The organism is Streptomyces melanogenes (assembly GCF_014649795.1).
Lineage (GTDB): Bacteria > Actinomycetota > Actinomycetes > Streptomycetales > Streptomycetaceae > Streptomyces > Streptomyces noboritoensis.
This window is the reverse complement of the sequence record NZ_BMTS01000020.1, coordinates 1-56,653: the sequence shown is the minus strand read 5'-3', so window position 1 is coordinate 56,653 and position 56,653 is coordinate 1. Positions and strand designations below refer to the sequence as shown.

The 56,653-nt window shown below is 72.0% G+C and carries 52 protein-coding genes (1 of these 52 cut by a window edge); 22 read left to right on the top strand and 30 right to left on the bottom strand.

The window, feature by feature from the left end:
• The 5 genes from IE252_RS33095 to hemL form a co-directional block, all read right to left on the bottom strand.
• Nucleotides 1–605, bottom strand: partial view of a cytochrome c biogenesis CcdA family protein gene (locus tag IE252_RS33095; protein WP_373298657.1) — the 5' portion only. 196 nt of this gene lie to the left of the window's left edge; only the first 605 of its 801 coding nucleotides appear in the window; it begins with the start codon at nt 603–605; its stop codon lies off the left edge, out of view.
• Nucleotides 606–609: 4 nt separating this feature from the next.
• Nucleotides 610–1,212 (bottom strand): TlpA family protein disulfide reductase, encoded by a 603-nt coding sequence (locus IE252_RS33090; protein ID WP_373298659.1) that lies wholly within the window; start codon nt 1,210–1,212, stop codon nt 610–612.
• 125 nt (nt 1,213–1,337) lie between these two features.
• Nucleotides 1,338–2,570: a polysaccharide deacetylase family protein gene (locus IE252_RS33085; RefSeq protein WP_190093139.1), complete on the bottom strand. Its 1,233-nt coding sequence runs from the start codon at nt 2,568–2,570 to the stop codon at nt 1,338–1,340.
• Between the two features lie 275 nt (nt 2,571–2,845).
• Nucleotides 2,846–3,532 carry a histidine phosphatase family protein gene (locus tag IE252_RS33080; protein WP_190093138.1) on the bottom strand — a complete coding sequence of 229 codons (687 nt, stop codon included), beginning with the start codon at nt 3,530–3,532 and terminating at the stop codon, nt 2,846–2,848.
• Nucleotides 3,529–4,851, bottom strand: a complete 1,323-nt coding sequence (gene hemL, locus IE252_RS33075; RefSeq protein ID WP_190093137.1) for a glutamate-1-semialdehyde 2,1-aminomutase — start codon at nt 4,849–4,851, stop codon at nt 3,529–3,531. The genes IE252_RS33080 and hemL overlap by 4 nt, the downstream gene beginning before the upstream one ends.
• 142 nt (nt 4,852–4,993) lie before the next feature.
• On the opposite strand from hemL, the gene IE252_RS33070 reads away from it, so the two are divergent.
• Complete coding sequence (locus IE252_RS33070; RefSeq protein ID WP_190093202.1) at nt 4,994–5,566, top strand: hypothetical protein; 573 nt, start codon at nt 4,994–4,996, stop codon at nt 5,564–5,566.
• A 60-nt stretch (nt 5,567–5,626) separates the two neighbouring features.
• Here the strand turns inward: IE252_RS33070 and IE252_RS33065 are convergent, their stop codons facing one another.
• Together IE252_RS33065 and IE252_RS33060 are read right to left on the bottom strand one after the other, a co-directional pair.
• Nucleotides 5,627–5,857, bottom strand: coding sequence for a hypothetical protein (locus IE252_RS33065; protein WP_190093136.1), 231 nt, complete (start codon nt 5,855–5,857; stop codon nt 5,627–5,629).
• Complete coding sequence (locus IE252_RS33060; protein WP_190093135.1) at nt 5,854–8,508, bottom strand: DNRLRE domain-containing protein; 2,655 nt, start codon at nt 8,506–8,508, stop codon at nt 5,854–5,856. The genes IE252_RS33065 and IE252_RS33060 overlap by 4 nt, the downstream gene beginning before the upstream one ends.
• A 275-nt stretch (nt 8,509–8,783) precedes the next feature.
• On the opposite strand from IE252_RS33060, the gene IE252_RS33055 reads away from it, so the two are divergent.
• The 6 genes from IE252_RS33055 to IE252_RS33030 all read left to right on the top strand — a co-directional run bounded on the left by IE252_RS33055 (nt 8,784) and on the right by IE252_RS33030 (nt 16,184).
• Nucleotides 8,784–9,179 (top strand): TOBE domain-containing protein, encoded by a 396-nt coding sequence (locus tag IE252_RS33055; protein WP_190093134.1) that lies wholly within the window; start codon nt 8,784–8,786, stop codon nt 9,177–9,179.
• Between the two features lie 134 nt (nt 9,180–9,313).
• On the top strand, nt 9,314–10,117 hold the full coding sequence (gene modA, locus IE252_RS33050) for a molybdate ABC transporter substrate-binding protein (RefSeq protein WP_190093133.1): 804 nt from the start codon (nt 9,314–9,316) through the stop codon (nt 10,115–10,117).
• Nucleotides 10,118–10,202: 85 nt separating this feature from the next.
• Complete coding sequence (locus IE252_RS33045) at nt 10,203–12,182, top strand: ABC transporter permease (protein ID WP_190093132.1); 1,980 nt, start codon at nt 10,203–10,205, stop codon at nt 12,180–12,182.
• Nucleotides 12,183–12,337: 155 nt separating this feature from the next.
• Nucleotides 12,338–12,700: an ArsR/SmtB family transcription factor gene (locus IE252_RS33040; protein WP_101392535.1), complete on the top strand. Its 363-nt coding sequence runs from the start codon at nt 12,338–12,340 to the stop codon at nt 12,698–12,700.
• The gene (gene mgtA, locus IE252_RS33035) at nt 12,684–15,272 is read left to right on the top strand and encodes a magnesium-translocating P-type ATPase (protein WP_190093131.1); all 2,589 of its coding nucleotides are present in this window, start codon (nt 12,684–12,686) and stop codon (nt 15,270–15,272) included. The genes IE252_RS33040 and mgtA overlap by 17 nt, the downstream gene beginning before the upstream one ends.
• Nucleotides 15,273–15,647: 375 nt before the next feature.
• Nucleotides 15,648–16,184, top strand: a complete 537-nt coding sequence (locus tag IE252_RS33030; protein ID WP_190093130.1) for a GNAT family N-acetyltransferase — start codon at nt 15,648–15,650, stop codon at nt 16,182–16,184.
• A 7-nt stretch (nt 16,185–16,191) separates the two neighbouring features.
• On the opposite strand, the gene IE252_RS33025 is transcribed toward IE252_RS33030, so the two are convergent.
• Nucleotides 16,192–16,623 (bottom strand): GNAT family N-acetyltransferase, encoded by a 432-nt coding sequence (locus IE252_RS33025; protein ID WP_190093129.1) that lies wholly within the window; start codon nt 16,621–16,623, stop codon nt 16,192–16,194.
• Nucleotides 16,624–16,857: 234 nt separating this feature from the next.
• Between IE252_RS33025 and IE252_RS33020 the strand changes: the two genes are divergently transcribed.
• The 3 genes from IE252_RS33020 to IE252_RS33010 all read left to right on the top strand — a co-directional run bounded on the left by IE252_RS33020 (nt 16,858) and on the right by IE252_RS33010 (nt 19,458).
• A complete protein-coding gene (locus IE252_RS33020) occupies nt 16,858–17,634 on the top strand; it encodes a metallophosphoesterase (protein ID WP_229848945.1) in 777 nt (258 codons plus the stop codon).
• A 171-nt stretch (nt 17,635–17,805) separates the two neighbouring features.
• The gene (locus IE252_RS33015; protein ID WP_190093128.1) at nt 17,806–18,645 is read left to right on the top strand and encodes an NAD(P)H-binding protein; all 840 of its coding nucleotides are present in this window, start codon (nt 17,806–17,808) and stop codon (nt 18,643–18,645) included.
• A 69-nt stretch (nt 18,646–18,714) separates the two neighbouring features.
• Nucleotides 18,715–19,458, top strand: coding sequence for a Mut7-C RNAse domain-containing protein (locus IE252_RS33010; RefSeq protein ID WP_190093127.1), 744 nt, complete (start codon nt 18,715–18,717; stop codon nt 19,456–19,458).
• A gap of 33 nt (nt 19,459–19,491) precedes the next feature.
• Here IE252_RS33010 and IE252_RS33005 read toward each other — a convergent pair whose 3' ends face one another.
• The gene (locus tag IE252_RS33005; RefSeq protein ID WP_190093126.1) at nt 19,492–19,971 is read right to left on the bottom strand and encodes a MarR family winged helix-turn-helix transcriptional regulator; all 480 of its coding nucleotides are present in this window, start codon (nt 19,969–19,971) and stop codon (nt 19,492–19,494) included.
• Between the two features lie 87 nt (nt 19,972–20,058).
• A complete protein-coding gene (locus IE252_RS33000; protein ID WP_190093125.1) occupies nt 20,059–20,637 on the bottom strand; it encodes a TetR/AcrR family transcriptional regulator in 579 nt (192 codons plus the stop codon).
• A 102-nt stretch (nt 20,638–20,739) separates the two neighbouring features.
• Between IE252_RS33000 and IE252_RS32995 the strand changes: the two genes are divergently transcribed.
• Nucleotides 20,740–22,227, top strand: a complete 1,488-nt coding sequence (locus IE252_RS32995; protein ID WP_190093124.1) for an FAD-dependent monooxygenase — start codon at nt 20,740–20,742, stop codon at nt 22,225–22,227.
• Nucleotides 22,228–22,257: 30 nt separating this feature from the next.
• Here the strand turns inward: IE252_RS32995 and IE252_RS32990 are convergent, their stop codons facing one another.
• Nucleotides 22,258–22,740, bottom strand: coding sequence for a hypothetical protein (locus IE252_RS32990; RefSeq protein WP_190093123.1), 483 nt, complete (start codon nt 22,738–22,740; stop codon nt 22,258–22,260).
• A 235-nt stretch (nt 22,741–22,975) separates the two neighbouring features.
• Between IE252_RS32990 and IE252_RS32985 the strand changes: the two genes are divergently transcribed.
• Both IE252_RS32985 and IE252_RS32980 read left to right on the top strand, forming a co-directional pair.
• Nucleotides 22,976–23,311 carry a YnfA family protein gene (locus tag IE252_RS32985; RefSeq protein ID WP_190093122.1) on the top strand — a complete coding sequence of 112 codons (336 nt, stop codon included), beginning with the start codon at nt 22,976–22,978 and terminating at the stop codon, nt 23,309–23,311.
• Between the two features lie 103 nt (nt 23,312–23,414).
• The gene (locus tag IE252_RS32980; RefSeq protein WP_101389483.1) at nt 23,415–24,179 is read left to right on the top strand and encodes an SDR family NAD(P)-dependent oxidoreductase; all 765 of its coding nucleotides are present in this window, start codon (nt 23,415–23,417) and stop codon (nt 24,177–24,179) included.
• Nucleotides 24,180–24,274: 95 nt separating this feature from the next.
• Here IE252_RS32980 and IE252_RS32975 read toward each other — a convergent pair whose 3' ends face one another.
• Nucleotides 24,275–25,468 carry an RtcB family protein gene (locus IE252_RS32975; RefSeq protein ID WP_190093121.1) on the bottom strand — a complete coding sequence of 398 codons (1,194 nt, stop codon included), beginning with the start codon at nt 25,466–25,468 and terminating at the stop codon, nt 24,275–24,277.
• A 235-nt stretch (nt 25,469–25,703) separates the two neighbouring features.
• On the opposite strand from IE252_RS32975, the gene IE252_RS32970 reads away from it, so the two are divergent.
• The 3 genes from IE252_RS32970 to IE252_RS32960 all read left to right on the top strand — a co-directional run bounded on the left by IE252_RS32970 (nt 25,704) and on the right by IE252_RS32960 (nt 28,778).
• Nucleotides 25,704–26,558 carry a DUF3558 domain-containing protein gene (locus IE252_RS32970; protein WP_190093120.1) on the top strand — a complete coding sequence of 285 codons (855 nt, stop codon included), beginning with the start codon at nt 25,704–25,706 and terminating at the stop codon, nt 26,556–26,558.
• Between the two features lie 71 nt (nt 26,559–26,629).
• The gene (locus tag IE252_RS32965) at nt 26,630–27,385 is read left to right on the top strand and encodes a DUF3558 family protein (RefSeq protein ID WP_190093119.1); all 756 of its coding nucleotides are present in this window, start codon (nt 26,630–26,632) and stop codon (nt 27,383–27,385) included.
• Nucleotides 27,386–27,518: 133 nt separating this feature from the next.
• Nucleotides 27,519–28,778, top strand: coding sequence for a DUF2637 domain-containing protein (locus IE252_RS32960; protein ID WP_190093118.1), 1,260 nt, complete (start codon nt 27,519–27,521; stop codon nt 28,776–28,778).
• A 108-nt stretch (nt 28,779–28,886) separates the two neighbouring features.
• Here the strand turns inward: IE252_RS32960 and lysS are convergent, their stop codons facing one another.
• On the bottom strand, nt 28,887–30,623 hold the full coding sequence (gene lysS, locus IE252_RS32955) for a lysine--tRNA ligase (RefSeq protein WP_190093117.1): 1,737 nt from the start codon (nt 30,621–30,623) through the stop codon (nt 28,887–28,889).
• A 191-nt stretch (nt 30,624–30,814) separates the two neighbouring features.
• Here lysS and argS point away from each other — a divergent pair, with 191 nt between their 5' ends.
• Entirely contained in the window at nt 30,815–32,575 is a 1,761-nt protein-coding gene (argS, locus tag IE252_RS32950) for an arginine--tRNA ligase (RefSeq protein ID WP_190093116.1), read from the top strand.
• A gap of 23 nt (nt 32,576–32,598) precedes the next feature.
• On the opposite strand, the gene IE252_RS32945 is transcribed toward argS, so the two are convergent.
• Nucleotides 32,599–33,939: a helix-turn-helix domain-containing protein gene (locus IE252_RS32945; protein ID WP_190093115.1), complete on the bottom strand. Its 1,341-nt coding sequence runs from the start codon at nt 33,937–33,939 to the stop codon at nt 32,599–32,601.
• A 356-nt stretch (nt 33,940–34,295) separates the two neighbouring features.
• Between IE252_RS32945 and IE252_RS32940 the strand changes: the two genes are divergently transcribed.
• Nucleotides 34,296–35,057, top strand: coding sequence for a DUF4232 domain-containing protein (locus IE252_RS32940; protein WP_190093114.1), 762 nt, complete (start codon nt 34,296–34,298; stop codon nt 35,055–35,057).
• 9 nt (nt 35,058–35,066) lie between these two features.
• Here the strand turns inward: IE252_RS32940 and IE252_RS32935 are convergent, their stop codons facing one another.
• Nucleotides 35,067–36,257 carry an aminotransferase-like domain-containing protein gene (locus IE252_RS32935; protein WP_190093113.1) on the bottom strand — a complete coding sequence of 397 codons (1,191 nt, stop codon included), beginning with the start codon at nt 36,255–36,257 and terminating at the stop codon, nt 35,067–35,069.
• Between the two features lie 336 nt (nt 36,258–36,593).
• Here IE252_RS32935 and IE252_RS32930 point away from each other — a divergent pair, with 336 nt between their 5' ends.
• Nucleotides 36,594–37,493: a lactonase family protein gene (locus IE252_RS32930; RefSeq protein ID WP_190093112.1), complete on the top strand. Its 900-nt coding sequence runs from the start codon at nt 36,594–36,596 to the stop codon at nt 37,491–37,493.
• Here the strand turns inward: IE252_RS32930 and IE252_RS32925 are convergent.
• The 7 genes from IE252_RS32925 to IE252_RS32895 form a co-directional block, all read right to left on the bottom strand.
• Nucleotides 37,468–38,439, bottom strand: a complete 972-nt coding sequence (locus IE252_RS32925) for a molybdopterin-dependent oxidoreductase (protein WP_190093111.1) — start codon at nt 38,437–38,439, stop codon at nt 37,468–37,470. The genes IE252_RS32930 and IE252_RS32925 overlap by 26 nt on opposite strands.
• Before the next feature lie 19 nt (nt 38,440–38,458).
• Entirely contained in the window at nt 38,459–39,445 is a 987-nt protein-coding gene (gene hemB, locus IE252_RS32920) for a porphobilinogen synthase (RefSeq protein ID WP_190093110.1), read from the bottom strand.
• Nucleotides 39,446–39,733: 288 nt separating this feature from the next.
• On the bottom strand, nt 39,734–41,398 hold the full coding sequence (locus tag IE252_RS32915; RefSeq protein ID WP_190093109.1) for a bifunctional uroporphyrinogen-III C-methyltransferase/uroporphyrinogen-III synthase: 1,665 nt from the start codon (nt 41,396–41,398) through the stop codon (nt 39,734–39,736).
• Nucleotides 41,395–42,369: a hydroxymethylbilane synthase gene (hemC, locus tag IE252_RS32910; protein ID WP_190093108.1), complete on the bottom strand. Its 975-nt coding sequence runs from the start codon at nt 42,367–42,369 to the stop codon at nt 41,395–41,397. Before hemC ends, IE252_RS32915 begins: the two co-directional genes overlap by 4 nt.
• Nucleotides 42,366–43,961, bottom strand: a complete 1,596-nt coding sequence (locus IE252_RS32905) for a glutamyl-tRNA reductase (protein ID WP_190093107.1) — start codon at nt 43,959–43,961, stop codon at nt 42,366–42,368. Before IE252_RS32905 ends, hemC begins: the two co-directional genes overlap by 4 nt.
• Nucleotides 43,958–44,731, bottom strand: coding sequence for a redox-sensing transcriptional repressor Rex (locus IE252_RS32900; RefSeq protein WP_190093106.1), 774 nt, complete (start codon nt 44,729–44,731; stop codon nt 43,958–43,960). The genes IE252_RS32905 and IE252_RS32900 overlap by 4 nt, the downstream gene beginning before the upstream one ends.
• A gap of 354 nt (nt 44,732–45,085) precedes the next feature.
• On the bottom strand, nt 45,086–45,382 hold the full coding sequence (locus IE252_RS32895; RefSeq protein WP_190093105.1) for a glutaredoxin family protein: 297 nt from the start codon (nt 45,380–45,382) through the stop codon (nt 45,086–45,088).
• A gap of 149 nt (nt 45,383–45,531) precedes the next feature.
• Here IE252_RS32895 and IE252_RS32890 point away from each other — a divergent pair, with 149 nt between their 5' ends.
• From IE252_RS32890 to IE252_RS32880, 3 genes are all read left to right on the top strand, one after another.
• Nucleotides 45,532–46,500: an HAD family hydrolase gene (locus IE252_RS32890; RefSeq protein WP_190093104.1), complete on the top strand. Its 969-nt coding sequence runs from the start codon at nt 45,532–45,534 to the stop codon at nt 46,498–46,500.
• A 620-nt stretch (nt 46,501–47,120) separates the two neighbouring features.
• A complete protein-coding gene (locus IE252_RS32885; RefSeq protein ID WP_101389463.1) occupies nt 47,121–47,909 on the top strand; it encodes an ECF subfamily RNA polymerase sigma factor, BldN family in 789 nt (262 codons plus the stop codon).
• A 277-nt stretch (nt 47,910–48,186) separates the two neighbouring features.
• Complete coding sequence (locus IE252_RS32880) at nt 48,187–49,368, top strand: DUF5667 domain-containing protein (protein WP_190093103.1); 1,182 nt, start codon at nt 48,187–48,189, stop codon at nt 49,366–49,368.
• Nucleotides 49,369–49,450: 82 nt separating this feature from the next.
• Here the strand turns inward: IE252_RS32880 and IE252_RS32875 are convergent, their stop codons facing one another.
• From IE252_RS32875 to IE252_RS32840, 8 genes are all read right to left on the bottom strand, one after another.
• Entirely contained in the window at nt 49,451–50,542 is a 1,092-nt protein-coding gene (locus IE252_RS32875; protein ID WP_190093102.1) for a lysophospholipid acyltransferase family protein, read from the bottom strand.
• A 14-nt stretch (nt 50,543–50,556) separates the two neighbouring features.
• On the bottom strand, nt 50,557–51,642 hold the full coding sequence (locus IE252_RS32870; RefSeq protein ID WP_229848944.1) for an NAD-dependent epimerase/dehydratase family protein: 1,086 nt from the start codon (nt 51,640–51,642) through the stop codon (nt 50,557–50,559).
• Nucleotides 51,643–51,897: 255 nt separating this feature from the next.
• On the bottom strand, nt 51,898–51,996 hold the full coding sequence (locus tag IE252_RS32865) for a 30S ribosomal protein bS22 (protein ID WP_003948845.1): 99 nt from the start codon (nt 51,994–51,996) through the stop codon (nt 51,898–51,900).
• A 109-nt stretch (nt 51,997–52,105) separates the two neighbouring features.
• On the bottom strand, nt 52,106–52,315 hold the full coding sequence (locus IE252_RS32860; protein ID WP_159047648.1) for a helix-turn-helix domain-containing protein: 210 nt from the start codon (nt 52,313–52,315) through the stop codon (nt 52,106–52,108).
• 128 nt (nt 52,316–52,443) lie between these two features.
• The gene (locus tag IE252_RS32855; RefSeq protein WP_190093101.1) at nt 52,444–53,259 is read right to left on the bottom strand and encodes a phosphatase; all 816 of its coding nucleotides are present in this window, start codon (nt 53,257–53,259) and stop codon (nt 52,444–52,446) included.
• Nucleotides 53,260–53,485: 226 nt separating this feature from the next.
• Nucleotides 53,486–54,649: an acetoin utilization protein AcuC gene (locus IE252_RS32850; protein ID WP_190093100.1), complete on the bottom strand. Its 1,164-nt coding sequence runs from the start codon at nt 54,647–54,649 to the stop codon at nt 53,486–53,488.
• A complete protein-coding gene (locus tag IE252_RS32845; protein ID WP_190093099.1) occupies nt 54,618–55,844 on the bottom strand; it encodes an MFS transporter in 1,227 nt (408 codons plus the stop codon). The genes IE252_RS32850 and IE252_RS32845 overlap by 32 nt, the downstream gene beginning before the upstream one ends.
• A 43-nt stretch (nt 55,845–55,887) precedes the next feature.
• Nucleotides 55,888–56,532 (bottom strand): HAD family hydrolase, encoded by a 645-nt coding sequence (locus IE252_RS32840; RefSeq protein ID WP_190093098.1) that lies wholly within the window; start codon nt 56,530–56,532, stop codon nt 55,888–55,890.
• Nucleotides 56,533–56,653: the final 121 nt, after the last annotated feature.

Sequence of the window (56,653 nt, the reverse complement as noted above, 5' to 3'; positions counted from 1 at the left end):
AGTCCGAGACCGACGCAGTACGCGACGGTCAGTATGGCTCCCCGGCCGGCGCTCGCCTGGTCCATGGCCAGCACGTTCACCGAGGTGAGCGTCGGCCCCAGGCACGGCGTCCAGCCGACGCCGAAGAGGGCGCCCAGTATCGGCGCCCCCGCGAGCCCGGTCACCGGTCGCTTGTGGAACCGGAATTCGCGCTGGGTGAGCCAGGGCATCAGGCCCATGAAGAAGACGCCCATCAGGATCATCAGCACGCCGAGGATCTTGGAGAGCGTGTTGTTGTGGTCCTGGAGCGTCTGGCCGAAGAAGCCGAACAGGGCCCCGCCGGAGACGAAGACGGCGGTGAACCCGAGGACGAAGAGACTGGCCCCGGCGACCATCCGGCCGCGCTTGGCCTCCGCGAGGTCGGTGCCGGTGACGCCGGTCACGTAACTGAGGTAGCCGGGCACCAGCGGCAGGACGCAGGGCGAGAAGAACGAGATCAGCCCGCCGAGCACGGCCACCGGCAGGGCGACGAGCAGGGCCCCGCTCAGGACCGTGTCGTTCACGCCGGGCGTCGCCTGGGCGGCGAGTGTCGAGTGCGCGGCGAGTACGGTCAGGGACGCGTCCACGGAATCACTTCTCCGCGATCAGCGGGTCGATCATCTGGTGGAGCTTCTTGTCGTCGAGCGCCATCAGCGCCCGGGCCGCGATCTTTCCGTCCTTGTCGAGCACGATCGTCGACGGAATGGCCTGCGGATTCAGGCTTCCCTTGGGGAAGCGGAGAATCAGCTTGCCGATCGGGTCGTACAGACTCGGATAGTCCGCCTCGAATTGCTTCTCGAACGCGACGGCCGGGCCCTTGTCGGTGTCGCGGGTATTGATTCCCACGAACTCGACGCCCTTGGAGCGGGTTTCCTTGGCGACCTTGCTGAGATAGGGCGCCTCGGCCCGGCAGGGCGCGCACCACGAGCCCCACACATTCAGCACGACGACCTTGCCCTTGAGGTCGGCGACGTCGAGCTGCTTGCCGTCGACGGTTTCGCCGGAGAGCTTGGGCGCGGCGTGCCGGCCGCTCTTGGCGACGGTGGAGATGCCGCCGGTTCCGGTGACGAACTTGGTGTCGCCCGAGCCGCCGGACGTGCCGCCGGAGCCGCACGACGTGAGGGTCAGCGCACCGGCGGCCGCGACTGCCGTGACCAGCAGGAAGGCTCGGCGACGGGGAAGGGCAGGACTCACGGACATGTGAAAAGTTTCGCATGACCGTTTGGGGGATCTTGGGCACCCCCCTGAGTGCCCGTAAAGACCCTTGTCAAGGCTGCCTAAAGAGCCGCGTCGCGCACGCGTTGTGCCTGCTCCGCGCCTCACGCCTGCTTGAGGAACGCGTTCCAGCCACCGGCGGGCTTCTGGCCGACACCCAGCGTACGCAGCTTCGCGAGGACCTTCGGGTCCTGGACGTCGAGCCAGTCGCAGTACTGCCGGAAGGAGACCAGGCGGACGTCCTTCTTGCCCGCCATCCCCTTGAACGCCTCCTCGACGGCGTCCATGTAGATGCCGCCGTTCCACTGCTCGAAGTGGTTGCCGATGTAGAAGGGCGCGCGATTCGTCTCGTAAGCGCGCTTGAATCCCTGGAGATACGCCTCGGTGGCCTGCTTGCGCCAGCCCGGGTAGTTCGCCGGCGGCGCCTTGGTCGAATTCTTCGACTGGTTGGCGAGGATGTTGTAGTCCATCGAGAGGACGTCGAAGGAGTGCCCGGGGAAGGGGATCGCCTGGAGCGGCAGGTCCCACAGGCCGTGGCGCTTGACCGGCCAGACCTGGGTGCCGCCGGGCGAGGAGGCGTCGTAGCGCCAGCCGAGCTTCTGCGCGGTCGGCAGCAGGTTGTCCTGGCCGCGCAGGCACGGGGTGCGGCCGCCGACGAGCTCGCGCTTGTAGTCGAACGGCAGCGGGTCCTCGTCGGTCCAGCCGGTGTTCGTCTTCCAGTTGGTGACGAACGACATGGCCTGGTCGATCTCGCTCTGCCACTGGGCCGGGGTCCAGTTGGCGACGTCGCCGCGGCCGGAGCAGAAGTGGCCGTTGAAGTGGGTGCCTATCTCGTGGCCCTCGTTCCAGGCCCGGCGCACGTTGGTCAGGGTCGCCTTGATGTGGTCGTCGGTGAGGTAGCCGATGTCCGAGGCGCCGACCTTGTTGTTCGGCGGGTGGTAGAGCCGCTTCTTCGACTCGGGCAGCAGGTACAGCCCGGAGAGGAAGAAGGTCATCGAGGCGCCGTGGTTCTTGGCGAGGTCCAGGAAGCGCGGGAAGAGGCCGTTGCCGACCTCGCCGGCGCCGTCCCAGGAGAAGACCACGAACTGCGGCGGGGTCTGGCCGGGTTCGAGGGGGACGGGCTTGGGGGGCTGGTGCGGCTGCTTGCCGGTGTCGGCGGTGGAGCCGTCACCGATGAGCTTGGCGTCCGCCTTCTTGCCGGAGCCCTGGGCGCCCTTGCCGTTGCCCGTACCGGCCTTGCCGCCGTCCGAGTCACCGCCGCCGCACCCGGCCACACCGACCGCGGCGGCCGCCCCCAGTCCCAGCCCGAGCATTCCCCTTCGACTGATCCCACGCATACCGTTCGTCCCCATCGCATCGTCGTCCCCGGTGTCCACACCGGCCACAGCCCTGTGGACATCAGATGAGATGCCTGTGGGGACGCGATGGTTCCGTACAGTCGCACAAAACTTCGCAAATCGTACGGATCGTCAGTTCGGTTGCACGCAGGGCGACGAGGGGGCTACGGGGCGCGGGCGGATTCCCCGCGCCCGGGAATACCCAGGGGCGCGGGGAACTGCGCGACCAGCCCCCACCGGCCCGCAGACAACCGCACTCCATCAAAGCGAAGCGCTTACGCGCCGAAGGCCTTGGCCTTCCCCTTGACCGGCTTCGCCCCGGCCAGCAGGTGCGCCGGGACCAGGTCGCGGGCGGGCTCGCTGTAGCCCACCGAGACGATCTTGTCGCCGCGGTACGTGAACGAGGTCAGCGAGGCGAGCGTGCACTGCCGCTTGCGCGGGTCGTGCCACAGCCGCCGCCGCTCCACGAACGAGCGCACGGTCCAGATCGGCAGCTGGTGGCTGACAAGCACCGCCTCGTGGCCGCGGGCCGCGTCGCGGGCCGAGTCGAGGGCGCCCATCATCCGGACGACCTGCTCGACGTACGGCTCGCCCCAGGACGGGCGGAACGGGTTGGTGAGGTGCTTCCAGTTGGCGGGCTTGCGCAGGGCGCCGTCGCCGACGCCGAAGGTCTTGCCCTCGAAGACGTTGCCCGCCTCGATCAGCCGCTCGTCGGTGCCGAGGTCGAGCCCGTGCGCCTTGGCGATCGGGGTGGCCGTCTCCTGGGCGCGCTCCAGCGGGGACGCCACCACGTGCGTGATGTCGCGGCCCGCCAGGTGCTCGGCGACCCGGTCGGCCATCTGCCGGCCGAGCTCGGAGAGGTGGTAGCCGGGGCGGCGGCCGTAGAGCACGCCGTCGGGGTTGTGGACCTCGCCGTGGCGCATCAGGTGCACGACGGTGATGTCTTCGGGGTTCTGGCTCATGCGGTGACCTCCGCTGCGGCACGGGCGGCGGCGGGCAGCGCGGCCGCGACGCGCTCGATCGCGCGCTCGTCGTGGGCGGTCGAGACGAACCAGGACTCGAAGGCGGACGGCGGCAGGTAGACGCCGTTCGCCAGCATCGCGTGGAAGAAGGCGGTGAAGCGGAACGCTTCCTGCTTCTTCGCGTCCTCGTAGTCGCGCACCTCGTCGGGGGTGAAGAAGACGGAGAACATGTTGCTCGCCGTCTGGAGCCGGTGGGCGACGCCCTCCTTGCTCAGCGCGGCCGTGACCAGCCCCTGGATCTCCTTCGACACCGCGTCGACCTTCTCGTACGCGGCGTCGTCGAGCAGCCGCAGCTGGGCGAGGCCCGCGGCGGTGGCGATCGGGTTCCCGGAGAGGGTGCCCGCCTGGTAGACGGGTCCGGCCGGGGCGAGGTGGGCCATCACGTCGGCGCGCCCGCCGAAGGCCGCGGCGGGGAAGCCGCCGCCCATGACCTTGCCGAAGGTCATGAGGTCGGGCTTGACGCCGTCGACGCCGTACCAGCCGGCCTTCGAGGTCCGGAAGCCGGTCATGACCTCGTCGGAGATGAACAGCGCGCCGTTCTTGGCGCAGGCGGCCTTGAGGCCGGCGTTGAAGCCGTCCGCCGGGGGCACGACGCCCATGTTGCCGGGCGAGGCCTCGGTGATCACACAGGCGATCTCGCCCGGGTGGGCGTGGAAGGCCGCGTGGACCGCGTCCAGATCGTTGTACGGGAGCACGATCGTGTCGCCCGCCTGGGCGCCCGTGACGCCCGGGGTGTCCGGCAGCCCGAAGGTGGCCACGCCGGAACCGGCGGCGGCCAGCAGCGCGTCGACATGACCGTGGTAGCAACCGGCGAACTTGATCACCTTGGCGCGGCCGGTGAAGCCGCGGGCCAGCCGGATCGCGGACATGGTCGCCTCGGTGCCCGAGGACACCAGGCGGACCTGCTCGACCGGCTCGATCCGGGCGACGATCTCCTCGGCGAGCGCGACCTCGCCCTCACCGGGCGTACCGAAGGAGGTGCCGCGCGCGACGGCCTCCTGGACGGCGGCGATCACGTCCGGGTGCGAGTGCCCGAGGATCATCGGACCCCAGGAACACACCAGGTCTACGTACTCGCGCCCGTCGGCGTCGGTCAGATAGGGCCCGCTGCCGGACACCATGAACCGGGGCGTACCGCCCACGGCCCGGAAGGCGCGGACGGGGGAGTTCACGCCGCCGGGCGTCACGAGGGACGCGCGGTCGAATAGCGTCTGCGAAACTGGGGCGTCGTATTCGTACGGATAGCTCACACAGGCCATGGTGGCAGAGGCCCGGACGTTCTTGCGGACAGGTGTTTCACCGCACCCCGGTGGGGGAGGTCACTGACACGATGATCGGGTTGCGCGGCGGGGGTCGCGCCGTCTACAAAGCAGTCGGGCTACAAGCAATCGGGTGAAAGATATGCATCGCGGTGGCGGACTGGGCGAGGGGACCGATGACCGGGGTCCCGAGCGCGCCCGTCGGCGGGGACGGCACCGACGCGACGCGGAGGAACGGATCGACCGCGTCACGGGTCCGGGAAACGGGAGTGGCCGAGTGGGGGTGACCTACAAGTACTTCGGCGCGCCCGACGGAGCCACCGCGGCCCGGGTGCCGATCTCGATGCGCCCCGAGGAGCTCGGCGGCGACGAGCTCGGCATGGGCGGCATGTTCACCAAGATCAAGCCGGAGACGGTGGCCGCGATGGTCCTCACCGGCATCCAGGGCATACCGCTGCACAAGGTCCCCCCGCTGGAGCTGGTCGTCCTCCACCCCGACTACGCGGTGGTCAAGCTCCCCATGACGGTCGTGGACCCGCTGCGGGGCGTGGGCGAGGAGACGGTGGGCGCGGCGGCCTTCATCTGGTCCACGGTCCCGGACCGCGGCGGCCCGCGCGACGCGTTCAACGTGTACCAGCTGCTGCACGAGTGGCAGGACTTCTCCGTTCGGCTGCATGAGGCCGGGCATCAGCCGTACTGCCTGGTGTGGCCATGAGGGGCGCCACCGGCTCCCGGTAGCGCCCCTCACTTCACGCGGCCTCCGCGGCCGCGCCCCTCAGTCCCGCTTGCTCCGGGAACCGGTGATCCGCTCCCCCGCCCGCAGCCGCGTGCTCGCCGCTCCGATCGCGCCGCCGAGCAGCAGGGACAGCCAGGTCGGCGCCCCCAGCGCGATGCAGAGCAGGGCCGCGCCGGTCAGGACCGCCAGGAGGAGGGTCAGGTCGACCGCCGCCGCCCGGCGGTTTCCCGGCTCGCCCGACCAGCCCAGGAGCGATCGTCCCCGGCTCATGACAGCTGGCCCATCAGGCAACCCGCCACAGCCACCGACACGTACCCCCACGGCCCGCCCGCGAACTTGACCATCCGCAGGCCCGCCCTCGCGCGTTGGATGTTGACCGAGACGTGGTGGGACTGGACCGGGACGTACGCGGCCAAGGCTCCCACGCCGCACTTCTTCGCCGCGCTCTTGACCTTCTTGCCGATCCGCTTCCAGTTCCAGCTGAACGGGTTCCACCAGGGGTCGGCCACGACCGGGAACGCCGTCGTCGCGTCGAAGGAGACCGCCTGGATCAGCGTGTCGCCCTCCACCCGGTACGACGTCGGGACCGGCTTGCCCGTCGCGTCCTTCGCCCAGGGCGCGTTGATCGGGGCCACCGGCTCGTCCGGGTTCGCCGGGACGATCACCACCGAGCCGTCCGGCTCCTGGCGGAGCTTCGCGCCCGGCGGGAGCTCCACCGGGACGCGGTACTCGCGGGGCGCCTGGGCGTTCTTGATGATCTGGAGCGTACGGCTGCCGCCCTCCAGGGTGGGCTGGACGACCGTGTCGACCGGGGACGCCGGGTCGGCGTGCACCACGCTGCCGTTGACGTTCACGCCGCGCTGCTTCTGCGCGCCCGAGCCGATGCCGACGGCCCCGATGTCGTCCGGCTTCACCTCGATCCTGCCGTTCGCGTCCCACGGGACGGTGACCGTGCCCGTCGCCGTCTCCGCGACCGCGGCGAAGGCGGAGGTGCTCATCGTCGCCGGAGCCACGTCCGCCGCCTCCAGCGCCGCGTTCGCCGCGCCGTACGCGTCGATCGCCGCGCCCGGCTTCCACGCCGTGTCCACGGTGAACGTCACCGGGTCCGACCAGCCGTTGGCGTAGTGCTGGCGGTCGTAGGTCGTCGTACGGAAGGTGTACGCGCGGCCGGTGGCCAGCTTGCCCGCCGGGACCTTGGCGGACGCGGTCGAACCGGAGCGTACGAACGGGGAGTTGAAGAGGGCGACGACCTCGCCCGTCGCCTTGTCCGTCACTTCGAAGGTGCCCTGGACCTCGTCGTCCTCGTTCACGTCCTGCGTCGTGAACCGCAGCGTCGGGGTGAGGCTGTTGACCTTGTAGACGCCGCCCTCGCTGTAGAAGGGCGTACCGGCCTGGAGGTTGGTGCCCGTCTTCGGGCGGTAGTTGAAGGTGACCGTGAGCTGCGGGATCTTGTCCTCGGTGGCCTCCGAGGAGTAGAAGCGCTTCCAGGCGTACGTGTCCGACTCGTCCGCCGCCTTGAGCGCGACCGAACCCGTCGCCGCCTTCGCGCTCGCCCAGGTCTTGGCGAGCTCGGTGACGTCCGCGCTCACCCAGCCCGCGTTGCCGCACGCGGTGCTGCGGGTCTCCGTCGAGGTCGCCATCTTCTGCTTCAGCGCGGGCTGCCTGGTCCAGCGGCTGCCCGTGTCGGCCGGGTCGGCCGCCCACACCTCCCAGCCGCGCTTCTCGCACGACCAGGAGTGGTAGTTGTACAGCGCCAGCTTGGCGTCGGTGACCAGGGCGTCCGCGAACTGGCCGGTCTCCCAGGTGATGAAGGAGCGGGCGGTGCGCTTGGTGGTGCCCGCGTGGTCGCCGGGCCAGCCCAGCTTGAGGTCGGTGGAGGCCGACTGGTCGGTGGTGTCGCCGCCCTGCACGAACGTGTCGAAGAGGACGGAGAGCGTGTCGGTGGCCGGGTCGATCGTCACCGGGTACCGCGTCGCCGGGTCCGCGAGGAACTTGGCGTCCGGGGTGAGCCGCAGCTCGACCGTGTCGCCGTCCTGGGCGACCTTCATCGGCACCCGCTGCGTACGGACACGTTCGCCGGAGCGCTCGTCGACCCGCGCGTCCCACATCACCGGCGCGGGCATCGTGGCGACCCGCTCGCCGCTCTCGCGGTCGGTGAACGCCACCGATCCGTCCGCCTGCTGAGCGGCCGTCAGGCCCGGGATGCGCAGCGGCAGCGTCATCGGCGCGGCGCCGTCGGCGGGCCGCTCCTTGAGGTTCAGATACTGCTCGAAGCCGGTACGGGTGGCGTCGACGACCAGGTCGGCGCCGGGCACGGCGTCGGGGTAGGTGGCCCGGGGGCCGTCCAGGACCGGCGCGGGCAGCCCGCCCTTCCACTGGACGCCGATCTTCCGGTTGCCCGCGCCGAGGGTGATCAGATCGCGCGCGGCCGAGGCCGGGGCCTGGGCCGCGGCCTTCGCCGACCGGGCCCTGGCCCCGCCGGGACCGGCGAGCCGCAGCTCACCGGGGTGCGCCTCGGCCTCCACCGCGCCGTCGGAGCGCCGGTTCAGCGTGGCGTCCACGTCGACCCACTTGCCGTCCCGCAGCAGCCGTACGGGCCCGCCGCTCAGCGTGGTGGTGAGCGTGCCCTCCGGGTTCGCCCAGGTCGTGGACGTCTCCGTCCTGCGGTCCAGGACCTCCACCCGGTGGCCGTACACCCGCGCGGCGAGCAGCGCCGGCTCGGCCGTGACGGCTTCCTTCACCGGCGGTCCGACGGGGCTCTTCGCCCGTACGGCGTCGAGCAGTTCGGCCGGTGTGGCGGCGCCCTCCGCCCCGCCCCCGTCGGCCACGGCGGGGGCGGCCGCCCCGAGCAGGGCGAGTGCGGTGAGCGCGGAGATCCCGCCCGCGGCAACGGATCTGGAACGCCTGCGGCGTAGCGACATGCACGGTCCTCGTGATCACGACCCGCCCGCTGAGCGCCCGTCGGCCGCTCAGGGGCGCGGACGGGAGGACAGCAGGACAAGATCCAGTTTCAACTACCGAGCAAGATCCAAGCGCAAGTAAAGCAATGGTAAACAGGGACTAAAGTCCCCTGTCACAGGGCCGGTCGTCCCGGGTCGCGTCCCCCTGGAGGTTCCTCCATCGGGCATCTCATCTGCGATGTACATACGCCCAAAGCATCTGTAAATGCGGCCTGAACTGGCCTATCTTGTGGCACATGCAGTCCTACACGATCGGCCAGGCCGCCCGCCTGCTCGGGGTCAGCCCCGACACCGCCCGCCGCTGGGCGGACGCGGGTCGCGTCGCCACCCACCGCGACGACAGCGGCCGCCGTCTCATCGACGGCCGCGACCTGGCCGCGTTCTCCGTCGAGGTCGCCCAGAACGGCACCGGCGAGGACGACGTCTCGTACACCTCGGCCCGCAACGCCTTCCCGGGCATCGTCACCGCCGTGAAGCTCGGCGACGTCGCCGCCCAGGTCGAGATCCAGGCCGGTCCGCACCGGCTGGTCTCGCTGCTCACCCGGGAGGCCGTCGAGGAGCTGGGGCTCGAAGTCGGCATGCAGGCCACCGCCCGCGTGAAGTCGACCAGCGTGCACATCGACCGCGCTTGAGGGACACCGCTCAAGAACACACCGCCCAGGACACACTCGCTCGGGGACGTCCCCGTACGTCCCCGTGGTCCGTCCACGTTCCCCGCGGCGTCGCCGTCACCGGCGCGGCTCAGCACCCAAGGAGATCCGTCCCCATGGCCCCCTTCCTCACCCGGCGCCGCGCCGCGGCCGCCGTCGTCACCGCCGCCCTGCTCGTCCCCCTCGCCGCCTGCGGCAAGGACGACGACAAGAAGAACGACCCGGCCACCGCGAAGAGTTCCACCGGCGCGCCGGCCGCCAAGCTCACGGTCCTCGCCGCCGCCTCGCTCACCGACGTCTTCAAGACGGCGGGCGCCGCGTACGAGAAGGAGCACCCGGGCACCAAGGTGACGTTCTCCTTCGCCGGGTCGCAGGAGCTCGCCGCCCAGGTCAAGCAGGGCGCCCCCGCCGACGCCCTGGTCACCGCCGACACCAAGACGATGGACGGCCTCAAGGCGGACACCGGCGCGGCCACCGTCATCGCCAAGAACCGGCTGGTCATCGCGACCGGCAAGGGCAACCCGAAGAAGGTCGGCGCGCTCAAGGACCTCGCCGACACCAAGCTGAAGGTCGTGCTCGCCGCGCCCGAGGTGCCGGTCGGCCGCTACAGCAAGAAGGTCCTGGACGCGCAGAAGATCACCGTCAAGCCGGTCTCGCAGGAGCCGAACGTACGGGCCGTCCTCACCAAGGTCGAGCTCGGCGAGGCCGACGCGGGCCTCGTCTACAAGACGGACGCCGCCGGAGCGACCGGCAAGGTCGACGCCGTGGAGATCCCGGACGCGCAGAACGCGGTGGCCCAGTACCCGGCCGCCACCCTGAAGTCGTCCAAGAACGCCGAGGCGGCGGCCGCGTTCGTGCAGTGGCTCAGCAGCCCGGAGGCGCAGAAGATCCTTCAGGACGCGGGCTTCCAGAAGCCGTAACCCCCCTGCCGGGGCCGCCCGTTGCGCGCGGGGGGCGAAACGGTCGGCCCCGGCCCCGCACCACCCAGGAAGCCGCGGTCTCGACATGAAGAACAGCAGCCGGTCGCACCGCTGGAGCAGGGGCGCGAGGGGTGCCCGCTCCCGCGGTCTGCGCGCCCCCGTCACCCTGCTGGTGCCCGCGCTGCTCGCCGTCGCGTTCCTGCTGATGCCGCTGATCGGCATCCTGGCCCGCACCTCCTGGAGCGACCTCGGTACGCATCTGAGCAGCCCGGGCGTCACCGAGGCGCTGAAGCTGTCCCTGCTCGTCTCGTTCTGGGCGCTGGGCCTCTCCCTCGTGCTCGGCGTGCCGCTGGCGTGGCTCCTCGCGCGCGTGGACTTCCCCGGCAAGGCGCTGGTGCGCTCACTCGTGCTGCTGCCGATGGTGCTGCCGCCGACCGTCGGCGGTGTGGCGCTGCTGCTCGGCTTCGGGCGGCGCGGGCTGCTCGGGCCCTGGCTGGAGGACACCTTCGGCATCACGCTGCCCTTCCACACCTCCGGCGCGGTCGTCGCCGCCACCTTCGTGGCCATGCCGTTCCTGGTGATCAGCCTGGAGGGCGCGCTCGGCGGGCTGCGCCCCCGCTACGAGGAGACCGCGGCCTCCCTCGGCGCCTCCCCGTTCCGGGTGTTCCTGACCGTCACGCTGCCTATGGTCGCGCCGGGCCTGGCCGCCGGGGCCGCGCTGACGTGGGCGCGCGCGCTGGGCGAGTTCGGCGCCACGATCACCTTCGCGGGCAACCTCCCCGGCACCACCCAGACCCTCCCCCTCCAGGTCTATCTGCTCCTCCAGAACTCCCCCGAGGCCGCCACCTCCGTCTCCCTGCTGCTGCTCGCCATCGCGATGGCAGTCCTGGTGGCCCTGCGGGGGCGCTGGACGGACGCCGGGACGCGTTCGGTGTCCGTACTACGTACGGAAGACAGCGGTACGGAGGAGAGCCAGGCGTACGAGCCGGACGGGGCCGCAGAAACCTTCAAGCCCCCCTCCTCCGCCGGGAGCTGGGCGCTGCACGCCGAGGTCAGCGGGTTCACCGAGCTCACCCTGGACGCCGCGCCCGGCACCACCATCGCCGTCGTCGGCGAGAACGGCGCGGGCAAGACCACCCTCCTGCGCGCCCTGCTCGGCCTCACCCCACGCGCGCGTGCCGCACTGCGCCTCGGCGACCAGGACGTCACCGGCCTCCCCCCTCACCGGCGCGGGGTCGCCTGGGTGCCGCAGGACGGCGCGCTGTTCCCGCACATGACGGCGCTCGCCAACACGGCGTACGGACTGCGCGCCCAGGGCGTCGCGCGCGCCGAGGCCCGGCGGGAGGCGCAGGCGTGGCTGGACCGGCTCGGCGTGGGCCGCCTCGCCCAGCGCAGGCCCGGCCAGCTCTCCGGCGGCCAGGCCCAGCGGGTCGCACTGGCCCGGGCGCTCGCGGCCCGGCCCCGGCTGCTGCTGCTCGACGAGCCGCTGGCGGCCCTGGACCAGACGACCCGCGCGCGCGTGCGCCACACCCTGCGCACCCACCTCGACGGCTTCGGCGGGGTCTGCCTGATCGTCACCCACGACCCGGTCGAGGCGGTGTCGCTGGCCGACCGCGTCCTGGTGCTCGACGGCGGCCGCGCCCTCCAGGACGCCCCGCCCGCCGAGGTGACCCGCCACCCGCGCTCCCCGTGGGTGGCCCGGATGCTCGGCCGCAACGCCTGGCCGGGCGAGGCCGGCGCGGACGGGCTCGCGCTGCCCGGCGGCGGCCGGATCGTCGCCGCCGAGCAACTGCCCGCCGGGAACCGCGCGTTGGCGATCATCGCGCCGGAGTCGGTCTCGGTCCACCGCGACCGGCCCGGCGGCAGCCCCCGCAACACCTGGCCCGGCACGGTCCGCGAGATCACCGCGTCCGGCAGCCGGCTGCGCGTCCTGATCGGCTCACCGGACGCCCCGGACCTGGTCGCGGAGATCACCCCGCAGGCGGCGGCCGAGCTGCGGCTCGCGGAGGGCGCGGCGGTCTGGTCGAGCGTGAAGGCGACCGAGGTCACGCTCGTACCGCTGTAGCTCGTGCCGCTGTGGAGCGGGCCGCCCGGCACGAGGCGGGGGCGGTGTCAGTGGCCCCGCCTAGACTGGGCCGCCTGACTTCATCGCGTACGTGGCGAGATCACGAGGGCGCGTACGTACGGAACGGACACGGGCAGGAGGCGCCGGTGAAGAAGCTGACCAGCTCGTCGGGCGACGCGTCCGCCGACCCGTCCGCCGAGGTGCTCGGCGAGGCCGCCGGCGTCTTCGGGCTGCTCGCCTCGCCCGCGCGGCTGCACATCGTCTGGGCGCTCAGCCACGGCGAGTCGGACGTGACCGGGCTCGCCGAGCGCGTCGGCGGGGCGCTGCCCGCCGTCAGCCAGCACCTGGCGAAGCTGAAGCTCGCCGGGCTCGTCCGCTCCCGCAGGGAAGGCCGCCGGGTGGTCTACCTGGTGGACGACCCCGAGGTGGCCGAGCTGGTGCGCTGGCTCGTGGCGCGCCTGGGCGACCGGCGCGGGGCGGGCGCGACTCCGGGACTCGTCCGTGACCTGGGCGCCTGAGCGGCGGACCCCGCTACAGGTGTTGCGCGCGCTCGAATCCGGGCCGCGCGGCCTCCTTGAGTCCGAGGCCGACGCCCGCCTCGCGCGCGACGGCGAGAACGTCCTGCCCACCCGGCGCACCCCGTCCTGGCCGCTGCGGCTCGTAAGGAGCCTGCGGGACCCTTTCACGGCGGTGCTCGCTTCCCTCGCCGTGGTGTCGGCGCTGGTCGCGGCGTGGGGCACGGCGGCGGTCATCGCGGTCCTGGTGGCGGTGAGCTGCGTGCTGCGGGCGGCGGGCGAGTACCGGGCGGACCGCTCGGCGGCCGGGCTGCGCGAGCTGGTGGCGACCACGGCGACCGTGGTGCGCCGGTCGGGCCCGGACGCGGATCCCGCGCCGCGCGAGATCCCGGTGGACCAGGTGGTGGTGGGCGATGTGGTCCGGCTCGGGCCGGGCGACCTGGTCCCGGCGGACCTGCGGCTGCTGCGCGCGACCGGGCTGACGATGCACCAGGCGGCGCTGACCGGCGAGTCGGCCCCGGTGCGCAAACACCCGGCCGACGAGCCGTCCCCGGCCGGGACCGGCTTCGACGCCCCCGAGCTGTGCTTCCAGGGCAGCAGTGTGGCTTCCGGCAGCGGTACGGGAGTGGTCGTCGCGACCGGCGCGGACACGCGGTTCGCGGCGGCGTACGGCGGGGACGGGGCGGTCCACCGAGCGGTCCACGGGGAGGGTGCTCGCGGCAAGGTGCGCGGAGGTGATCGCCGTACGACCGCCTTCGACCGGTCCGTGTACGGCATCTCCTGGATCCTGATCAGATTCATGCTGCTCACGCCGCCGCTCGTCCTGATGGCCAACGCGGCGCTGCGCGGGCGCGGCCTGGAGACCCTGCCGTTCGCCGTGGCGGTGGCCGTCGGGCTGACCCCCGAGATGCTGCCGGTGATCGTCACCACGGCGCTGGCCCGGGGCGCGGCGACCCTGGCCCGTACGCACGAGGTGATCGTCAAACGGCTGCCCGCGCTGCACGACCTGGGCGCCGTCGACGTCGTCTGCGTCGACAAGACGGGCACGCTCACCCAGGACCGCCCGGTCCTCGACTGCGCCCTGGACGCGTCCGGCGCCGAGGACCCGGACGTGCTGCGCTGGGCGGCCGCCAACAGCCTGTGGACGCTCCAGCTCGCCGAGGTGCCGGCCGCCGACGCCCTCGACGAGGCCCTCCTCGACGCCGCCGAGCAGCGGCTGCCCGGCGGGCTCGACGCGCTGGAGCACGACCCCGTCGCGGCCCTCCCCTTCGACCCGGTGCGCCGGCTGTCCACCGCCGTCGTCCGCACCCCGGACCGCCTCGGCAGCCACACCCTGATCGTCAAGGGCGCGGTCGAGGAGGTCCTGGACCGGTGCGCGCTCGGCGCCGGGGAGCGCTCCCGCATCACCGCGCTCGCCGCCGCCCGCGCCGACGACGGGCTGCGGGTACTGGCCGTGGCGCTCGGCGAACGGCCCGCACGGACGCGCGCGTACACGACGGCCGACGAGCGCGGGCTCACCTTCGTCGGCCTGGTCGGGCTGCGCGACGCGACCGCCGAGACGGCCGCCGCCGCGCTGACCGCGCTGGCCCGCAGCGGCGTCGAGGTCAAGGTCCTCACCGGCGACCACCCGGGGACGGCCGCGCGCGCGTGCCGGGAGCTCGGCCTGGCTCCGGGGGATGTGGTGACGGCCGATGTGTTCGACGGGCTGCCCGACGCCGCCCTGGCCGAACTGGCCGCCCGCACCACGGTGTTCGCCCGCTGCACGCCCGAGCAGAAGGCCCGGATCGTCCGCGTGCTGCGCGAGCGCGGCCACGTCACCGGCTTCCTCGGCGACGGCGTCAACGACCTGCCCGCGCTGCGCGCCTCGGACGTGGGGATCTGCCCGCGCGACGCGGTGGACGTGGCGCGCGAGGCGGCGGACGTGGTGCTCGCCGCGAAGGACCTCACGTCCCTGGACCACGCGATCATGGCGGGCCGCCGGGCGGGAGGCACGATAGCGGGCTACCTACGGATCACTCTCTCCTCCAACTTCGGCAACGTCATAGCGATGCTGACGGCGGGACTGCTGCTGCCGTTCCTGCCGATGCTCCCGGCTCAGGTCCTGGTGCAGAACCTGTGCTTCGACGCGGCGCAGCTGGCGTTCGCGTACGACCGCCAGGACCCGGCGGCCCTGCGCCGCCCGCTGCGGCTGCGCCCGCGCGAGGTGCTGCGCTTCGTCACGGGCTTCGGCCTGCTCAACGCCGCCGCCGACCTCGCGACGTTCGCGGTGCTGGCGTGGGCGGTACGGGCGGGCAGCGACGCGTCTGGGCAGGCGTCGTTCCACACCGGCTGGTTCACGGAGAACCTGCTCACGCAGGCGCTGGCGATGCTGCTGCTGCGCGCGGAGCGGGGGGTGCGGGGGCCGGTCCCCGTTGCGGCGTGTGGGCTCGCGGGGGCGGGGGTGTTGCTGCCGCTGACGCCGGTCGGAGCGGCGCTGGGGATGGCGCCGCTGCCGGGGGTGTATTACCCGTTGGTGGGGGTGGTGTTGGGGTTGTATGCGGGGGGGTTGTGGTGGTGCGGCCGGGGTCACCGGTGATTTTTCCCCCACCCCGCCCGTTCCCTTAACCCTCCGGGGGTGGGTGGGGGCTGAGCTGGTCTCCCGGGGGCTGCGCCCCCGGACCCCGTGGCGGGGCCTGCGGCCCCTGCACCCCGCTGCGTTCGTCTGCGGCCCGTCCCCAACTGGTCGCGCAGTTCCCCGCGCCCCTTAGATGCGCCCCTGTAGGGGCGCGGGGAACTGCGCGACCAGCCCGCCACCGGGCCGCAGACGAAAACGGGCCCCGGGGCGAAGCCCCGTTCGGGTCTGGGGCGCAGCCCCAGGAAGCCGCCCTCGACCCGCCACCCGGCCGCCCGCCAGAGGGCTTTCGGGAAGGGGCGGGGTGGGGTGTCACACCCGGCCCCTACAGTCGCCCACATGACCCCCATCATCCTCACCCCCTGGTCCCCCAACGACCTCCCCCTCCTCCACCACTCCAACTCCCCCGCAATGACGGCCCACACCGGCGGCCCGGAAGACGACGAGAAGCTGACGGCCCGCCAGCAGCGATACGTCGCGCTGAGCCAACGCGACGCCACCGAGGGCCGGATGTTCCGGATCTCCCTCGCAGGGACGGACGAGGCCGTCGGATCGGTCGGATACTGGCCGCGCGAGTGGCAGGGCAGGCAGGTCTACGAGACGGGCTACGGGATCCTCCCCGAGTTCCAGGGCCGCGGACTCGCCGTCGCCGCGATCGTGGCGGTCGCCCAGGCCGCGAGGGAGGCAGGCGGCCCCCGCGAACTGCACGCCTACCCCTCCGTCGACAACACCGCCTCGAACGTCGTCCTCCGCAAGGCCGGCTTCCGCCTCCTGGGCGAGGTCGAGTTCGAGTACCCGCCGGGCCACCTGCTCAGGTCCAACGACTGGTGCCTCGACCTGGAAGAGGAACCGCTCGGGGAGCAGCCGCTCCGCTAGGACACCGTCAGCCCAGCTTCTTGTCGAAGTTGAACGCCGTGACCGCCATCCGCTCCCGGAAGTAGAAGCGGTGCGCATCCGTCCGATGCGTACCGGAGTCCAGGTTCAGCGACGTGCACCCCGCGCCGCGCGCGATCCCCTCGACATGGGCGAGGAGCGCGTGGCCCACGCCCCGCGACCGCGCCGACTCGGCCGTCACCAGGTCGTCCACGTACAGCTTGCGCACCGCGACCGTGGTGGCGACGATCCGCCACCCGGCCGCGCCCACGCACACCCCGTCCTCGCCGTACGCGGCGGAGAAGCGCAGCCCCTGCCCGTACCCCTCGGCGTAGATCTCGCCGAACAGTTCCTCGGTGAGGTGCGGGCGCAGCTCGCGCAGAACCGGCAGCAGGTCGTCCACCAGGCGCGGATCGCCCGGCTCAAGGTCGATGATCTTCATTCGAGCACTGTAGGCACGCCGCCCGTCAGGAGACCAGCGCCGCCGCCGGACCGGGCCACCGACCCCGGATCGGCCCTTGTCCGTACCGCCGGGGACCCCCTAGAGTCCAAGGGTCCTAATGGAAGCAAGCGACTCAACCATTAGCTCGCAAGCTTCCCCAGGTGGCCCACCCGCCACCCGAACCAGGTCAACCAGGCAAACCAGGCCAACCACAGGTCTTCCAGGGGGATTTCCGTGCTGCTTGCCCACATCAGCGATCTGCACCTCGACGGGGACGCGCGAGCCGCCGAACGCGCCGCGCGAGTCGTCACGTACATCAACGCGATGCCCCGCCGCCCGGACGCCGTCCTGGTCACCGGCGACATCGCGGACCACGGCGCCCCGGCCGAGTACGCCGAGGCCGCCGAACTGCTCGCCCGCATCGACGCGCCGGTCCTCACCTGCCCCGGCAACCACGACGACCGCGCCGCGTACCGCAAGGGCCTGCTCGACCTGCCGGGCGAGCCGGGCGGCACGGCCCCGGACCCGTACGCACCGGTCAACCGCCTGCACCGGGTGGGCGATTACGCGATCCTGATGTGCGACTCCACGATCCCCGGCGAGGACGGGGGCGTCCTGGAGGACACCACCCTGGAGTGGCTGGCCCGTACGCTCGACACCCTCGGCGACACCCCGGCGCTGATCGCCTTCCACCACCCGCCGACCGTGATCCACCACGACTACCTGGACTCGATCAACCTCTCCAACGCGGACCGGCTGGCCGAGCTCCTGGCGGGTCGCACCGAGGTGCCCGCCCTACTCGTCGGCCACGCCCACACCTCCGCCGCGACCACCTTCGCCGGACTGCCGCTGCTGATCGCGCCGGGCGTGACGTCGACGCTGCGAATGCCGTGGGAGACCGGGGAAGACCTGGTCAACATCGTTTCGCCGCCCGGTGTCGCCTTCCACGTCCTCGACGAGGACCGGCGGATCGTGAGCCACTTCCGGGTCGTGGAGCGGACCACCGAGTAACCCGGCACCACAACGAGACACGAAGGCCCACCGGAATCCACTTGACCGGTGGGCCTTCTTCGCGGATATTTATCTGCGTAACGCAGATTATGTGGAACGCAGTTCCTTCGGAGCGCACCCGCTGCGTCTAGAACCCGAACCCACCCCCTCACCCGAAAGCGACCCCACCCCATGACCACCCTCGTCACCGGCAGCCGCGGCACCATCGGCTCCGCCCTCATCGCGCTGCTCAGCGCCGCCGGCACCGCCGTGCGCGCCGCCTCCGCCGCCCCCGAGAAGCTCGATCTGCCCCCGGACGTCGAGACCGTACGGCTCGACCTCGACGACCCGGCGACCTTCCCCGCCGCCCTCGTCGGAGCCCGCCAGGTCTTCCTGTACGCCAACCCCGCGCACATCGACGCCTTCCTCACCGAGGCGAAGGCCGCCGGGGTCGAGCACATCGTGCTGCTCTCCTCCAGCTCCGTCCTGTACGCGGGCGCCGAGGACAACCCGATCGCGCGCCACCACCTCGCCGTCGAACAGGCCCTGAAGGCCTCGGACATCGACGCCACGCTCCTGCGGCCCGGCGCCTTCGCGGGCAACGCGGCGGGCTGGGCCTGGTCGATCAAGTCCACCGGCACGGTCGCCCTCCCCTACCCCGGCACCCACGCCAGCCCCATCCACGAGGCCGACGTTGCCGACGCGGCGTACGCGGTGCTCGCCGAACCCCGGCTGCGCGGCGCCGCGTACCACCTGACCGGGCCCGAATCCCTCACCGCCACCGAGCAGATCGCCGCGCTCGCCGCCGCGACCGGCCGCGAGATCGCCGTCGAGACGGTGAGCCCCGAGGCCTGGAAGGAGTCGATGGCCGCCTACATGGACGCCCGGGTCGCCGACGCGCTGCTCGCCTACTTCGCCGCGTACGACGGCCGCCCCGACCACGTCACGCGCGGCGTCGAGGAACTGACGGCCCACCCGTCCCGTACGTTCGCGTCCTGGGCGGCGGAGAACGTCGACGCGTTCCGCCCGTAACGCCGGTACACCTCCCTGGCCCGCCCAAATACGTGGCTGCGGCCCCGCGCCCGATGGCATCCTGGCGTCGTGAACGGACCGGAGATCCACTGTCGATTCGCCCCCGAGCTGCACCTGTTCGTCCCGGCGGAGCGCCGCGCGGGACGCACGGCCGTGGTCACGGACGGCTCGTCCACGCTCGGCCACGTCGTCGAATCGCTCGGCGTCCCGCTGACCGAGGTCGGCCGACTGGTCGTCGACGGCCACCAGGTGCCCGTCTCGCACATCCCGCGCGCGGACGAGAGCGTCGAGGTGTACGCCGTCGAGCGCCCCCAGCAGGTCCCCGGCGCCCCGCTCCGCTTCCTCCTCGACGTCCATCTGGGCACGCTGGCCCGCCGGTTGCGGCTCCTCGGCGTCGACGCGGCGTACGAGAGCGAGGACATCGGCGACCCCGCGCTCGCCACGCTCTCGGCGGCCGAACAGCGCGTCCTGCTCTCCCGGGACCGCGGGCTGCTGCGGCGCCGCGAGCTCTGGGCGGGCGCATACGTGTACAGCCACCGCCCCGAGGAGCAACTCCGGGACGTCCTGGAACGGTTCGCTCCGGCCCTCGCCCCGTGGACCCGCTGCACCGCCTGCAACGCGCCGCTCCAGGAGGCCGACAAGGACTCCGTCCGCGAGCTCCTGGAACACGGGACACGCAGCGCTTACGACGTCTTCGCCCAGTGCACGGCGTGCGAGCGCGTGTACTGGCGCGGCGCCCACCACGCCCGCCTGGAGGCGATCGTCGAGGAGGCGATGGCGGAGTTCGGCGGGGCGGCGACGGGTCGGCAGTGACGCCCCGTCACTGCCCATGGGCTGTACGGTGGTTCAGAACTTCCCGCTCCTGAGCCGCTCGATCTGCGCCCCGGAGAGCTCCACCGTCCGCCGCATATGGGCGATGAGCAGCTCGATCTCGCCGTCGTCGTACGCGTCGAACATGGTGAACCACGCCCCGTTCAGCTTCCCCCACACCGCGCCCAGCTCGGCCATCCGCTCGGGCGCGGCCTCGACCAGCACCTTGCGCCGGTCCTCGGTGTCGCGCCTGCGCGTGACGTATCCGGCCTTCTCCAGGCGGTCGACGAGCCGGGTGGCCGACCCGGTGGTGAGCCCGGTCAGCTCCGCGATCCGCCCCGTGGTGACGGGCCCCGGCTCCAGGCCCAGCAGGTTGAGGCACTGGAGGTCGGTGGGGTGCAGCCGCAGATGGTCCGCGAGCGCCTGGTTGAACAGGGCGTACGAGGCCATGTAGCGGCGCGACTCGACGCCGAGCTCGGTCATGAGACGGGCCCGGCCGTCCTTCTTCTGCGGCATGCAGAAAGTGTACGACGCAGGGGCCTTCAGCGGGGGCCGACCCGACGCACTCCCTGACATGCGCGGCGGCGTGCGCGATCGGTGGCGTCAGGGCGTCTCCGCCGTGAGATAGCGCTGCACGGTCGGCGCGAGCCAGGCGACCACCTCCTCGCGGGTCATCTCCACGACGGGCGGGAACTTCAGCACGTACCGCGCGAGCGCCATCCCGAGGATCTGCGAGGCGGCCAGGGCCGCGCGGCGCGGCGCGTCGGCGGGGTCGGGGCAGAGCCCGGCCGCGATCGGCCCCAGCTGCTCGCCGAGGACGGCCCGCATCCGCTCGGCCCCGGCGGGGTTGGTGACGCCGACGCGGAGCATCGCGGTCAGCACGTCGTCGCCCTCCCACCGGTCGAGGAAGTGGGTGACGAGGACGGCCCCGATGTGCTTGTCCGGCAGCGCGCCCACGTCCGGGAGGCGCAGGTCGAGTTCGGAGGCGGCGGCGAACAGGCCCTCCTTGTTCCCGTAGTAGCGCATCACCATCGACGGGTCGATGCCCGCGTCGCGCGCTATGGCGCGGATGGTCGCGCGCTCGTAGCCATCGGCCGCGAAGCGCTCGCGGGCGGCTTCGAGGATCGCGGCCTTGGTGGCGTCGGAGCGGCGGGGCCCGGCGGCGGGGGCGTCGGTCGTCATGCCAACAACTGTAGGCCAACAGGTGTTGACACGCCAGACCCGACGGCTCTACATTTGCCAACAAGCGTTGACCAACAAGCGTTGGCACCCGAGGAGGTCGCTATGAACGGCACCACCGACACCACTCCCGTCGATGTCCTCGTCGTGGGCGCGGGCCCGACCGGCCTGCTGCTCGCGGGCGACCTCGCGGCGGCGGGCCTGGGCGTCACGCTGATGGAGCGCCGCCCGCGGGGCACGAGCACGATGACCCGCGCCTTCGGTGTCCACGCCCGCACGCTGGAGCTGCTCGACGCCCGGGGCCTGGCCGACGAGCTGGTCGCCACTGGCACGACGGTCGACCGGATGAGCCTGTTCCGCCACCTCTCCCTCGACCTCGACCGCCTGCGCTCACGCTTCCCGTATCTGCTGGTGACACCGCAGTACGAGGTGGAGCGCCTCCTTGAACGCCGGGCGCGGGAGGCGGGGGTGGAGTTCCGCTACGAGACGGAGCTGCTGGGCCTGCGGCAGGACGCGGACGGGGTGACCGCCGAAATAAGGGGAGTCGAGGGCGCCGACGCCGAGTCCTCCCTCCGCGCTCGCTACCTCGTCGGCGCCGACGGCGTGCGCAGCGCCGTGCGCCACGCCCTGGACCTGCCCTTCCCCGGCACCTCGGTGATCCGCTCCATCGTGCTGGCCGACGTGAAGCTCGCCGAGGAGCCCGCCGGATCGCTCAGCGTGGCGGGCTCGGACGAGGCGTTCGCCTTCATCGTCCCCTTCGGGGACGGCTACTACCGGGTGATGGGGTGGAACAGGAAGCACCAGGTCCCCGACAGCGCCCCCATCGACCTCGACGACGTCCGCGAGATCACCCGCCAGGCCCTGGGCACCGACCACGGGATGCACGACGCCCGCTGGCTCTCGCGCTTCCACAGCGACGAGCGCCAGGTCCCCCGCTACCGGACGGGCCGCGTCTTCCTCGCGGGCGACGCCGCGCACTGCCACTCCCCCGCAGGAGGACAGGGCCTCAACACCGGCATCCAGGACGCCGCCAACCTGTCCTGGAAGCTCGCCGCCGTGGTGCGCGGCGACACCGGCGAGCCCGAGGCGCTGCTCGACAGCTACCACCAGGAGCGACACCCCGTCGGCGCGGCGGTGCTGCGCACCAGCGGCGCGATCGTCCGCCTCGCCATGGCGCACAACCCCGTACAGCGCACGGCCCGTTCCCTCGTGACCCGCCTGCTGAACGGGGTGCGCCCCGCGCGGGACAAGGCGATGGGCCGGATCAGCGGCATCGGGATCGCCTATCCGGCGGGGCTCGGCGCCCACCACCTCACCGGGGCGCGCGTCCCCGACCTGGCACTGGCGGAGGGCCGTCTGTACGAGCTGCTGCGCGAGGGCGAGTTCGTCCTGGTGACGCCTGCCGAGGCAGACGCGGCATCCGAGCGGCGGGTCATACGGGCGCACTGGACCGGCGCCCGCCGCACCACGCTCCTGGTCCGCCCCGACGGATACGTGGCGTGGGCGAGCGAGACCCCGGACGCCACCGCCCTACAAGAGGCCCTGCGCCGCTGGACGGGCGAGGCGAGGGCGGTCGCGACGCGGCAGGCGTAGCCGTGACCGGCAGAGGCCCAGGGAACAGGCTCAGTACGCGTACTTGTCCCCCGTGGCAGGGGCCAGCACCCGGTGCGTGTTGTTGCCCGGGTTGCGGTCGCCCGCGCCACCGCTCCAGGAGGTGTTGATGTTCACCACGACCTCGGCCGGGCTGCCCGCGACCCGCAGGTCCAGCGCGATCGGCCGCCCCGCCCCGGCGGCCCGCATCTCGCCCGTGGAGCAGAGCACGGTCTCCGGACTGCCGCGCAGGCACCCCGGAGGCAGCGACTCGGTGCCGTCGAGCGGCGCGGAGAACCGCAGCCGCACGGTGGCGTCCGGGACGGCGGCGGGCCCGTGGTTCGACGGCTCGACCCACACGCCGACGCGCCCGGCCCAGAGGGAGACGTGCCCGTGGTAGGCGAGATCGGCCTCGGCGCCGGGTGCGGCGGGTGCGACCGTGGCGCCCCCGGCACCGGGCCTACCGACCACATCCGTATCGGTCAGCACCGCACCGACCGCGGGCCCGACACCCATACGCCCCACAGGATCACCCACACCACCACGGGCGACGCCCCCATGGGCCACTCCGACCGAAGGCCCGCACACCGCCACCAGCACGGCGGCGCCCCCCACCCAGAACCCAGCGAACCGCTTCAGCCCCCTACGCATCCCAACCATGCCCGAAAGATACCTTTAACGGCTTATATCCCCGGGTTGCCACCCCGACACGTTCCACGCCGCCTTCCACGCTGCATGTAACGCTGTCCACATGCTCGTCGCCCGCTCCGTGCTCCTGTTCCTCCTCGCCGCCGTCTTCGAGATCGGCGGGGCCTGGCTCGTCTGGCAGGGCGTCAGGGAACACCGGGGCTGGATCTGGATCGGCGCGGGGGTGATCGCGCTCGGCGTGTACGGGTTCGTGGCGACCCTCCAGCCGGACGCCGAGTTCGGCCGGATCCTGGCCGCGTACGGCGGCGTGTTCGTCGCTGGCTCGCTGGCCTGGGGCATGGTCGCCGACGGCTACCGCCCGGACCGCTGGGACGTCACCGGCGCGCTGATCTGCCTGGCCGGGATGGCGGTCATCGTGTACGCGCCACGCGGCCGCTGAACGCAGCGCGCCCGCGCCCGCCACCGGGAGACCTCGACGCCCGGCCAGCACCCCGCCCGGCCTATCCTGACCGCATTCCGATCATTCGCGCGAGGAGTACGCCATGACCGCCACCGGGACCCCCATCGCCGTCGTCACGGGCGCGAGCAGCGGTATCGGCGCCGCCACCGCGCGGCAACTGGCCGCCGCCGGCTACCGCGTGGTGCTCACCGCGCGCCGCAAGGACCGCATCGAGGCGCTGGCCGCCGAGATCAACGAGGCGGGCCACCAGGCCACGGCGTACGCCCTGGACGTCACCGACCGCGCGGCCGTGGACGCCTTCGCGAGCGCCTTCCGCACCATCGGCGTCCTGGTCAACAACGCGGGCGGCGCGCTCGGCGCCGACCCCGTCGCCACCGGCGACCCGGCCGACTGGCGCCAGATGTACGAGACGAACGTCATCGGCACGCTCAACGTCACCCAGGCCCTACTCCCCGCACTCGACGCGTCCGGCGACGGCACGGTGGTCGTCCTCTCGTCGACGGCGGGCCACGGCACGTACGAGGGCGGCGCGGGCTACGTCGCCGCGAAGAACGGCGCCCGGGTCATCGCCGAGACCCTGCGCCTGGAGATCGTGGGCCGCCCGGTCCGGGTGATCGAGATCGCGCCCGGCATGGTGAAGACGGAGGAGTTCGCCACGACCCGCTTCCGCGGCGACAACGAGAAGGCGGCGAAGGTCTACGCGGGCGTGGCGGAGCCCCTGACGGCCGACGACGTAGCGGAAACGATCACCTGGGCGGTCACCCGCCCCCCGCACGTCAACATCGACCTCCTGGTGGTCCGCCCCCGAGCCCAGGCCTCCAACACGAAGGTCCACCGGGAGCTGTAGCCCGCAGGCACCACGACCGAGGGGGCGCCGGACCACTGCCCGACGCCCCCCTCAGCCCTTCAGCACCCCGGGCGCCCAGCGCGCCCCAGCGCGCCTCAGCCCTTCACGCACACGACCTGCTTCAGCTTGGCCACGACCTCCACCAGGTCGCGCTGCTGGTCGATGACCTTCTCGATCGGCTTGTACGCGCCCGGGATCTCGTCCACGACGCCGGAGTCCTTGCGGCACTCCACGCCCCGCGTCTGCTCCTCCAGGTCGCGGGTCGTGAACTTCCGCTTCGCCGCGTTCCGGCTCATCTTGCGGCCCGCGCCGTGCGAGGCGGAGTTGAAGGACGCCGCGCTCCCGAGGCCCTTCACGATGTACGAGCCGGTGCCCATCGAGCCCGGGATGATCCCGTAGTCCCCGGAACCGGCGCGGATCGCGCCCTTCCGCGTGACCAGCAGGTCCATGCCGTCGTACCGCTCCTCCGCCACGTAGTTGTGGTGGCAGCTGATCACCGGCTCGAAGGTCACCTTCGCCTTCTTGAACTCCTTGCGGACCACGTCCTGGAAGAGCGCCATCATGATCGCGCGGTTGTACTTCGCGTACTCCTGCGCCCAGAACAGATCGTTCCGGTACGCCGCCATCTGCGGGGTGTCCGCGATGAACACCGCCAGGTCGCGGTCGACCAGGCCCTGGTTGTGCGGGAGCTTCTGGGCCTCGCCGATGTGGAAGTCGGCGAGCTCCTTGCCGATGTTCCGGGACCCGGAGTGCAGCATCAGCCAGACCGAATCCGACTGGTCGAGACAGAACTCGATGAAGTGATTCCCGGAACCGAGCGTTCCCATCTGCTTCACAGCCCGCTCCTGACGGAACTTGACCGCGTCCGCCACCCCCTCGAACCGCCCCCAGAAATCGTCCCAGCCCGCCGTGGCGAAGCCGAAGAAGCGGCTCGGGTCTACTGCGGAGTCGTGCATTCCGCGGCCGACCGGGATGGCCTCTTCGATCTTGGAGCGGAGGCGGGAGAGGTCGCCGGGGAGGTCGTTCGCGGTGAGGGACGTCTTGACCGCGGACATGCCGCAGCCGATGTCGACCCCGACCGCCGCCGGGCAGACCGCGCCGTGCATGGCGATGACCGAGCCCACCGTCGCGCCCTTGCCGTAGTGGACGTCCGGCATCACGGCCAGGCCCTTGATCCACGGCAGCGTGGCGACGTTGCGCAGCTGCTGCATCGCGCCGTCCTCGACCGTCGCCGGGTCCGCCCACATCCGGATCGGGACCTGCGCGCCCGGTACCTCTACGTACGACATAATTCCTCGTTCCCCCGAGTCTCCCGAGTCTCCACAGTCACCCCAGTTGGGTGATTTGACTGGTTTTCCCGACAAATTCCTTTGCGCCATCATGCGCCTGGTGCGCAAAAACCGTCACCAAAGACCACAAACAGGACAGTGGACCGGCGTTCACGGCAGCGCGTGCGATAGACATTGTGTCCAGCCGCCGCCTTCCGGCGGCAACCGCTTTTCTCCCGAAAGGAGCCTGGGAACCGTGCAGCGAAAGGCGTACGTGCCGGGTGTGGCGCTCCTCGTGGTGCTCGTCGCGGGCTGCTCCTCGGGATCCGGCACCGACGGCACCGCCACGGACTCCAAGGCGGGCGTACCCAAGGCGGCCGCCGCGCCGCCCGGCCGGTACCGCACGCTGCCCGAGCCGTGCCGTGCCGTGAACAAGGGCGTCCTCAAGGACATGCTGCCGGGCGCCGCCGAGCTTGCGGACGACCAGAAGGCGAAGGCGTACGCGGGGGCCGCGGAGCTCACGTACGACACGGACCGGCGGGTGGGCTGCCGCTGGAAGGACGAGGCGCCGGACGCGGTGCGCCGGCTGTACGTCGACTTCGAGCGGGTCGTGTCGTACGACCCCGCCGTCAGCGACGACGACCGGGCGAAGGCCGTCTACGGGAAGAAGGAGTCGGCCGCCAAGCTGCCCACCGCGAAGGACGGCGGCAAGGACACCTCCCGCCCCGGCGGCGGCGGAACCGGCAAGTCCGGGACCCCGTCCGGCACCCCGAGCGGCAAGCCCTCCGGGCTGCGCGTCCAGAACCAGGCCGCCTCCCCCACCACCCCGCCCGCCTCCTCCGGCCCGCCCGCCACCACCCCCGACGGGCTCAAGCCGCGCATCCTCACCGGGCTCGGCGACGCCGCGTACCTGGACGACGCGCTCACGGCGAGCGGTTCGGCCGCCCAGCGCCGTACCGTGACGGTGGTCTTCCGTACGTCCAATGTGATCGTGACCGTGGAGTACACGGAACAGCCGAGCTCCCCGAGCGCGACCGCCCCCGACAGCCAGGAACTCCAGGAGAAGACCCAGGCCCTGGCGGCCAAGCTCGCCGAGCTCTTCGGCGACTGAGCCCGCCGGGCCGTCCGAGCGACCCCATGAGCGACCAGCCAGCAGCGACCAGCGAAGGAACGCGTAGAACCATGCACCGACCCGCCCCCGCCACCGCCCCGCGCACGCGGCTCGCCCGTGTGCTCGCCTGCGCCGCCGTCCCCGTGATGCTCGTCGCCGTCGGCTGCTCGTCGGACTCCGGCGGCGACGAGAAGAAGAAGGACTCGGGGTCCTCGTCCTCGGCCGCCACGCCGAGCGGCAAGCAGTCCCAGTCGCCGTCGGTGGCCCCGGCGAAGTACGCCAAGCTGCCGGACCCGTGCAAGGCGCTGGCGGAGAAGACGATCGACGACCTGGTGCCGAAGGCGAAGTCGAAGTCGGGCACGGCGGGCAAGTCGACGGACGTGGCCTCGCAGGGCACCTGCTCGTGGAACGGCCTGGACGACAAGGGCGTGAAGGGCTCGCAGTACCGCTGGCTGGACGTCTCGTTCAAGCGGTACGGCTCGGACGCGGCGATCGGCAGCGGCGACCAGCGCGCGGCGAAGGAGTACGCGCGTCTGCTCGCCGCGACGAAGGCGACGGACGGCGCCAAGAACGTGAAGGCGACGCCGGTCAGCGGCATCGGCGACGAGGCGACGGCGGTCAGCTACGACCTGCACAAGACCGACGAGGACTTCAAGTACGCGGTGATCGTGGCCCGTACGGCGAACGCGGTGGTCGTGCTCGACTACAACGGCGCCGGCTACCAGGGCGCGGACGCGCCGGACGCCGGGGATCTGATGAAGGACGCGCAGGGCGCGGCCAAGGAGGCGGTGGCCTCGGTGGTCACGGCCAACGGCGCCAAGCAGTAGCGGCGACCGGTTTCAGCAGCGGCCGGTAACGAGCCGGGCTCGATACGGAGTCCTGCCCTCCCCCATGGGCGGGACTCCGTGTTCATGTGCCAGGCTTTGCGCGCCGGTTGTCGACGACGGAGGGGGATCGCGGGTGGCCGCGACGCAGCTGACGCGCACGCATCGCATACTCATCGGGGTGGTGGTCGCGGGTGCGGTGATCATTGCCGGGATCGGGTTCGCGGGTTCTTACGCGGCGGTGCGCGCCCTCGCGGAGAAGAAAGGTTTCGGAACCTTCTCCCTCGTCTTCCCGATAGGCATCGACGCGGGCATCTGTGTGCTCCTCGCGCTCGACCTGCTGCTGACCTGGATCCGCATCCCCTTCCCGCTGCTGCGCCAGACCGCCTGGCTGCTGACGGCCGCGACCATCGCCTTCAACGGCGCGGCCGCCTGGCCCGACCCGCTCGGCGTCGGCATGCACGCCGTCATCCCGGTCCTGTTCGTCGTCGCCGTCGAAGCCGCCCGCCACGCGGTCGGCCGCATCGCGGACATCACCGCCGACAAGCACATGGAAGGCGTCCGCCTCACCCGCTGGCTGCTCTCCCCCGTGCCCACCTTCCGCCTGTGGCGCCGTATGAAGCTGTGGGAACTGCGCTCCTACGAGCAGGTCATCAAGCTCGAACAGGACCGCCTCGTCTACCGCGCCCGCCTCCAGGCCCGCTACGGCCGCGCCTGGCGCCGCAAGGCGCCCGTCGAATCCCTGATGCCGCTGCGCCTGGCCAAGTTCGGCGTCCCGCTCGCCGACACCGGCCCCGCCGGCCTCGCCGCCGCGGGCATCGAGCCCACCCTGCTGCCCACGGCCCCGCCGGTCACGCCCATGGTGAGCGCGACGCCCCAGCCGGTCGAGCTCCCGGCCGCGCCCACGCCCGCTCCCCAACCCGAGCCGGTGCCCGCGCCCGCGCCCGTACAGGCCGAGGAGCAGCCGCAGGCCGAGGCCGAGCCCGTGGAGAGCCCCTGGTTCGCCGCGCAGCAGCTGGGCCCGGAGGCGTACGAGGGCACGTACGACCCGCAGTACGTCGAGGGACTGGAGCCGACCCCGGTGATGGTCCCGGCGGGCCCGGGCCGCACCCGTCCGCTGGGCAGCGCGCCCGAGCAGCACCTGACGCACGGGGCGCCGCCGGTGGCCGAGGAGTCGTGGCAGCCGGAGGACTCCGTGTTCGCGGACATGGCGTACAAGGTCTTCGTCGAGTACGTGAACGAGCTCAGCGACTATCCGAACGTCGAGGCGCTGGAGATACACCTCGCGGACGGGCACGGGGTGACGCATCCGCGGGGGGCGGCGTTGCTGCGGCGCCTCATGCCGGAGTTCAAGGCGCGGTACCACGCGGAGCTGGAGGCGGACCACATCGCGTAGCCCGGCCTTTGTCTGCGGGCCGTCCCCAACTGGTCGCGCAGTTCCCCGCGCCCCTAGGCAAAAGGGGCCCGGGGCGAATGCCCCGAGCCCCTCTCCCGCGTGCGGCGGCTAGGCCGCCAGCAGCTTGCGAACCCGGTCCGCGCCCACGGCAAGCAGCAGCGTGGGCAGGCGCGGGCCCGTGTCGCGGCCTACCAGCAGGTGGTAGAGGAGCGCGAAGAAGGTCCGCTGGGCGGTCTTGATCTCCGGCGGCAGCTCCTTGGGCGTGGCGTCCGCGGAGAACCCGGCCTGCACCTTCGGCACGCCGTAGACCAGGTGGGTCAGGCCGTCGAGCGACCAGTGGTCGTCGAGGCCGTCCACGAGCAGCCGCAGCGACTCGCGGGCCTGGTCGTCGAGGGTGGCGAGCAGCTCGGTGTCGGGCTCCTCGCGCACCACGGTCCGCTGGTCGGCGGGCACCTGCGTGTTGATCCACGCCTCGGCCTTGTCGAGCCGCGGCCGCACCTCGTCCAGGGACGCCAGCGGGTTCGCCGGGTCCAGGTCGCTGAGGATGCGGACGGTCTGCTCGTCGTGGCCGGCGGTGATGTCGACGACCGAGGCGAGCGTGCGGTACGGCATGGGGCGCGGGGTGCGCGGCAGCTCGCCGGCGGCGGTGCGGGCGGCACGCGCGTAGGCCGCGGCGTCGGCGGGCAGCACGCTGCCGTCGGCGACCTTGGCCTCCAGCTTGTCCCACTCGTCGTACAGCCGCTGGATCTCCTGGTCGAAGGCGATCTTGAACGACTGGTTGGGCTTGCGGCGCGCGTACAGCCAGCGCAGCAGCTGCGGCTCCATGATCTTCAGCGCGTCGGCCGGGGTCGGCACGCCGCCCTTGGACGACGACATCTTGGCCATGCCGCTGATGCCGACGAACGCGTACATCGGGCCGATCGGCTGCTCGCCGCCGAAGATCGACACGATCTGGCCGCCGACCTGGAACGAGGAGCCCGGGGACGAGTGGTCGACGCCGGACGGCTCGAAGATCACGCCCTCGTACGCCCAGCGCATCGGCCAGTCGACCTTCCAGACCAGCTTGCCGCGGTTGAACTCGCTGAGCCGGACGGTCTCGGAGAAGCCGCAGGCCGAGCAGGTGTAGGTGAGCTCGGTGGTCGCGTCGTCGTAGGCCGAGACCGTGGTGAGGTCCTTGTTGCAGCCGCCGCAGTAGGGCTTGTACGGGAAGTAGCCCGCGGAGCCCGTGCCGTCGTCCTCGGCGGCCGCGCCGGAGCCCTCGGCGGCCTCCAGCTCGGCCTCGTCGACCGGCTTCTGGCCCTTCTTGGCGGGGGCCTTCTTGGTGCGGTACTGCTCCAGGATCGCGTCGATGTCGCCGCGGTGCTTCATCGCGTGCAGGACCTGCTCGCGGTAGGCGCCGGAGGTGTACTGCTCCGTCTGGCTGATCCCGTCGTACTCGACGCCGAGCTCGGCCAGGGCCTCGGTCATCGCGGCCTTGAAGTGCTCGGCCCAGTTCGGGTACGCGGAGCCGGCCGGGGCCGGGACCGAGGTGAGCGGGCGGCCGATGTGCTCGGCCCACGAGTCGTCGATGCCGGGGACGCCGTTGGGCACCTTGCGGTACCGGTCGTAGTCGTCCCAGGAGATCAGGTGGCGGACCTCGTACCCGCGCCGGCGGATCTCGTCCGCGACCAGGTGCGGGGTCATGACCTCGCGGAGGTTGCCCAGGTGGATGGGGCCGGAGGGCGACAGGCCGGACGCGACGACGACCGGTTTGCCAGGCGCACGACGCTCCGAGTCGGCAATGACCTCGTCCGCGAAACGGGAGACCCAGTCGGTCTCGGTGCTGCTCTGAGCCACGGTCGGCACGTCCTTCTTTCTCGTACGCCTTGAAGAGGCTGGCCCGCCCATTGTCCCAGACGGAACCACCGCCTCCGGGGTTGCGCGGTTTTCCCGGAGAAACGGAAGACGCCCGCGTGGGAGAATCGGCTTGAACGCATCCCGCCCGCATCCCGGAGCAGATCCGGATATGAGCGGCCAACCGACAGGAAACGGAACCCATGGCTTCGGTCCCTTCCCTCGCTTCCACTGTCCAGCAGCGCCTGGCGGACGCCCTCTCGGCAGCCCTGCCGGAGGCCGGCTCCACCGACCCGCTGCTGCGACGAAGCGACCGGGCCGACTTCCAGGCCAACGGCATCCTGGCGCTCGCGAAGAAGCTCAAAGGCAACCCGCGCGAGCTGGCGACCAAGGTCACCGACGCGCTGGACGCCGGTGACGTCCTCAAGGACGTCGAGGTCTCGGGCCCCGGCTTCCTCAACATCACGCTCACCGACCGGGCGATCACGCGGACGCTGGCCGCCCGCGCCGCCGACGACCGGCTCGGCGTGCCGCTGAAGGAGAACCCGGGCGTCACGGTCGTCGACTACGCCCAGCCGAACGTGGCGAAGGAGATGCACGTCGGCCATCTGCGCTCGGCGGTCATCGGTGACGCGCTGCGCGGCATGCTCGACTTCACCGGCGAGCAGACGATCGGCCGCCACCACATCGGCGACTGGGGCACCCAGTTCGGCATGCTCATCCAGTACCTGATCGAGAACCCGGGCGAGCTGGCCCCGGCCGACGAGGTCGACGGCGAGCAGGCCATGTCGAACCTGAACCGGGTCTACAAGGCCTCGCGCGCGGTCTTCGACTCCGACGAGGAGTTCAAGGAGCGGGCGCGCAAGCGGGTCGTCGCCCTCCAGTCGGGCGACAAGGAGACCCTGGAGCTGTGGCAGCAGTTCGTGGACGAGTCGAAGGTCTACTTCTACTCGGTCTTCGAGAAGCTGGACATGGAGGTCCGGGACGAGGAGATCGTCGGCGAGTCCGCCTACAACGACCTGATGCCGGAGACGGCCCGCCTCCTGGAGGAGTCCGGCGTCGCCGTGCGCTCCGAGGGCGCGCTCGTGGTCTTCTTCGACGAGATCCGCGGCAAGGACGACCAGCCGGTGCCGCTGATCGTGCAGAAGGCGGACGGCGGCTTCGGCTACGCGGCGTCCGACCTCTCGGCGATCCGCAACCGCGTCGGCGACCTGCACGCCACCTCGCTGATCTACGTCGTGGACGTACGCCAGTCGCTGCACTTCAAGATGGTCTTCGAGACGGCCCGCCGGGCGGGCTGGCTCAGCGACGAGGTCACCGCGCACAACATGGGCTACGGCACGGTGCTCGGCGCGGACGGCAAGCCGTTCAAGACCCGTGAGGGCGAGACGGTCAAGCTGGAGGACCTCCTCGACGAGGCCGTCGAGCGGGCCACGGCGGTCGTGCGCGAGAAGGCCGAGAAGGTGGGCCTGACCGAGGAGGAGATCGTCGAGAACGGGCGGTACGTCGGCATCGGCGCCGTGAAGTACGCGGACCTGTCGACCTCGGCGAACCGCGACTACAAGTTCGACCTGGACCAGATGGTGTCGCTGAACGGCGACACGTCGGTCTACCTCCAGTACGCGTACGCCCGGATCAAGTCGATCCTGCGCAAGGCCGGCGAGGCCCGGCCGACCGCCCACCCGGAGCTCGCGCTCGCCCCGGCGGAGCGGGCCCTCGGCCTGCACCTGGACGCGTTCGGCGAGCTGGTCTACGAGGCGTCCGCCGAGTACGCGCCGCACAAGCTGGCCGCGTACCTGTACCAGCTGGCGTCGCTGTACACGACGTTCTACGACCAGTGCCCGGTCCTCAAGGCCGAGGCGGCCGAGCAGGTCGAGAACCGGCTGTTCCTGTGCGACCTGACCGCCCGGACGCTCCACCAGGGCATGGCCCTGCTCGGCATCCGGACGCCCGAGCGCCTCTGATCCACCCCCGTGCGGGGAGCGGCTCACGTGGTGAGCCGCTCCCACACGTTGGTGTCCAGCCGGTACTCGTACGCCGGGCGGCCCTTGATCGCGCTGCTGTGGAACGGCTTCCCGTTGTCGTAGACCGGGATCTTGCCGGAGCGGTCGCCGCTGCTCCAGTCGATCTCCAGGTACCAGGTCACGTCGTGCGCGTCGGTGTGCACATCGAGGTTGAGCACCTGCGGATCGGTCGTGGACACCTTGTACGGGAAGTCCGTGGCGGGCACCTTCACCTCGCCCTGCAGGCCGCCGACCGGCTTGGTGCGCGGCTGGGCCGCGTCCAGGTCGATGTCGAAGAAGCCCGGGGTGACCGCGCCGCCGCACCCCGAACCCATCGAGTACGCGGTCCAGTCGAGCGGCGCCCCACGGTCCACGACCCGGACGTGCACGGCGTTGATGACGACCGACTCGGCCGTCTTGCCGGTCGCGGTGAGCTGGAGCGTGAGGTGGCCGCCGTCGACGCCGCCGAGCAGCGACGCCCAGGGGCGGCTCTCCCCGGGGGACGGCGGCTTCGGCACCGAGCCCGGCTTCTGGTCGAGCAGATAGAACTTCCCGCAGGGCCCGTCCCACTGGTACGAGCTGACGCCGACGGCGATCGGGTCGGCGGCGGGCGGGGCGTGCTTGCGGGGCGCGGGCGCCGACGGGGTGCGGGCGGACGGGCTGCCGCTGCCGGACGGGCTCGCCGAGGAGGCGTCGGGGCTGGGCGCGGGCGACTTGGGGGGCGTGCCCTTCGGGAGGGTGCGCCCGGTCTCCTGGGCGTCGGCGACGGTCGAGCTCTTGCCGCCCCCGTCGTCCCCGGGCCCGCCGGAGAGCGCGGCGACGGCCACGGCCGGAACGGCGAGCGCGACGACGGCGGCCCCGATGAGCACGAGGCGGGTGCGCTTGGTGATACGGGACGTACGGCGCGGGGCGACCGCGTCGGTGACGACGGAGACGACTTCGGGCTCGGGTTCCGGGGCGGGGGTCGCGAGCGGGGGCTCCGGCTCGGGTGCGGGGCCCGCTCCCGACTCCTTCTCGTCGGGACCGGCCGACGCGGCCGGACGCGCCGCTTCCGCCGCTGCCGCGCCCCGCGACCGGCGGCGCGCCTCGTCCGCCAGGATCCACCGGCGGTGGAGCTCGACCGACTCCTCCCGGGTGGCCCCGCAGAGCCGGGCCAGCCGGTCGATGGGGGCGTATTCGTTGGGCACGGCGTCGCCGTTGCAGTACCGGTGGAGCGTCGACGTACTCACGTGGAGCTTGCCGGCGAGGACGCCGTAACTCCGTCCGGAACGGTCCTTCAACTCCCTGAGCAATGCCGCGAAATCCTCGGACTCAGCCGTAGCCACGAGCCGTTTCCCTCCCCTGTCCGTCCCGGAAACGCGTTCCAGGGGAAGGCAGTTTCCCCAGGTCAGAGCGTGTTTCCGCGTTCCAGCTTCCCCCATTGTCCCCTGCTGATTGCGATCGCCGCCGACCGGCCCGCAAGGTGAGTGCAGCAACCAGCCAACACCGGCACCACCGGGGGAGAGCAGTCCATGCGATTCCGCATCCGGGTCAACCTGGCGGACTCGATGGCCGCCGCGATGCTGGCCGCTTCGGTGGTCACGGTCGTCGCACTGGTCCTCAGCCTTCACGCCTGACCCGCTCGCTCACCTACTCAGCACGCACCACTCACGCACCGACCCAACGGGGAGCTCGATCCACCATGCGCACCAACCTCCGCATCACCGCCGCCGCGACCACCGCCCTCATCGCCGCGCTGTCCCTCAGCGCCTGCGGCAGCGACTCCGGTTCGAAGGAGTCGGACAAGGCGGCGTCGAAGCCGTCCGCCTCGGCGCCCGCCACCGCCGGTACGGACGGCGGCGGCCAGGGCGCCACGACCGGCGGCGACACGGCCGGGACGACGGGCGGCACGGGCGGCACCTCCGGCGGCACCGGTGGGTCCGGCGGGTCCGGTTCGACCAGCGGCGGCCACGGCACCGCCAAGCCCGCCAAGTCGAACGGCAAGCAGTCGGGCGGCCAGTCCGGCTCGGGCTCGTCCAAGCGCGTCACCTGCACCGGCTCCAACGTGAAGCTGACCGCGACCGTGGTCTCCCGCCCGATCAACCACGTCCTGCTGACCGCGACCAACATCGGCAAGACGACCTGCAACGCCTACGACGCCCCGGCCGTGAAGTTCTCCAACGCCCAGTCGCCGATCCCGGTCGACAAGGACACCATCCCGCAGTCGGTGGTCACGCTCGCCCCGGGCCAGTCCGCGTACGCGATGATCCGCACCCAGGGCGAGCCCGACGGCACCGACCCGTACATGACCAGCCAGGTCGTCGTGTACTTCCGCGGCGCCGTCGGCATGGAGTCCGTCGGCCGCTCGGCCTACGCCTCGCTGGCCAAGCCGGTCGGCGTGGTCGACGCCCAGGCCATGGCCACCTACTGGCAGTCGGACATGGGCGCGATCAGCGCCTGGTAGCCGACGCCGTCAGCCCCGCAGCGCCCGCCCCAGCCGCCGCAGCCCCTCCGCGATCTCGTCCGGCGCCGAGGTGACGAAGCACAGCCGCAGCGCGGCCGGGTCGGGCGTCCCCGCGAAGAAGGGGGCACCGGGCACGTACGCCACGTCGTGGGCGACCGCCTCCTTCAGGGAGGCGGTCGCGTCGCTTCCCGGCGCCAGCGTCGCCCACAGGAACATGCCGCCCTCGGGCCGGTTCCACGAGGAGCCCTCGGGCAGCGCGTCCGCGAGCCCGGCGAGCATCGCGTCCCGACGCTCGCCGTACGCCGCCCGCACCTTGGCGACGTGCGCGTCCAGGTCGCGGTCGGCCAGATAGCGGGCGGCGGCCAGCTGGTTGACGGTCGGGGTGTGCAGGTCGGCGGCCTGCTTGGCGATGCCGCAGGCCCGCAGCAGCGCCTCGGGCGCCCGCAGCCAGCCCAGCCGCAGCCCCGGAGCCATGATCTTCGAGTAGCTGCCGAGGAGGACGGTACGGTCGGCGGCGCCCTCGTACGAGGAGATCCACGGCACGCTCTCGCCCTCGTAGCGGAGTTCTCCGTACGGGTCGTCCTCGACCACCCACAGCCCGCGCCGGACGGCGACCTCGGCGACGGCGCGGCGCCGCTCGGCGGTCATGGTGCGGCCGGTCGGGTTCTGGAAGGTGGGCACCGAGTAGAAGAGCTTCGGCCGCTCCCGGGCGACGAGTTCGTCGAGGGCCACGGGGTCGGGTCCGTCGGCGTCCGAGGGCACGGCGACGATCCGGGCGCCCGCGAACCCGAAGGCCTGGAGCGCGGCGAGGTAGCAGGGGTCCTCGACGAGGACGGTGTCCCCGGGCTCGACGAGCGCCGCGGCGAGCAGGGTGAGGCCCTGCTGCGACCCGGTGGTGACGAGCAGCTGCCCGGCCCTGGTCGGCAGTCCGCGCGCGGTGAGCCGCGCGGCGGTGGCGGCCCGCAGCCCCGGGTCGCCCTCGGTCGTCGAGTACTGCAACGCGGCCCGCCCCTCGCCCGCGAGCACGGCGCCGAACGCCTCGGCCATCCCCTCCACGTCGAACAGCTCCGGCGCGGGCAACCCACCCGCGAACGAGATGACCTCGGGCCGAGCGGTGAGCGCCAGGATCTCCCGCACGGGCGAGGCCCCCACGGAGGCTGCGCGTGCGGCGAGGGCGGGTGGTGCGGCGGCGACGTTCATGGGCGGCCCCCAGTCGTTTAGTAGGACATCCAACTAGCGAGGCAGCGTACGCACTTCCATGCCACATACACACGCCGGTCCGCGTTTTGGTCGCGGAAGAGCCCGCCCGGGGGAGTGCCGCGCAGCGGCATCTCCAGGGGCGCGGGGAACTGCGCGACCAGTTGGGGACGGCCCGCACCCGAAGAACCAGCCGCCCGGCGGAGGGCTTTAGGGAAGGGGCGGGGTGGGGGATTCACACCCGGCCGGGTGACCCCGGCCGCGCGGCTGCCCCCCGACCCCCCGCCGCACTCGCTACCTCTGTGACGACACAGGCGCACGACGACGTCGGGAGACCAAGTGAGCCGGGACGAGGAACAGTGGGACACAGACGTCCGGGCGGAGCTCCAAGTCCACCCCGACGGCACGTGGCTGTACGTGGGCGAACCCCACGGCATCCTCCGCGTCCCCCTGGGCGAGGACGGCCGCCCGGAGGCCCCCGCAGAATGGACCCCGGGCATCAGGCCGTACGGCCTGGCAACGGACAGCACCGGCACCCGCCTGTACGCCACCGACCCCCCGGCCCGACGACTCCTGTGGCACCCCCTGGACCCCACCGGCAGACCCAACCGCGGCATCGGCTGGCAGGTGTACACCCCGACCACCGCCGAGCCGGGCGGCACGGTCGCGCCGCACCCGTCCCGCCCCCTCCTCTACGTGGCCAACCGGGACGAGAAGGCCGCAGTCTCGTGCGTACCGCTGCGCGAGGACGGCAGACCGGACGACGGCGGCACGACGACGCTCTGGGTACGCGGCACGGCCCCCCTCCACAAGGGCCTGGCCGTCCACCCGGCCGGCACCCACCTCTACGTCAGCGACCCCCAGGGCCGCGCCCTGAACGTCTTCGCTCTGAACGCGGACGGCCGGGCGGACTCCGACGGCCCGTCGCTGACCCGGCAGACGCTCCCCGCTCCGGGCCCGCTCACGGTCCACCCGGCGGCCAGCTGCGTCTACTTCGCCGAGGAGGAGACGGGAGCGGTGTACCGGACCCCGCTCGCCCCCGACGGCCTCCTCGCCCAGGACACCGCGCCCGAGCAGCTGCCGGGCTTCACGGTCCCGCACTGCACGGGCATCGCGGTGCACCCCCGGGGCACGTACCTCTACGCGTCCACGACGACCACGCTCGCGGTGACCGAGCTGAGCCCGCACACGGGCCACCCGTCGGGACGCCCGGTCACGCTCCCGCTGCCGCGTCGCTGACGCCGACCGTGACCTCGTGGATCGAGTTGCGCACACCGGGCGGCGGCTGGACGCGCCCGTCGCGGTCGGTGGCGCGGGCCCGGATGCGGTGGCGCCCGGGCGGGAGCCGCAGGTCGAGGGTGAAGGGCTGCCAGGCGGGATCGTCCCCGAGGGGTTCGAGGACGGCGGGCCGCCAGGGCCCGTCATCCACGCTCACATCGACGGCGACGACTTCACACGTACTCCAGGCCCGACCGACCAACTCCACCCGCTCCCCCGACAGTTGGTCACCGTCCTGGGGGCCGAGGATCTTGCTCCCCACATCCACCGAACGCACCGGCCGGGCGGTCCGCTCTCCCGGATGGACGCGGGTGTAGAAGCGCGTGGTGAACATGTGGTCCGGCCGTTCGTCGGCCAGAAGGATCCGGGTCAGCCACTTCACCGAGTTCGTGCCGAACATCCGGGGCACGACGGTCCGCAGCGGGTGCCCGTGCCGGACGGTGAGCGGCTCGCCGTTCATCTCGTACGCGAGGAAGACGTCCCGCCGGGCGGTCTCCAGGGGCAGGTCCTTCACGTACGAGAGCCCGTCCTCGCCGTCGAACGCCCCGGTGTCCGCGCCCTCGAACCAGACGTGCCGCGCGGAGGCGAGCGGCACGGCCCGGTCGAGGAGCGCGGCGAGGTCGAACCCGGTCCACACCAGATTGGCCACGGCCCGGGTCGGCACGTCCGGCTCGAACGGGTTGCCGAAGCACTCGTGGAAGGCGGTGAACCGGCGGGCGGGCAGGGCGAGGACGTCGTCGAGCCGCAGTCGGAACGGCCGCTCGACGAGCCCTTCGACGGACAGGGTCCAGGAGTCGAGGTCGAGGTCCGGCACCCCGAGGTGGGCGCGCACGAACACGTTGTCGACGGGCGTCACGAAGTCGACGACGTCGTCGAAGTCCCGTACGTCTAACGCCTGTTCCGCCACCGCTGGACCCCCATCTGTCCTACAGACCGCGGGCGACCTCCGTCGCCCAGTACGTCAGGATCATGTTCGCACCGGCCCGCTTGATTCCCGTCAGAGTCTCCAGGATCGCCCGGTCGCGGTCGATCCAGCCCTTCTCGGCGGCGGCCTCGACCATCGCGTACTCACCGCTGATCTGGTACGCGGCGACGGGCACGTCCACCGACTCGGCGACCTTGGCGAGGATGTCGAGGTAGGGGCCCGCGGGCTTCACCATGACCATGTCGGCGCCCTCGTCGAGGTCGAGCGCGAGCTCGCGCAGGGACTCGCGGACGTTGGCGGGATCCTGCTGGTACGTCTTGCGGTCGCCCTGGAGGGAGGAGCCGACGGCCTCGCGGAAGGGGCCGTAGAAGGCGGAGGAGTACTTCGCGGTGTAGGCGAGGATCGAGACGTCCTCGTGGCCGGTCTGGTCGAGGGCGTCGCGCACGACGCCGACCTGACCGTCCATCATGCCGCTGGGGCCGACGACGTGGACGCCGGCGTCGGCCTGGACCTGGGCCATCTCGGCGTACCGCTCCAGGGTGGCGTCGTTGTCGACGCGCCCGTCGGCGTCGAGGACGCCGCAGTGGCCGTGGTCGGTGTACTCGTCGAGGCAGAGGTCGGACATGACGACGAGGTCGTCCCCGATCTCTTCGCGCACGGCGCGGATGGCGACCTGGAGGATGCCGTCGGGGTCCGTGCCCGCGGTCCCGGCCGCGTCCTTCTTCTCGTCCTCCGGCACGCCGAAGAGCATGATCCCGGCGACCCCGGCCTCCACGGCCTCCACGGCGGCCTTGCGCAGGGTGTCGAGCGAGTGCTGCACGACGCCGGGCATGGCCTGGATGGGGACGGGTTCCGTGATGCCCTCGCGTACGAACGCGGGGAGGATCAGGTCGGCGGGGTGCAGCCGGGTCTCGGCGACCATGCGGCGCATGGCGGGGGTGGTGCGGAGCCGCCGGGGGCGGGCGCCGGGGAAGGATCCGTAGGTCATGCACCTACGCTACGCCGCTCCCCCCGGGGGTTTTTGCCCCACCCCGCCCCTTCCCGAAAGCCCTGGCCGGGCGGCTGGGTTCTTCGTCTGCGGACCGTCCCCAACTGGTCGCGCAGTTCCCCGCGCCCCTGAGATCGCCCCTTCGGGGCGCTCAGGGGGATTGCCGCGGAGCGGCATCTTCAGGGGCGCGGGGAACTGCGCGACCAGCCACCCACGGTCCGCAGACGAACGGGGCCGGGCGCAGCCCGCCGGGGGGCCGGGGGCTGTGCCCCCGGGCCGCCCACGGGCTCAGGTCGTACGACGGCGCCGTGCCCCAGGCCGGCGCTCGCTCGGGCGGGTCACGTGCTCCCCCGCCTCCACCGCCGCCGCGCGGCGCGCCGCGCCGAACTCGGCCAGGGCCTCCGCCAGTTTCAGGACCGACGGCTCGGGGGCCATCACGTCCACCCGGAGCCCGTGCTCCTCGGCCGTCTTGGCCGTGGCCGGGCCGATACACGCGATCACCGTCACGTTGTGCGGCTTGCCCGCGATGCCGACCAGGTTGCGGACGGTCGAGGACGACGTGAAGAGCACCGCGTCGAAGCCGCCGCCCTTGATCGCCTCACGCGTGTCCGCCGGCGGCGGCGACGCGCGCACGGTCCGGTACGCCGTGACGTCGTCCACCTCCCAGCCCAGCTCGATGAGCCCGGCCACCAGCGTCTCGGTGGCGATGTCCGCCCGGGGCAGGAAGACGCGGTCGATCGGGTCGAAGACCGGGTCGTAGGGCGGCCAGTCCTCAAGGAGGCCCGCCGCCGACTGCTCGCCGCTCGGCACGAGGTCCGGCTTCACGCCGAACTCCACCAGCGCCGCCGCCGTCTGCTCGCCGACCGCCGCGACCTTGATGCCCGCGAACGCGCGCGCGTCGAGCCCGTACTCCTCGAACTTCTCGCGCACGGCCTTGACCGCGTTGACGGAGGTGAAGGCGATCCACTCGTAGCGGCCCGTGACCAGGCCCTTGACCGCCCGCTCCATCTGCTGCGGCGTGCGCGGCGGCTCGACGGCGATGGTCGGCACCTCGTGCGGCACCGCGCCGTACGAACGCAGCTGGTCGGAGAGCGACGCCGCCTGCTCCTTCGTGCGCGGTACGAGCACCCGCCACCCGAAGAGCGGCTTGGACTCGAACCACGACAGCCGGTCGCGCTGGGCGGCGGCGGTGCGCTCGCCGACCACGGCTATCACCGGCTGGTGCCCGTCCGGGGACGGCAGCACCTTCGCCTGCTTGAGGACCTGGGCGACCGAGCCGAGCGTCGCGTTCCAGGTGCGCTGGCGCGTGGTCGTACCGGCGATCGTCACCGTCATCGGCGTATCGGGCTTGCGGCCCGCCGCGACGAGTTCGCCCGCCGCCGCGGCCACCGTCTCCAGGGTCGCGGAGACGACGACCGTGCCGTCGCTCGCGCCGACCTCGGTCCAGCAGCGGTCGTCCGCGCTGCGCGCGTCGACGAAGCGGACGTCGGCGCCGCCCGAGGTGTCGCTGAGCGGTACACCGGCGTACGCGGGTACGCCCACCGCCGTCGCGACACCGGGCACGACCTCGAAGGGGATGCCCTCCGCGGCGCAGGCGAGCATCTCGTCGCCCGCGCTGCCGTCGAGCCCGGGGTCCCCGGAGACGGCACGGACGACCCGCCTGCCGGAGCGCGCGGCCTCCATGACAAGATTGGCCGCGTCCCGCAACACGGGGACTCCTGCGGTGGCTGACGCCTCGTCAACTACCGTCAGCTGAGGCGTGTCCACACCTGCCCGCGCATGCGCGCGAACCACGTCGAGCACAGCCGGCTCGGCGATCAGGACATCGGCCGACGCCAGCGCTTCCACGGCGCGCAGCGTCAGCAGTCCCGGGTCCCCAGGGCCGGCACCGAGGAAGGTGACGCACCCGTGCGCGGAGACGGCGGGAAGGTTCGAGGACGTGGTGGGGCTCAAAGTGCTCGCTCCCCCATAAGACCGGCCGCACCCTTGGCAAGCATCTCGACCGCGAGTTCGCGACCGAGCGCCACGGCTTCGTCGTGCGACGCAGGTACGGGACCGGTGATGGACAACTGCACCAGCGTCGAGCCGTCGGTGGTACCGACGACGCCGCGCAGGCGCATCTCATGAACAACCTGTCCGTCGGCCAGCAGGTCGGCGTAGGCACCCACAGGTGCGGAACAGCCGGCCTCCAGGGCGGCGAGCAGGGACCGCTCGGCGGTCACGGCGACCCGGGTGTACGGGTCGTCGAGCTCGGCGAGCGCGGCGGCGAGGTCGGCATCGGCTGCCGTGCACTCGATCGCCAGTGCCCCCTGGCCGGGGGCGGGCAGCATGGTGTCGACCGGAAGGAAATCGGTCACCTCACCGATCCTGCCGATGCGGTTCAGCCCGGCCGCGGCGAGTACCACCGCGTCGAGTTCACCGCTGTGCGCGAATCCGATCCGGGTGTCGATGTTCCCCCGGATCGGCACGGTTTCGACGGCGAGGCCGTGGCTGCGCGCGTACGCGTTCAGCTGCGACATGCGCCGGGGCGAGCCGGTGCCTATGCGGACCGGGCGGCCCTCGGCGGCGGCGGCCAGCTCGGTCAGGGTCAGCCCGTCGCGCGCCACCAGCACGTCGCGCGGGTCCTCGCGGACCGGCACGGCGGCGAGCACGAGGTCGTCGGGCTGTGCGGTCGGCAGGTCCTTGAGCGAGTGCACGGCGAAGTCGACCTCGCCGCTCAGCAGCGCGTCGCGCAGCGCGGTCACGAAGACGCCCGTGCCGCCGATCTGCGCCAGGTGCTCGCGCGAGGTGTCGCCGTACGTGGTGATCTCCACCAGCTCGACCGGACGCCCGGTCACCTGCCGTACGGCGTCGGCCACCTGGCCGGACTGGGCCATGGCGAGCATGCTGCGCCTGGTCCCCAGCCTCAGTGCTTTCTGGGTCATGACCGCCCTCGGTTCTTCGCGTCTCGGTTCTTGACGTCGACGTCGTTCAGATCGGCCCGCGACACGGCGGCGACCGTCTCCGGGTCGAGGTCGAAGAGTGTGCGCAGCGCGTCCGCGTACCCGGCGCCGCCGGGCTCGGCCGCCAGCTGCTTGATCCGCACGGTCGGCGCGTGCAGCAGCTTGTCGACGACGCGGCGCACGGTCTGGGTGACCTCGGCGCGCTGCTTCTCGTCCAGGTCGGGCAGCCGCCCCTCCAGGCGCGCCACCTCGCCGGCCACCACGTCGGCGGCCATGGCGCGCAGCGCGACCACGGTCGGCGTGATGTGCGCGGCGCGCTGGGCGGCACCGAAGGCGGCGACCTCGTCGGAGACGATCGAGCGCACCTGGTCGACGTCGGCGGCCATCGGCGCGTCGGCCGAGGCCTCGGCGAGCGACTCGATGTCGACGAGGCGCACACCGGGGATGCGGTGGACGGCGGCGTCGATGTCGCGCGGCATGGCGAGGTCGAGCAGCGCGAGCCGGACCGGGCCGCTCTGCGCGGGGATGCGGCGCTGTGCGGCGGGCCGGGCGCCGGTGGCGTTGTCGGCCCAACTGCCGTGCAGTTCGAGGGAGTCGGCGTCGACGCCCTGGTCGCGTACGGCGTCGGCGGCCTCGGCGACCGCGGTGTACGCGGCGAGTCCGGCCCCGGCGGCGGCCGTGGCGGCGAAGTCGACGGGGCAGCCCTCGGCGGCGGGCGCCTGGCTCGCGGGAGCGGCCGGGACCGGGGCGCCGACCGCGTCGCCGACGGCCTGAGCCGTCAGAACCAGACCGGTCGCGCCCGTACAGGAAACCGCCACGTCGACTCGTGTCAGCTCGCGCGCGACGTCGGCCATCGACACCGCGCGGGCGGCCGTGCCCGACTCGTTGAGGATCTCGACCAGGCGCTCGGCGCGGGCGGGCGTGCGGTTGGCGACGATCACCTCGCGCACTCCGGCGCGCGCCAGCGTCGCCGCGGCCAGCGAGGACATCGAGCCCGCGCCGATCACCAGGGCGCGCTTGTCCTTGGCCCAGCCCTCGACGGAGACGCCGACGGCCAGCTGCTCCAGGCCGAAGGTGACCAGGGACTGCCCGGCCCGGTCGATACCGGTCTCGCTGTGGGCGCGCTTGCCGACCCGCAGGGCCTGCTGGAACAGGTCGTTGAGGAGCCGCCCGGCGGTGTGGAGCTCCTGCCCCAGCGCGAGGGTGTCCTTGATCTGGCCGAGGATCTGCCCCTCGCCCACGACCATCGAGTCGAGCCCGCACGCCACCGAGAAGAGGTGGTGGACGGCCCGGTCCTCGTAGTGCACATAGAGATACGGAGTGAGCTCCTCCAGACTGACGCCGCTGTGCTGGGCGAGCAGCGTGGAGAGCTCGGCGACGCCCGCGTGGAACTTGTCCACGTCCGCGTACAGCTCGATCCGGTTGCAGGTGGCCAGGACCGCCGCCTCGGCGGCGGGCTCCGCGGCCAGGGTGTCCTGCAACAGCTTGACCTGCGCGTCCGCGGAGAGGGAGGCCCGCTCCAGGATGCTGACGGGGGCGCTGCGGTGGCTGAGGCCGACGACCAGGAGGCTCATGCCGGCATCACGGCGGGCATGTCCCCGTCGGGTCCCTTCCGGTCCACGGCCGCGCCGCCGCGCACCACGGGCGCCACGACGTCGGCGGCCTCGGCCGCGGCCGCGTCCTCACCGGCCTTGCGCTGCTCGTGGAAGGCGAGGATCTGCAGCTCGATGGAGAGGTCGACCTTGCGCACGTCGACGCCCTCGGGCACCGACAGGACGGTCGGCGCGAAGTTCAGGATGGAGGTGACCCCGGCGGCGACCAGGCGGTCGCAGACCGGCTGCGCGGCGCCCGCCGGCGTCGCGATGACGCCGATGGAGACCCCGTTCTCGCTGATGATCTTCTCCAGGTCGTCGGAGTGCTGCACCGGGATCCCGGCGACGGGCTTGCCCGCCATCGCGGGGTCCGCGTCGATCAGCGCGGCGACCCGGAAGCCGCGGGAGGCGAAGCCGCCGTAGTTGGCGAGGGCCGCGCCGAGGTTGCCGATGCCGACGATGACGACCGGCCAGTCCTGGGTGAGGCCGAGCTCGCGGGAGATCTGGTAGACGAGGTACTCGACGTCGTAGCCGACGCCCCTGGTCCCGTACGAGCCGAGGTACGAGAAGTCCTTGCGCAGCTTCGCGGAGTTGACCCCCGCGGCCGCGGCCAGCTCCTCGGAGGAGACCGTGGGTACGGAGCGCTCCGACAGTCCGGTCAGCGCACGCAGATACAGCGGAAGCCTGGCGACGGTGGCCTCGGGGATTCCTCGGCTACGGGTCGCCGGTCGGTGAGTTCGGCCAGTTGCCACGGTGCTCCTGCGGGATGAGCGAGGCAGGCGGCCATGTGTCCCAGGACCGCCCCGTCGAATGCAGGCTATGTCTTTGTGAACGCGTGCACAAAGATGGTGTCCGCTTTGTCCGAGCAAAGTGACCGGGCTCACGCGAACCGGCGCCGATTTCCGGGAACCGACAGCGAAGTCGGCCCGTTGAGAACCCGAAGGGGGCAAAACCGTACACACCTCTCCACGATGTCACCCCCGAACGCGACAAAACGACCTCGATGGTAACCACAACTACCGCTGATCACCCACTCGATCACGGGGTCGAGCAGAGGGTCGCGGTTGCACGGGCGCACATGGGTGGGCACAAGCGCCCCACCCGCCTCACGCGCCCAACGCGCTCCTGAGCCGCGCGGGGTCCACGCGCCAGAAGGTGTGCTGCGCGCCGTCGACGAGAACGACCGGAATCTGCTCCCAGTACTCGCGGTGCAGCGCCTCGTCCTGAGTGATGTCCTTCTCCTCCCACACCGCACCGGTCTCGGCGCACACGCGCTCGACGACGGCGCGGGCGTCGTCGCACAGGTGGCAGCCGGGCTTGCCGATGAGCGTGACGAGCGGGGCGGACCGGTCGGCCCGGTCGGGGCTCTGCGGGGACTTCCCCCGCCGAAAGAGAGGACTCATAAGCCCATTCTCCGCCTACGGAACGGGCGCCCATCCCATAAGCGGGATTTGCGGCACTCCACCCCGTTTAACAGTCCCGCCTCGGAGTGTTCACGCCATCGCATCCCGGCGTGTCGGGCGCGACCGAACAGACTGGCTATGCTCACGACATGGCCGTACTGGGATGGCTCACCCCTCGTAGGCGCTCGGCGACAGCCCGCAGCGTGCTGGCCGGCGAGGCCGCAGCCGAGGCAGCCCGCAAGTCCGAACAGGAACTGGCGGAACTGGCCGAAGCGGAAGCCAGAAGGAAGGCCGACGCGGATTCCGCTTCCGGCGCTCCCTCCGAGCCGGAGTTCCCGGTCGTCGGGGACGACCTGGCCGCAGCCTTCTTCGACCTCGACAACACGGTGATGCAGGGCGCGGCGATCTTCCACTTCGGGCGGGGCCTGTACAAGCGGAAGTTCTTCCAGCGCCGCGATCTGGCCCGGTTCGCCTGGCAGCAGGCGTGGTTCCGGCTGGCCGGGGTCGAGGACCCCGAGCACATGCAGGACGCGCGCGAGAGCGCCCTGTCCATCGTCAAGGGCCACCGCGTCTCCGAGCTGATGACCATCGGCGAGGAGATCTACGACGAGTACATGGCGGACCGCATCTGGCCCGGCACGCGCGCGCTGGCCCAGGCGCACCTGGACGCGGGTCAGAAGGTGTGGCTGGTGACGGCCGCGCCGGTGGAGACCGCCACGATCATCGCGCGCCGGCTCGGCCTGACGGGCGCGCTCGGCACGGTCGCGGAGTCCGTGGGCGGCGTGTACACCGGCCGCCTGGTGGGCGAGCCGCTGCACGGCCCCGCCAAGGCGGAGGCGGTACGCGCCCTGGCGGCGGCGGAGGGCCTGGACCTCACGCGCTGCGCGGCGTACAGCGACTCCCACAACGACATCCCCATGCTGTCCTTGGTCGGCCACCCCTACGCCATCAACCCCGACGCGAAGCTGCGCAAGCACGCGCGGGCGAGGGAGTGGCGCCTGCGGGACTATCGCACGGGCCGCAAGGCGGCGAAGGTCGGCATCCCGGCGGCGGCGGGCGTAGGCGCGCTCGCCGGCGGCACGGCGGCGGCGGTAGCGCTGCATCGCCGCAGGCGCTGAGGCGTTTCAGGATCACTTTCACCTGTGACCCGGTGGCGGGCTGGTCGCGCAGTTCCCCGCGCCCCTAAACCCGCTTGAGTCTGCGGACCGTGGCCGGTTGCGCGCGCAGTTCCCCGCGCCCCTACAGGGGCGCCCCGAAGGGGCGCTTTCTAGGGGCGCGGGGAACTGCGCGACCAGTTGGGGACGGCCCGCAGACGAACGAAGCGGGGTGCAGGGGCCGCAGGCCCCGCAAAAGGGGTCCGGGGGCGCAGCCCCTGGGAGACGCGCCTCACCCCCCCACCCACCCCCGGAGGGTTTAGGCGAAGGGGCGGGGTGGGGCCGATCCGGGACTGCTTACCCGCAGGGAACCCCCACCAGTCCCCCACCCCCCACTCGGCCACATCCCACCCCCCAACCGATCAACATCGATCACCACCCCGCCATCACCCGATCACACTCCGCAACCCAATCCGCCCCATAGACGTAACAGAAGCGACGGAATCGACGATTTGAGCAACTGGGTGTAGCGCTCCCTGCACGAAGCGTTATTCTCCTCAGACGCATACCGGAACCCACACATCGCCACGGCGGGTGAACGGTCCCGCACTGCACGTGATGGAAGCTCTGCCTCTGGGAGTCCCGTGTACCCACACGTCGGGGTTGACGCCTCGGGCCTGGCTACGCTGCGCGCAGCGGTCGTCGACCGTCTGCGCGGCTTCGTCCCCACCGCGTACGCCACCGCCCCCGCCTTCGCCACCGCCTCACCGCTCGGTGCCTGCTACGCGCTGGCAGACGGCGGCGCCGCGGTCGGAAGACGGAGCGGCGGCCGCAGCACGGGCACGTCCGCGACGCCGACCGCCCGCCGCCCCAGCGCGGACAGCGACAGCGCCCGCATGATGGACCTCGTCGAACGCGCCCAGGCGGGCGAGGCCGACGCCTTCGGACGGCTGTACGACCAGTACAGCGACACGGTGTACCGGTACATCTACTACCGCGTCGGCGGCAAGGCCACCGCCGAGGACCTCACCAGCGAGACCTTCCTGCGCGCCCTGCGCCGGATCTCCACCTTCACTTGGCAGGGCCGCGACTTCGGTGCCTGGCTGGTCACGATCGCGCGCAACCTGGTCGCGGACCACTTCAAGTCGAGCCGTTTCCGACTGGAAGTGACCACCGGCGAAATGCTCGACGCCAACGAAGTGGAGCGCTCGCCCGAGGACTCCGTCCTGGAGTCCCTCTCCAACGCCGCGCTCCTCGAAGCCGTACGGAAACTCAATCCGCAGCAGCAGGAGTGCGTCACCCTGCGCTTCCTCCAGGGCCTCTCGGTCGCCGAGACCGCCCGCGTCATGGGCAAGAACGAGGGCGCCATCAAGACCCTCCAGTACCGCGCCGTGCGCACCCTCGCCCGGCTCCTCCCCGAAGACGCCCGCTGAGCCGCTCCCCGTCCAACGGGGCAGCGGCCCCTTCGAAGCCCGTAGCGAGGCCCTCAACTCACCTTCGGTGAGCACTCAGTGGTGCCCTGGTCACACTGTGGTCCGATCATCCTTCGTCCGTAACCCAAGTGCCGCGTCCGTCGTTGTGCCGGATGCAGGCTCCCTGTGGTCACGCCATGTCCACGGCCGCTCACTCGATCGTGTGGATGTGCTCAAGGCGTGCAACCTTCCAGGCCCCTTGGGGAGTCGACCGTGATGACGAGAGGAGGTGCCGCCAGTGATCGCGAACGTATCGGCGCACCGGCGGGCGAACGCCTTCGCCCAGGCCCTGGAAGAAGCCTCGGCGGCCCAGCAGCCACCCGCCACCCAGGCCGCCACGGCCGAACAGGCGGCGGAAGCCGACCTGTTGACCCTGGCGACCGTCCTCGGCGAGCTGCCCAAACCCGAGCTGGACCCACAGGTGAAGGTGGAGCAGCGGGCGCTGCTCGTGGCCGCCATGGAGCAGATGTTCGCTTCGGGTGGCGCCGCCGACCCTCAGGTGCCCGAGCAGCGGACCGGCCGGGGCGCCCACCGGGCGACCCCGCTCCGGAAATTGCGCCCCCGCTCCCGCTGGTCGAAGGGCATCGCTGCGGGCGGCCTCAGCATCGGTGTGGCCGCGGGCGCGTTCAGCGGCGTAGCCGCTGCCAGCTCCGACGCCCTCCCCGGTGACTCGCTGTACGGGCTGAAGCGCGGCATGGAGGACCTCAAGCTCAACCTGGCGGACGACGACGCCGACCGCGGCCGGATCTACCTCGACCAGGCCTCCACCCGGCTCAGCGAGGCCCGCCGACTGATGGAGCGCGGCCGCTCCGGCGACCTCGACCACGAGCAGCTGAGCGAGGTCCGCCGCGCGCTCAGCGGCATGCAGCACGACGTGACGGAGGGCCACCGCCTCCTCCACGCCGCCTATGCCAAGGACGGCTCGCTCGGCCCCATCGCCGCCCTGTCGTCGTTCGCCTCGGCGCACCGCGACAGCTGGAGCAAGCTGCGCGACAAGCTCCCCGCCCAGCTCACCGACGTCGGCGACCAGGTCACCTCCGTCTTCGTCGCCATAGACCAAGAGGTCGAGCCGCTGCGTTCGATGCTCCCGCCGCCCAAGACGAAGACCCATGGGCGTACGGACAGCTCGCACCCGAGCGAGACGAGCCACACGGCCCGCCCCGCCCCGGCCTCCTCGGCCCCGGCGCACGGCACGGCAGGCGGCGGCGCCAAGCCGCAGCCCTCCACCCCGGGCACCAAGCCGAACGAGGGCCTGCTCGGCGGCAGCACCGGCGGCCTCCTCGACCCCCCGTCGAAGAGCACCCCGCCGACGTCCGGCACCACCCCGGCCAAGCCGCCGGTCCCGGACGTCACCCTGCCCCCGCTCCTCCCCGGTCTGCTCCCGGGCCTGGGCATCGAGGGCGAGGACGCACCGAAGTAACCGCCGCGTGCGTACGGGTGTGGGGCGCCGGTTCACCACCGGCGCCCCACACCCGTACCTCCGCCAGAAGAAGACGGAACCGTCAGAAGAAGACCGACCGCCGCTGCACCAGCAGCTTGTACAGCGTGTGCTGGATCTGCTCCCGCACCTGGTCCGTCAGGTTGAACATCAGCATCGGGTCCTCCGCCGCCTCCGGCGGATACCCGTCGGTCGGGATCGGCTCGCCGAACTGGATCGTCCACTTCGTCGGCAGCGGCACAAGACCGGCCGGCCCCAGCCACGGGAACGTGGGCGTGATCGGGAAGTACGGGAAGCCGAGCAGCCGGGCCAGCGTCTTGGAGTTGCCGATCATCGGGTAGATCTCCTCGGCCCCGACGATCGAGCACGGCACGATCGGCGTCCCGGCCCGCAGCGCGGTCGACACGAACCCGCCGCGCCCGAACCGCTGGAGCTTGTACCGCTCGCTGAACGGCTTCCCGATGCCCTTGAAGCCCTCCGGCATCACCCCGACGACCTCGCCCCGCTCCAGGAGCGCCTGGGCGTCCTCCGCGCAGGCCAGGGTGTGCCCGGCCTTGCGGGCCAGCTCGTTGACGACCGGCAGCATGAACACCAGGTCCGCCGCGAGCAGCCGCAGATGCCGCCCCGCCGGATGGTGGTCGTGGACGGCCACCTGCATCATCAGCCCGTCCAGTGGCAGCGTCCCGGAGTGGTTGGCGACGACCAGCGCCCCGCCCTCGGCCGGGATGTTCTCGACGCCCTTCACCTCCACCCGGAAGTACTTCTCGTAGAAGGGCCGGATCAGGGACATCAGGACCTGGTCGGTGAGCTCCTTGTCGTAGCCGAACTCGTCGACCTCGTAGTCCCCGGTGATCCGCCGCCGCAGGAACGCGAGCCCGCCCGCGACCCGCCGGTCCCAGCCGCCGCCGGGCCGCTCCCGCGCCTCCTCGGCCTGCCCGCCGTCCTGCTGCGGGCCGACGGCGTGAGCGGCCTCCTGCGGCCCCCGGCCGCCCTCCTGGCCCTGGGAGACGGCCTGCTGGCCCGGCAGGGCGCTCACCGGGGCGGGAGCCGCCTCCGGGGCCGCATCCCGCCGCCCGCCGGAGCGGCGGCGCCCCGGGCGCTGCGTGCCGCCGCGCGAGCGGTCGTCGTCGAACGGAATGACCTTGGCGTCCGCCATCGTGGTTGAGCTCCTCATTCCGCGCCGGGAGTGGACAAGGTGGAGGTGGCCGGAGCGGCGGCCTGGGCGAACGGCCGGAAGGGCAGCGCCGCCACCCCGTCCACGGCCCGCGCCAGGGCGTCCGGCGGCAGCAGCCCGGGACCCCGGCTGCGCGCGAAGTCGGCGAACGCCCCGGCCGTCGTGTACTTCGGCTCGAAGCCCAGCGTCTGGCGCATCTGCTCGGTGCTCACCACCCGGCCGTGGGTGAGCAGCCTGATCTGCTCGGGCGAGAAGTCGCTCACACCGACCGACCGCAGCGCCGAGCCCACCCAGCGGACCGCCGGGAGCAGCACCGGCACGGTAGGGCGGCCCAGGCGCCGCGAGCACTGCGAGAGCAGCAGCACGCCCTCCCCGGCCACGTTGAAGGTGCCGCTGTTGAGCGTCCCGCGCCTCGGCTCGTGCGCGGCGATCCGCAGCACGTCGATGACGTCGTCCTCGTGGACGAACTGGAGCCGCGGGTCGTAGCCGAACACGGTCGGCAGCACCGGCAGCGAGAAGTACTCGGCGAGCGGCGAGTCCGCGCCCGGCCCCAGGATGTTCGCGAACCGCAGCACGCACACCGCCACGTCGGGCCGGCGCCGGGCGAAGCCGCGCACGTACCCCTCGACCTCGACGGCGTCCTTGGCGAAGCCGCCGCTCGGCAGCGACTTCGGCGGGGTCGTCTCGGTGAAGACGGCCGGATCGCGCGGCGCCGACCCGTAGACGCTGGTGCTCGACTTCACCACCAGGCGCCGCACCGACGGCGACTTCTGGCACGCGCCGAGCAGCTGCATGGTGCCGATGACGTTCGTTTCCTTCACGGCCGTCCGCCCGCCGGCGCCCAGCGGCGTGCCGGTCACGTCCATGTGCACGACCGTGTCCACGGCGTGCTCGGCCAGCACGCGCGCGATGGCGGGCTGCCGTATGTCCGCCCGTACGAAATCGGCTCCGCCCAGATGGTGGCCGGGCGGCACGGCGTCCACGCCGATCACCCGGTCCACCTCCGGATCACGCTGGATGCGCCGTACGAGACGGCCTCCTAGCTGCCGGGCCACTCCGGTGACGAGCACGACCTTCCCCAAGATCAGCGCCTTCCTTTGGCCTGAGGTCCACCCTTGGCGCCACCGTAGCGGCTGGATGTTGCCCGGTGATGACCGCGTCGTCGCTCGTGGCCGGGAATTTCTCTGCCCAAAAGGCCGCCGGAAAGCACCCGGCACCGGCTTCCGGGACGCCGAAAGGGCATACGGGATATCGCGTGCGGGATATGCGGCCGGTAACGCACCGCAGCCCTCCCACCAGGACGGCGGAAGGGCTGCGAGTTCACGTACAGCTGTCGCTTACTTCTTGTTGCGACGCTGAACGCGGGTGCGCTTGAGCAGCTTGCGGTGCTTCTTCTTAGCCATCCGCTTGCGCCGCTTCTTGATAACAGAGCCCACGACTACCCTCGCTCACTTCTCTTCACTCGGTGCGGGGCGTCTGGGCCCACACGACCTACGAGGGGCTAGCCTACCCGCCCGAGCGGAGAGGTCGTAACCGAGGGCGCCGTCAGGCTGTCTCCACCCCCACGAAGGACTCTCGGAGGTACTCCTGAACCGCCTGTTCCGGGACCCTGAACGACCTGCCCACCCGGATCGCCGGCAGATGACCGCTGTGCACCAAGCGGTACACGGTCATCTTCGACACTCGCATCACCGAGGCGACTTCCGCCACGGTCAGGAACACGACCTCGTTCAGAGGCCTCTGATCAGCAGCCATGACCCACCTGTACCTTCCGCACCCGACGCGCACCGGCTTCCCCTCCGGTGACTCTTCGTCGCTGTGCGCTCACTCCCCAGACTAGGGGCGGGTGGTGCGAGTGGGGAAGAGGAGCTGCCAACGGCCGCCTACTGTGACAGACACGCTCGATTGAGTACATAGCGAGTAAGCGGCCTGTAGTAATCAGACCGCACAGCGTCATCAAGCGGAACGGCTACGGACACCCGCCCCTCGGCCTCTCCGACGAACAGCGCGGGATCGTCCGTATCGGCCAGGCCGACCGCCTCAATACCCAGCTGACCTGCTCCGCAGACCCATCCGTGATCTCCCACGACCAGGTCCGGCAGCCGCCCTCGAAGGGTCGCCACGGCCCCCAGGGCGACCCGAACCGGCAGCGGGGAATGGGTGTGTGCGCCGGTCTCACTGGCGGGACCCCGCGCGCCGGGTTCGCGCACCAGCGCGACTCCTCGTACGTAGTCAAGGTTGTACGTACGTACCCCGAACCGGGTCGTTATGTCGACACATCGCCCCTGCGCGGGGGTGAGGACATCACATCCGGCCGCCGACAAAGCGTCCGCGAGGGCGGCGTAGAAGGCGAGCAGCCGGTGCGGATGCCCGGTTCCGAAGAGTACGGCGCCGCGCCGCGCGGCCACGTCGTGGATCCTGGCGGCCAGCGCGTCGAGCCCCGCGAGCGTCCGCTCCGGGTCGATGACGTCCGGCCCCGACACGTGCGCCGGATCCGGACTCACCCCGCACTTGTCCGCCATCAGCCGCAGCAAGTCCCGCTCGCCCCACCCCCATTCGGGGTCGAGCCCGAGCGTGACCCGCGGATCCCGGGCCGCGAACAGCCGATAGCTGCGCAGACTCTCCTCCCGCGAGGTGGCCACAGGCCCGGCCAGCCGCGCAGCCAACAGATGCGCCCGCAGCGCCCCGGTGCTCAACACGAAACGATGCTCTCGCAGTCGGGGCGCCGGGGGGCGGAATCGGGCCGTAGACCGCACAGTTGGCGTAACGGGCCGGTGGCGGGCTGGTCGCGCAGTTCCCCGCGCCCCTAGGGGGTACGGGCGATGGCGAAGCCGAGCATTTAGGGGCGCGGGGAACTGCGCGAGCAACCGGCCACGGCCCGCAGACGAAAGAAGCGGGGTGCAGGGGCGGGGTGGGGAATCCCCCCTACGCCAACAACCCCCGCAACGGATAAACCGCCCGCCGAGTAGCCAAAACCGCCTGATCCAGCCGATCCGCGGGGTCGTAACCCGACTCCCAGTCACGCCACAACACCGCACGCCCGTCAGTCATCCGCCCCGGCCCCAACTGCCGCGTACGAGCAAACACTTCATCCCGCCACGAAGAAGGAATCACGGACGCCGGATCGACGGGCGCATGCCCCACCACCCCCACCAGATGCGTCCACGACCGCGGCACCACATCCACCACCGCATACCCACCGCCCCCCAGGGCCACCCACTTCCCACCCACCACATGCTCGTGCGCCAGCGCATGGCACGCCTCCTGCACGGCCCGCTGGGCGTCCAGCGAGACCGCCAGATGCGCCAGCGGATCCTCGAAGTGCGTGTCCGCACCGTGCTGCGTCACCAGCACCTGGGGGCGGAACTCGGCCAGCAGCTCCGGCACCACGGAGTGGAAGGCCCGCAGCCACCCCTCGTCCCCGGTCCCGGCCGGCAGCGCCACGTTCACGGCCGTACCGTCCGCGTCCGTCTCCTCCGGCCACCCCGTCCCGGGGAACAGCAGCCGGGGATGCTCGTGGAGCGAGATCGTCAGCACCCTCGGGTCGTCCCAGAACGCCGTCTGCACCCCGTCCCCGTGGTGCACGTCCACGTCCACGTACGCGACCCGCTCCGCCCCCAGCTCCAGGAGGCGGGCGATCGCGAGCGCCGCGTCGTTGTAGATGCAGAACCCCGCCGCCCCGCCCGGCATCGCGTGGTGCAGCCCGCCCGCGAAGTTCACCGCGTGCGCCGCGTCCCCCCGCCACACCGCCTCGGCGGCCCCCACGGACTGCCCGGCGATCAGCGCGGACGCCTCGTGCATCCCGGCGAACGCGGGGTCGTCCACGGTCCCCAGGCCGTACGCCTGGTCCGCGGCCCCCGGATCCGCCGAGGCGGCCCGTACGGCCGCCACATAGTCCTCGCGGTGGACGAGCCGCAGCGTCGAGTCCCCCGCCGCCGGCGCGGCCACCACGTCGAGAGCCTTGTCCAGCCCGTACGCCCGCACCAACCCCATGGTCAGCGAGAGCCGTACCGGATCCATCGGATGGCTCGGTCCGAAGTCGTACGCCGTGACGGCGTCATCCCACATCAACAGTGCGCGGCCGCTCATGCCCGCCACCGTATCGGGCGCCCTCCGCGCCGAACGACCGGGCGTACACCAGCGTCAGCAGGACCAGCACCATCGGGATGAGCATGGCGCCGCGATAGCTCCACGCGCCGCCGATCCCGCCGACCAGCGGCGACCCGAAGAGGTAGCCCACGTAGTTGAAGACGTTGAGCCGCGCGATCGCCGCGTCCGAGGCGTGCGGGAACAGCCGCCCCGCCGCCGCGTACGTCTGCGGCACGATCACGCACAGCCCGAACCCCAGCATGGTGAACCCGAGCATCCCCACCCACGGCCCCGGCGCCACCGCCACGACCGCGAATCCGGCGCTCGCGAGCACGGCCCCGGCCCGCACCACGGCCACGGCCCCGAACCGCCGCACACCGTGGTCCCCGGCCGCCCGCCCCAGCAGGGTGGTGACCATGTAGACGTTGTACGGGACGGTCGACAGCTGCTCGGAGCTGCCGAGCACGTCCTGGAGGTACTTGGCGCTCCAGTTGGAGACGGTCGAGTCGCCGATGTAGGCGAAGGCCATCACCAGACAGAGCGGCAGCAGCAGCCGGAAGGCGACGGGCTTGCCGCCCGCGGAGTCGCTCTCGGAGCTTTCAAGGCTTTCGGAGGCGGCCTCGGGGGCGGCCGCCTCCCCGTCCACGTACCACCGGCTTCCGGCCAGACACAGCGGCAGCAGCACGAGGACGACCGGCAGATACGAGACGAGCAGCGACAGGTCCCAGTGCGCCCCCACCCACGCGAGCGAGGCGCCCACGATCCCGCCGAGGCTGAACGCGGCGTGGAAGCCCAGGATGATGCTGCGCCCGTACGCCCGCTGAAGGCTGATTCCCAGCATGTTCATGCACGCGTCGAGCCCGCCGACGGCCAGCCCGAACGCCGCGAGCGAGACGGCCGCCTGCCACATCCGGTCCCCGGCCGCGACGCCGAGCAGCGCGAGCAGTACCAGCGGCTGCACCCACCGCAGCGCCACACTGGGCGCCACCCGCTTCACCAGATGCTCGGTGGTGACGCTCCCGACCCCGGCCAGGATCGGCACACCCGCGAGGAACGCCGGCAACAGGCCGTCGGATATCCCGTACTGGTCCTGGATCGCGGGGATACGGGTCACCAGGAGGGCGAAGGCGATGCCCTGCGCGCAGAAGCTGAGCGCGAGGGACGCCCGGCCCCGCCGCAGGCGTGCGTCTGTCATGGCCGCAGAGCTTAGGGCCGCAAGCTACCCCTGGGTAGACAGGTCACCCGAGCAATTCGCGCAGCTGTGCCATGTCGGAGAAGAGGGCCGTGGCGCCCTGGAGCCGCTCCTCGGGCGTCATGGCGGTGAACCCGTAGACGTCCATCCCGGCGGCCAGCGCGGCCTGCACCCCGAGCGGGCTGTCCTCGACGACCGCGCACCGCTCCGGCGCGACACCCATGCGCTCAGCGGCGTACAGGAACAGGTCCGGCGCCGGCTTCCCGCGCCCGACGTCCTGCGAGGAGAACACCCACTCCTCCTCGAACCACTCGTCGAGCCCGGTCGTACGGTGCCCGACCCGGATCCGCTCATGGCTCCCGGAGGAAGCGACGCAGTACGGCACCCCGTCCGCCACCAGCTTCGCCAGTACGTCGGCGGCCCCGGCCACCGGCTGGAGCTCGCGCTCGAAGGCGGCGAAGACCCGGGCGTGGAAGGCGTCGTCGAAGTCGGCGGGCAGCACCTGCCCGGTCCGCTCCTGGATCAGGTCGTGGATGCGGTGCATGGCGGAGCCCATGTAGTCGCGAATGGAGTCCTCGTACGAGGTGGGGAAGCCCAGCTCGGTGAGGTACGCGGCGAGGATGGCGTTCGAGATCGGCTCGCTGTCGACGAGCACGCCGTCGTTGTCGAAGATGATGAGGTCATAGCGCATGGCTCGACCCTAAACGCCGGTAAACGCAGAAAAGCCCCGTACCGGTTTCCCGGTACGGGGCTTTTCTCAAAATTTGTTCGGCGGTGTCCTACTCTCCCACAGGGTCCCCCCTGCAGTACCA

What these genes read in the sequence shown, in the direction of transcription:
- IE252_RS32935 (WP_190093113.1), bottom strand. Translation starts at nt 36,257, where the DNA reads ATGAACGTCGCCGCCGCACCACCCGCCCTCGCCGCACGCGCAGCCTCC.
- IE252_RS32875 (WP_190093102.1), bottom strand. Translation starts at nt 50,542, where the DNA reads ATGGCGGACGCCAAGGTCATTCCGTTCGACGACGACCGCTCGCGCGGC.
- IE252_RS32905 (WP_190093107.1), bottom strand. Translation starts at nt 43,961, where the DNA reads ATGAGCCTCCTGGTCGTCGGCCTCAGCCACCGCAGCGCCCCCGTCAGC.
- IE252_RS33060 (WP_190093135.1), bottom strand. Translation starts at nt 8,508, where the DNA reads ATGTCGCTACGCCGCAGGCGTTCCAGATCCGTTGCCGCGGGCGGGATC.
- IE252_RS32965 (WP_190093119.1), top strand. Translation starts at nt 26,630, where the DNA reads ATGCACCGACCCGCCCCCGCCACCGCCCCGCGCACGCGGCTCGCCCGT.
- argS (WP_190093116.1), top strand. Translation starts at nt 30,815, where the DNA reads ATGGCTTCGGTCCCTTCCCTCGCTTCCACTGTCCAGCAGCGCCTGGCG.
- IE252_RS33015 (WP_190093128.1), top strand. Translation starts at nt 17,806, where the DNA reads ATGACCACCCTCGTCACCGGCAGCCGCGGCACCATCGGCTCCGCCCTC.
- IE252_RS33005 (WP_190093126.1), bottom strand. Translation starts at nt 19,971, where the DNA reads ATGCCGCAGAAGAAGGACGGCCGGGCCCGTCTCATGACCGAGCTCGGC.
- modA (WP_190093133.1), top strand. Translation starts at nt 9,314, where the DNA reads ATGGCCCCCTTCCTCACCCGGCGCCGCGCCGCGGCCGCCGTCGTCACC.
- IE252_RS33085 (WP_190093139.1), bottom strand. Translation starts at nt 2,570, where the DNA reads ATGCGTGGGATCAGTCGAAGGGGAATGCTCGGGCTGGGACTGGGGGCG.
- IE252_RS33045 (WP_190093132.1), top strand. Translation starts at nt 10,203, where the DNA reads ATGAAGAACAGCAGCCGGTCGCACCGCTGGAGCAGGGGCGCGAGGGGT.
- IE252_RS32990 (WP_190093123.1), bottom strand. Translation starts at nt 22,740, where the DNA reads ATGGGTGTCGGGCCCGCGGTCGGTGCGGTGCTGACCGATACGGATGTG.
- IE252_RS32995 (WP_190093124.1), top strand. Translation starts at nt 20,740, where the DNA reads ATGAACGGCACCACCGACACCACTCCCGTCGATGTCCTCGTCGTGGGC.
- IE252_RS32845 (WP_190093099.1), bottom strand. Translation starts at nt 55,844, where the DNA reads ATGACAGACGCACGCCTGCGGCGGGGCCGGGCGTCCCTCGCGCTCAGC.
- IE252_RS33055 (WP_190093134.1), top strand. Translation starts at nt 8,784, where the DNA reads ATGCAGTCCTACACGATCGGCCAGGCCGCCCGCCTGCTCGGGGTCAGC.
- IE252_RS32940 (WP_190093114.1), top strand. Translation starts at nt 34,296, where the DNA reads ATGCGCACCAACCTCCGCATCACCGCCGCCGCGACCACCGCCCTCATC.
- hemC (WP_190093108.1), bottom strand. Translation starts at nt 42,369, where the DNA reads ATGACCCAGAAAGCACTGAGGCTGGGGACCAGGCGCAGCATGCTCGCC.
- IE252_RS32985 (WP_190093122.1), top strand. Translation starts at nt 22,976, where the DNA reads ATGCTCGTCGCCCGCTCCGTGCTCCTGTTCCTCCTCGCCGCCGTCTTC.
- IE252_RS32890 (WP_190093104.1), top strand. Translation starts at nt 45,532, where the DNA reads ATGGCCGTACTGGGATGGCTCACCCCTCGTAGGCGCTCGGCGACAGCC.
- IE252_RS33065 (WP_190093136.1), bottom strand. Translation starts at nt 5,857, where the DNA reads ATGAGCCGGGGACGATCGCTCCTGGGCTGGTCGGGCGAGCCGGGAAAC.
- hemB (WP_190093110.1), bottom strand. Translation starts at nt 39,445, where the DNA reads ATGACCTACGGATCCTTCCCCGGCGCCCGCCCCCGGCGGCTCCGCACC.
- IE252_RS33000 (WP_190093125.1), bottom strand. Translation starts at nt 20,637, where the DNA reads ATGACGACCGACGCCCCCGCCGCCGGGCCCCGCCGCTCCGACGCCACC.
- IE252_RS33030 (WP_190093130.1), top strand. Translation starts at nt 15,648, where the DNA reads ATGACCCCCATCATCCTCACCCCCTGGTCCCCCAACGACCTCCCCCTC.
- hemL (WP_190093137.1), bottom strand. Translation starts at nt 4,851, where the DNA reads ATGGCCTGTGTGAGCTATCCGTACGAATACGACGCCCCAGTTTCGCAG.
- IE252_RS32840 (WP_190093098.1), bottom strand. Translation starts at nt 56,532, where the DNA reads ATGCGCTATGACCTCATCATCTTCGACAACGACGGCGTGCTCGTCGAC.
- IE252_RS33025 (WP_190093129.1), bottom strand. Translation starts at nt 16,623, where the DNA reads ATGAAGATCATCGACCTTGAGCCGGGCGATCCGCGCCTGGTGGACGAC.
- IE252_RS32980 (WP_101389483.1), top strand. Translation starts at nt 23,415, where the DNA reads ATGACCGCCACCGGGACCCCCATCGCCGTCGTCACGGGCGCGAGCAGC.
- IE252_RS32975 (WP_190093121.1), bottom strand. Translation starts at nt 25,468, where the DNA reads ATGTCGTACGTAGAGGTACCGGGCGCGCAGGTCCCGATCCGGATGTGG.
- IE252_RS32850 (WP_190093100.1), bottom strand. Translation starts at nt 54,649, where the DNA reads ATGAGCGGCCGCGCACTGTTGATGTGGGATGACGCCGTCACGGCGTAC.
- IE252_RS32895 (WP_190093105.1), bottom strand. Translation starts at nt 45,382, where the DNA reads ATGAGTCCTCTCTTTCGGCGGGGGAAGTCCCCGCAGAGCCCCGACCGG.
- IE252_RS33070 (WP_190093202.1), top strand. Translation starts at nt 4,994, where the DNA reads ATGCATCGCGGTGGCGGACTGGGCGAGGGGACCGATGACCGGGGTCCC.
- IE252_RS33080 (WP_190093138.1), bottom strand. Translation starts at nt 3,532, where the DNA reads ATGAGCCAGAACCCCGAAGACATCACCGTCGTGCACCTGATGCGCCAC.
- IE252_RS32860 (WP_159047648.1), bottom strand. Translation starts at nt 52,315, where the DNA reads ATGGCTGCTGATCAGAGGCCTCTGAACGAGGTCGTGTTCCTGACCGTG.